This window comes from Chryseobacterium sp. Leaf394, from assembly GCF_001424105.1.
Lineage (GTDB): Bacteria > Bacteroidota > Bacteroidia > Flavobacteriales > Weeksellaceae > Chryseobacterium.
In genome coordinates, this window is the sequence record NZ_LMQH01000011.1 from 223,945 (window position 1) to 273,064 (window position 49,120).

The 49,120-nt window shown below is 37.1% G+C and carries 37 protein-coding genes and 1 pseudogene; 23 read left to right on the forward strand and 15 right to left on the reverse strand.

The window, feature by feature from the left end:
- A pseudogene (locus ASG21_RS20300) lies at positions 1-251 on the reverse strand (hypothetical protein); the annotation flags it as partial.
- A 397-nt stretch (positions 252-648) separates the two neighbouring features.
- Between ASG21_RS20300 and ASG21_RS05685 the strand changes: the two are divergent.
- The 6 genes from ASG21_RS05685 to ASG21_RS05710 are packed head-to-tail and all read left to right on the forward strand — an operon-like array spanning position 649 to position 7,924.
- Entirely contained in the window at positions 649-2,118 is a 1,470-nt protein-coding gene (locus tag ASG21_RS05685) for an ATP-binding protein (RefSeq protein ID WP_056076927.1), read from the forward strand.
- 4 nt (positions 2,119-2,122) lie between these two features.
- Positions 2,123-5,734, forward strand: coding sequence for a response regulator (locus ASG21_RS05690; RefSeq protein WP_056076929.1), 3,612 nt, complete (start codon positions 2,123-2,125; stop codon positions 5,732-5,734).
- A 7-nt stretch (positions 5,735-5,741) separates the two neighbouring features.
- Complete coding sequence (locus ASG21_RS05695) at positions 5,742-6,107, forward strand: response regulator (RefSeq protein ID WP_056076931.1); 366 nt, start codon at positions 5,742-5,744, stop codon at positions 6,105-6,107.
- Positions 6,107-6,937 carry a protein-glutamate O-methyltransferase CheR gene (locus ASG21_RS05700; protein ID WP_056076933.1) on the forward strand — a complete coding sequence of 277 codons (831 nt, stop codon included), beginning with the start codon at positions 6,107-6,109 and terminating at the stop codon, positions 6,935-6,937. Before ASG21_RS05695 ends, ASG21_RS05700 begins: the two co-directional genes overlap by 1 nt.
- Before the next feature lie 13 nt (positions 6,938-6,950).
- Positions 6,951-7,532 carry a chemotaxis protein CheB gene (locus tag ASG21_RS05705; protein ID WP_056082159.1) on the forward strand — a complete coding sequence of 194 codons (582 nt, stop codon included), beginning with the start codon at positions 6,951-6,953 and terminating at the stop codon, positions 7,530-7,532.
- A 29-nt stretch (positions 7,533-7,561) separates the two neighbouring features.
- The gene (locus ASG21_RS05710; protein WP_056076935.1) at positions 7,562-7,924 is read left to right on the forward strand and encodes a response regulator; all 363 of its coding nucleotides are present in this window, start codon (positions 7,562-7,564) and stop codon (positions 7,922-7,924) included.
- A gap of 97 nt (positions 7,925-8,021) precedes the next feature.
- On the opposite strand, the gene ASG21_RS05715 is transcribed toward ASG21_RS05710, so the two are convergent.
- The gene (locus tag ASG21_RS05715) at positions 8,022-10,175 is read right to left on the reverse strand and encodes an outer membrane beta-barrel protein (RefSeq protein ID WP_056076936.1); all 2,154 of its coding nucleotides are present in this window, start codon (positions 10,173-10,175) and stop codon (positions 8,022-8,024) included.
- Between the two features lie 468 nt (positions 10,176-10,643).
- Between ASG21_RS05715 and ASG21_RS05725 the strand changes: the two genes are divergently transcribed.
- Positions 10,644-13,994, forward strand: coding sequence for a DEAD/DEAH box helicase (locus ASG21_RS05725; protein WP_056076940.1), 3,351 nt, complete (start codon positions 10,644-10,646; stop codon positions 13,992-13,994).
- A gap of 83 nt (positions 13,995-14,077) precedes the next feature.
- Here ASG21_RS05725 and ASG21_RS05730 read toward each other — a convergent pair whose 3' ends face one another.
- Entirely contained in the window at positions 14,078-15,208 is a 1,131-nt protein-coding gene (locus tag ASG21_RS05730) for an MBL fold metallo-hydrolase (protein ID WP_056076941.1), read from the reverse strand.
- Positions 15,208-15,852, reverse strand: a complete 645-nt coding sequence (locus ASG21_RS05735) for an NAD-dependent epimerase/dehydratase family protein (RefSeq protein ID WP_056076943.1) — start codon at positions 15,850-15,852, stop codon at positions 15,208-15,210. The genes ASG21_RS05730 and ASG21_RS05735 overlap by 1 nt, the downstream gene beginning before the upstream one ends.
- A 140-nt stretch (positions 15,853-15,992) precedes the next feature.
- On the opposite strand from ASG21_RS05735, the gene ASG21_RS05740 reads away from it, so the two are divergent.
- The 9 genes from ASG21_RS05740 to ASG21_RS05780 all read left to right on the forward strand — a co-directional run bounded on the left by ASG21_RS05740 (position 15,993) and on the right by ASG21_RS05780 (position 25,656).
- On the forward strand, positions 15,993-17,726 hold the full coding sequence (locus ASG21_RS05740) for a UvrD-helicase domain-containing protein (RefSeq protein ID WP_056082167.1): 1,734 nt from the start codon (positions 15,993-15,995) through the stop codon (positions 17,724-17,726).
- Between the two features lie 115 nt (positions 17,727-17,841).
- The gene (locus tag ASG21_RS05745) at positions 17,842-18,651 is read left to right on the forward strand and encodes an SDR family oxidoreductase (RefSeq protein ID WP_056076946.1); all 810 of its coding nucleotides are present in this window, start codon (positions 17,842-17,844) and stop codon (positions 18,649-18,651) included.
- Positions 18,652-18,662: 11 nt separating this feature from the next.
- Positions 18,663-19,574, forward strand: coding sequence for a helix-turn-helix transcriptional regulator (locus ASG21_RS05750; RefSeq protein WP_056076948.1), 912 nt, complete (start codon positions 18,663-18,665; stop codon positions 19,572-19,574).
- A gap of 7 nt (positions 19,575-19,581) precedes the next feature.
- Positions 19,582-19,914: a nuclear transport factor 2 family protein gene (locus tag ASG21_RS05755; RefSeq protein ID WP_056076950.1), complete on the forward strand. Its 333-nt coding sequence runs from the start codon at positions 19,582-19,584 to the stop codon at positions 19,912-19,914.
- 336 nt (positions 19,915-20,250) lie between these two features.
- Positions 20,251-20,670 (forward strand): cupin domain-containing protein, encoded by a 420-nt coding sequence (locus tag ASG21_RS05760; protein ID WP_241773459.1) that lies wholly within the window; start codon positions 20,251-20,253, stop codon positions 20,668-20,670.
- Positions 20,671-20,742: 72 nt separating this feature from the next.
- Positions 20,743-21,741: a carboxymuconolactone decarboxylase family protein gene (locus ASG21_RS20565; protein ID WP_241773460.1), complete on the forward strand. Its 999-nt coding sequence runs from the start codon at positions 20,743-20,745 to the stop codon at positions 21,739-21,741.
- Between the two features lie 126 nt (positions 21,742-21,867).
- Positions 21,868-22,455, forward strand: coding sequence for a 2Fe-2S iron-sulfur cluster-binding protein (locus tag ASG21_RS05770; RefSeq protein ID WP_056076952.1), 588 nt, complete (start codon positions 21,868-21,870; stop codon positions 22,453-22,455).
- Positions 22,452-23,429, forward strand: coding sequence for a xanthine dehydrogenase family protein subunit M (locus ASG21_RS05775; RefSeq protein WP_056076953.1), 978 nt, complete (start codon positions 22,452-22,454; stop codon positions 23,427-23,429). The genes ASG21_RS05770 and ASG21_RS05775 overlap by 4 nt, the downstream gene beginning before the upstream one ends.
- 13 nt (positions 23,430-23,442) lie before the next feature.
- The gene (locus ASG21_RS05780; RefSeq protein ID WP_056076955.1) at positions 23,443-25,656 is read left to right on the forward strand and encodes a xanthine dehydrogenase family protein molybdopterin-binding subunit; all 2,214 of its coding nucleotides are present in this window, start codon (positions 23,443-23,445) and stop codon (positions 25,654-25,656) included.
- Between the two features lie 49 nt (positions 25,657-25,705).
- On the opposite strand, the gene ASG21_RS05785 is transcribed toward ASG21_RS05780, so the two are convergent.
- The 5 genes from ASG21_RS05785 to ASG21_RS05810 all read right to left on the reverse strand — a co-directional run bounded on the left by ASG21_RS05785 (position 25,706) and on the right by ASG21_RS05810 (position 35,316).
- On the reverse strand, positions 25,706-26,377 hold the full coding sequence (locus ASG21_RS05785; protein WP_056076957.1) for a hypothetical protein: 672 nt from the start codon (positions 26,375-26,377) through the stop codon (positions 25,706-25,708).
- Positions 26,377-27,129 (reverse strand): hypothetical protein, encoded by a 753-nt coding sequence (locus ASG21_RS05790; RefSeq protein ID WP_128414220.1) that lies wholly within the window; start codon positions 27,127-27,129, stop codon positions 26,377-26,379. Before ASG21_RS05790 ends, ASG21_RS05785 begins: the two co-directional genes overlap by 1 nt.
- A gap of 480 nt (positions 27,130-27,609) precedes the next feature.
- On the reverse strand, positions 27,610-29,418 hold the full coding sequence (locus ASG21_RS05800) for a cytochrome c peroxidase (protein WP_056076962.1): 1,809 nt from the start codon (positions 29,416-29,418) through the stop codon (positions 27,610-27,612).
- A gap of 63 nt (positions 29,419-29,481) precedes the next feature.
- Positions 29,482-30,954, reverse strand: coding sequence for a hypothetical protein (locus ASG21_RS05805; protein ID WP_056076964.1), 1,473 nt, complete (start codon positions 30,952-30,954; stop codon positions 29,482-29,484).
- A 1,905-nt stretch (positions 30,955-32,859) separates the two neighbouring features.
- Entirely contained in the window at positions 32,860-35,316 is a 2,457-nt protein-coding gene (locus tag ASG21_RS05810; protein WP_056076965.1) for a DUF5686 family protein, read from the reverse strand.
- A gap of 350 nt (positions 35,317-35,666) precedes the next feature.
- Here ASG21_RS05810 and ASG21_RS05815 point away from each other — a divergent pair, with 350 nt between their 5' ends.
- From ASG21_RS05815 to ASG21_RS05830, 3 genes are all read left to right on the forward strand, one after another.
- Positions 35,667-36,365 (forward strand): hypothetical protein, encoded by a 699-nt coding sequence (locus tag ASG21_RS05815; protein ID WP_056076967.1) that lies wholly within the window; start codon positions 35,667-35,669, stop codon positions 36,363-36,365.
- Positions 36,359-38,698, forward strand: coding sequence for a DEAD/DEAH box helicase (locus ASG21_RS05820; RefSeq protein ID WP_056076968.1), 2,340 nt, complete (start codon positions 36,359-36,361; stop codon positions 38,696-38,698). The genes ASG21_RS05815 and ASG21_RS05820 overlap by 7 nt, the downstream gene beginning before the upstream one ends.
- A 201-nt stretch (positions 38,699-38,899) precedes the next feature.
- Positions 38,900-39,319: a hypothetical protein gene (locus ASG21_RS05830; protein WP_056076970.1), complete on the forward strand. Its 420-nt coding sequence runs from the start codon at positions 38,900-38,902 to the stop codon at positions 39,317-39,319.
- A 267-nt stretch (positions 39,320-39,586) separates the two neighbouring features.
- Here ASG21_RS05830 and alaS read toward each other — a convergent pair whose 3' ends face one another.
- From alaS to ASG21_RS05860, 6 genes are all read right to left on the reverse strand, one after another.
- Positions 39,587-42,190 (reverse strand): alanine--tRNA ligase, encoded by a 2,604-nt coding sequence (gene alaS / locus ASG21_RS05835; RefSeq protein WP_056076972.1) that lies wholly within the window; start codon positions 42,188-42,190, stop codon positions 39,587-39,589.
- Between the two features lie 152 nt (positions 42,191-42,342).
- Positions 42,343-42,813: a hypothetical protein gene (locus tag ASG21_RS05840; protein WP_056076975.1), complete on the reverse strand. Its 471-nt coding sequence runs from the start codon at positions 42,811-42,813 to the stop codon at positions 42,343-42,345.
- A gap of 33 nt (positions 42,814-42,846) precedes the next feature.
- Positions 42,847-43,230: a hypothetical protein gene (locus ASG21_RS05845; protein ID WP_056076977.1), complete on the reverse strand. Its 384-nt coding sequence runs from the start codon at positions 43,228-43,230 to the stop codon at positions 42,847-42,849.
- Positions 43,231-43,274: 44 nt separating this feature from the next.
- Positions 43,275-43,811: a GNAT family N-acetyltransferase gene (locus ASG21_RS05850; RefSeq protein WP_056076979.1), complete on the reverse strand. Its 537-nt coding sequence runs from the start codon at positions 43,809-43,811 to the stop codon at positions 43,275-43,277.
- Positions 43,811-44,476: a hypothetical protein gene (locus ASG21_RS05855; protein ID WP_056076982.1), complete on the reverse strand. Its 666-nt coding sequence runs from the start codon at positions 44,474-44,476 to the stop codon at positions 43,811-43,813. Before ASG21_RS05855 ends, ASG21_RS05850 begins: the two co-directional genes overlap by 1 nt.
- A gap of 99 nt (positions 44,477-44,575) precedes the next feature.
- Positions 44,576-46,648: a M3 family metallopeptidase gene (locus tag ASG21_RS05860; RefSeq protein WP_056082173.1), complete on the reverse strand. Its 2,073-nt coding sequence runs from the start codon at positions 46,646-46,648 to the stop codon at positions 44,576-44,578.
- A gap of 181 nt (positions 46,649-46,829) precedes the next feature.
- Between ASG21_RS05860 and ASG21_RS05865 the strand changes: the two genes are divergently transcribed.
- The 4 genes from ASG21_RS05865 (at position 46,830) to ASG21_RS05880 (ending at position 48,729) form a co-directional block, all read left to right on the forward strand.
- Positions 46,830-47,183, forward strand: a complete 354-nt coding sequence (locus tag ASG21_RS05865) for a nuclear transport factor 2 family protein (RefSeq protein WP_241773461.1) — start codon at positions 46,830-46,832, stop codon at positions 47,181-47,183.
- A 105-nt stretch (positions 47,184-47,288) separates the two neighbouring features.
- Positions 47,289-47,828 (forward strand): SRPBCC family protein, encoded by a 540-nt coding sequence (locus tag ASG21_RS05870; RefSeq protein WP_128414221.1) that lies wholly within the window; start codon positions 47,289-47,291, stop codon positions 47,826-47,828.
- 146 nt (positions 47,829-47,974) lie between these two features.
- Positions 47,975-48,199, forward strand: coding sequence for a hypothetical protein (locus ASG21_RS05875; RefSeq protein WP_056076985.1), 225 nt, complete (start codon positions 47,975-47,977; stop codon positions 48,197-48,199).
- 80 nt (positions 48,200-48,279) lie between these two features.
- On the forward strand, positions 48,280-48,729 hold the full coding sequence (locus ASG21_RS05880) for a hypothetical protein (RefSeq protein WP_056076987.1): 450 nt from the start codon (positions 48,280-48,282) through the stop codon (positions 48,727-48,729).
- Positions 48,730-49,120: the final 391 nt, after the last annotated feature.

Genomic DNA, 49,120 nt, shown 5'->3' on the forward strand with positions numbered 1-49,120 from the left:
TGATCAATATCAAGAGAAACTTTTTCGTAGGCTTTATAACTGTAAGAATCGAGGCTGCGGGGAGAATTAGAATAATAAAGCCGGTCTGCTTTCCTCAAGATTTCAAGTGCTTTTGGATCACTTTTATTTTCCAGAATTATGGTTTCAATTTCCTGAATTTTTTCGTTTTCAGAGTTTGCAGTTTTGCTCTTCGATTGAGAAAAACCAAAAATCATCATGCATAAGGAAAGAAACGTGAAAAAACTTTTCATACTAAATCAGCCTCAAAATTAAGCATATCGATTAGATTTCGAGTCTTTTAAATTATAAATTTTTGTGAATGAAAGTTAAAAATGGAAAATATAAACATGATGTGATTTCCAGTTTGATAATTTTTAATATCAAATGAATTTGAATTTCACGTGTTGTTCATAACTGATTATGTAATAAAATCTCTGTTAAAATAAAATCACTAAATATCATAGCAGATCAAAAATAATATCGTGAATTAAATTTTTTAAAATTAAACTTCAAACCGCTCAACCTAAAATATTTGGGTGGTGAACAGGGTACCACAAGTTTCTCCGGCGGTAAAAAAGTTGGTGTTATTCCGATTTTTAGCACTATTTTTGATGAGCAAGCCAAACATTCCAATCAGAATTAATACTCATGATCTTAATCGTAGATGATAATGAAAATAATCTTTTCTCACTGAAAAGACTGCTTCAATCTCAGGATTTTCCTGTTGATACGGCGTCATCAGGAGAAGAGGCCCTCACCAAAGCTTTAAAAAAAACATATTCTCTTATCATCCTTGATGTTCAGATGCCTGATATGGATGGTTTTGAGGTGGCAGAAACCCTTTCCGGATACAGTAAAACCAAAGAAATTCCCATTATATTTCTCTCCGCAGTTAATACCGATAAAAGATTCATTGCAAAAGGCTATGCCTCCGGTGGAATCGATTACGTTACCAAGCCTGTGGATCCTGAAATCCTGATGCTGAAAGTGAAAACCTTCAACAATCTTCAGGAGCAGAGCATTGCACTCAAAAAAAACCAGCAGAGCCTCGAGCTCGAGATAAAAGGCCGCCGCGAAATGCAGGTGAGTATGAAATCCAGGATTGATCACTTCCATCTCATGCTTGAAGCGCTGCCACAGATTGCATTTACTTTAAACCAAAACGGAGACGTAGATTTTGTGAACGGAAAATGGTATCAATATTCAGACAAAGAAACTGAATTTCCTGAAACTCATGTCGACGACCTTAATATTCATGAAGAATTTGAGCGGTTCAGAAAAAAGAAGAAGGCCTTTGAGCTTGAAGCAAGAATCAAAAACCTGCATTCGGGCGATTTCAGGTATCATTTGCTAAAAATGTCTCCGGTTCTTGAAGGCGAAGTTGTAAAAAACTGGGTAGGAACCTTTACTGATATTGAAGATCAGAAAAAGGTGGAAAAAGAAAAAGATGAGTTCTTAAGTATTGCAAGTCATGAGCTTAAAACTCCGCTCACCAGTATAAAAGCTTACATTCAGTTACTGGTACGTAAGCTCAGACTGGCACCGGAATGTGCTGAAGCAGGTTATCTCAGCCGCACTCAGGATCAGATTGATAAACTCAATAATCTCATCACCGATCTACTCGATGTTTCCAAAATCGATAACGGAAAACTGAAAATCAACAGAAAATCCGGTAATCTGGAAAGCGTTATTCAGAATGCGATCGATACCATTATTCAGACCCATGATCATCTTGACTTAAAAATTGACTGGCACGGTAAAAGACCGGGTCAGACTTTTCTTTTTGATGAGGTAAGAATCGAGCAGGTCATCATCAATTTTTTAACCAATGCCATCAAATATTCGCCTAAGAACAACCAGATTATCATCAGCACATTTGCAGATGATGATGAGGTGAAAGTGAGCGTCACAGATTTCGGAATCGGTATCCCGGATTTCAAGCAGGATGCTGTTTTCCGGAAATTTTACAGGGTAGAAGAATCCTCAGTACAGTTTCAGGGTATGGGAATCGGGTTGTACATCTGTGCAGAAATCATCAAGCAGCATCATGGCAATATCGGTCTTTCAAGTATTGTAGGTGAAGGTTCAACGTTTTATTTTACACTTCCTTTAAATTAATTTTATGGCTAAAAAATTCCTGAGAAATTTACAGTACGGAGTGGGTTTTTCACTTTTAGTATTGATCTTAAGTTCCGTGGCATCGTTTTTCAGCTATCAGCGTCAGATCAACAACAGAGAAGAACTTTCAAAAAGTAAGCGTGCCATCACGGCAATGAAAGATGTGATGATTGCGCTTCTGGATGCCGAAACCGGCAACAGAGGTTATCAGCTCACAGGAAAAACCAGTTTTCTGGAACCGTACAATTTGAGTATGGTTGCCCTTCCTAAGGCTATGGAAAATGCTTCGGCACAGGAAGTTACAGATGTAAGTCAGCAAAAAAGAATTGCAGCGCTTGAAGATAATGTCAACAGCAGAATCAGTAAACTGAAACAGTTTGTAGACCGCCGGAAAAACGGAATTGTTATGTCTGAAGCAGAAATGCTTTCCGGAAAAGAAGATATGGACAACTGCCGGCAGATCGTGCGGGAATTTGTAAAATACGAAGAAGGTGTTCTGACCAGAAAAGACAGAAATCTGAATACTTCTACCACTACAACAGTAATTTTTATCCTTTTTTCTACACTCGCTGCCGTTGTGGTCACTATTTTCTTCTATTTTAAACTTAAAAATGATCTTTTAAGAAGAGAAAAGCTCGAGCGTCAGCTAAAAACCAAGGATCACGAGATTTCAAGAAGGGTAAATGCGATAAAAGAAGTTGCAAACAGGGTAGCACAGGGAGATTACAGCCAAAAGGCATCAGATAATTCTCAGGATGATTTGGGTGACCTTGTAGAATCTCTCAATAACATGACAGATTCTTTGAAAACTTCTTTTGAGGTGATCAACGCAAGCGACTGGAGACAGAAAGGTCTTGTTGCGCTTAATGAATCTCTCGTAGGAAATAAAACCCTGAGAGACGTTTCTCAGGAATCTCTAAATCAGCTGATCAATTATGGAAACTGTATTAATGGTGCTATTTATCTTCTGGAAGACGGAGTTTTAAAACTTTCACATGCATTCGGCCGTGAAAAAAATATGAAACCCATATTTGAATCCGGCGAAGGGATGATTGGCCAGACTTTTCTGCAGAAAAAGGTAAAAGTTTATCATGATTTAAATGATGACAGTTTTACAGCGACATTTGCAGGAAGCGAACTTAAAATTAAAAGTATAGCATTGCTGCCAATCATGTCCGGAAGGCAGATTTATGGGGTGCTTGAGCTTTCATCCGCAGAAAATTTTAATGAAAACAGTCTTCAGTATTTTACAGAAAGTGCTTCAAACATTGCTGTTGCCATTAATGCAGCCAGAGGCCGCGAAAAAGAACAGCGTCTTTTGGAGGAAACCCAGACTCAGGCTGAAGAACTGCAGGTGCAGCATTCTGAACTTGAATCTTTGAATACAGAACTTGAAGCACAAACTCAAAAACTTCAGGCCTCTGAAGAAGAGCTCAAGGTACAGCAGGAAGAGCTGATGCAGATCAATGCCGAATTGGAGGAAAGATCAAAAAGCCTTGAGGAAAAAAATCATCTGATTGCTGAAAGAAATATTGAAATTCAGAAAAAGGCGGAAGAACTTGCGCTGAGTACAAAATATAAGTCAGAATTTTTGGCAAATATGTCTCACGAATTGAGAACTCCGCTGAATTCGATACTTCTTTTGTCAAGATTAATGGCTGAGAATTCTGAAGAAAATCTCAATGATGATCAGGTGGAATCGGCGAAGGTAATTCAGAGTTCGGGAACAAGTCTTCTGCAGCTTATCGATGAAATTCTTGATTTGGCCAAAATAGAATCCGGAAAAATGGATCTTGAATATCTACCTGTACAGATCAGTGATGTGGCAGAGGACATGAGAAAAATGTTCCAGCCGCTTATCCGTGAAAAAGGCCTGGAGTTTAACATCAACATTTCAGATAAAACTTCGGGGCAGATTGTCACAGACAGAATGAGGCTCGATCAGGTTTTAAGAAATCTTCTTTCGAATGCTTTAAAATTTACTTCTGAAGGAAAAATCGATTTAGAAATACTTCCTGATCAGAAAAAGAAAGATTTCATCATTTTTAAAGTTAAAGATTCAGGAATTGGAATTCCCAAAGACAAACAGGCAGTTATTTTTGAAGCCTTCCAGCAGGCCGACGGTTCTACCAGAAGAAAATTCGGAGGTACAGGTCTTGGGCTCTCCATCAGCCGTGAAATTGCAAAGCTTTTGGGAGGAGAACTGGTTCTTGAAAGTGAGCAGAATGTTGGAAGTGAATTCAGCCTGATTATTCCGCTGAAAAACACTGTTAAAAAAAATCCGCAGACTGTAGAAAAAGAAATTCTGGATGTAATTCATACCGATGTGGAAGAGATTATCAATCTTGCGGAAGGATCAGAAGATGCCGTTAAAGTAATTACCCAACCGGTACACAATATTCCAGACGAAATCGAAGACGACAGAAACAACATTCAGGAAGACGATAAGGTAATCCTGATTGTGGAAGACGATACCAATTTTGCCAAGGCATTATTAAAATATTCAAGGAGAAACGGTTACAAAGCAGTAGCAGTTGTACGGGGTGACCATGCTCTCGAGGCAGCCAGAAAATACAGTCCTGTTGCCATACTTCTGGATGTACAGCTTCCGGTAATGGACGGCTGGCAGGCGATGGAACAGCTGAAATCTGATTCATCGGTAAAAAATATTCCTGTTCACATGATGTCTGTCCTGCAGGTGAAAAAAGAAAGTCTGATGAAAGGCGCAATTGATTTTATCTCAAAACCGGTTGCCCTGGATCAGATGACTGAAGTTTTCAGGAAACTTGAGGATGCTTTAAAGAAATCTCCAAAAGTTCTTATTGTAGAAGAAAATGCAAAACATGCTTCAGCACTTTCTTATTTTCTGAGCAATTTCAACATAACACTTTCCGTAGAAACCAATGTGGAAGATAGTGTAAAAGCACTTACGCAGAAAGATACAGACTGTGTAATTCTGGATGTTGGAGCATCAAAAGGAAATGAATATCAGATCATTGAAGAAATTAAGAGTTACGAAGGCTTAGAAAATCTTCCTATTATTATTTTCACCGAAAGAAGTCTTTCTGCCGGAGAAGAACTCAAAATAAGAGAATATGCAGATTCTATCGTGGTAAAAACGGCCCATTCTTACCAGAGAATCTTGGATGAGGTGGGGCTTTTCCTTCATTTGGTTAAAGAGAAAAATTCAAAAGAAAATTATTCTTCGGGTAAAAATCTGGGATCACTTTCAGAAGTTTTAAATGGAAAAAAGATTCTGATCACCGACGATGATGCAAGAAATATCTTCTCGTTAAGCAAAGCCTTGGAAAAATACCAGGTGGAAGTTGTGGTCGCAATGGATGGTAAACAGGCGATGGAACAGATGGCGGTGAATGCAGATATAGATGTGGTTTTGATGGATATGATGATGCCTGAAATGGACGGTTACGAAACCATCAGAGAAATCAGAAAGAATCAAAAATATTCTAAGCTGCCGATTATTGCTGTGACGGCTAAATCTATGGTGGGCGACCGTCAGAAATGTATTGATGCCGGTGCTTCAGACTATATTTCAAAACCTGTGGATCTCGATCAGTTGTTGTCTCTTTTAAGGGTTTGGCTTTACGAAAATTAATATTGGGATGAAGAAGAAAATCTTAATTGTAGATGACGATCCGCGAAATATTTTCGCTCTGAAACTTACTTTAAAATCTAAAGGTTTTGAAGTTCTGGATGCGTCAATGGTAGATGAAGCACTGTCAGTAATTAAAGAAAATAAAGATATTTCCGTAGTTTTAATGGATATGATGATGCCGGAGAAAGACGGATATCAGGCTTTAAAAATAATCTCAGAAACCCCTGAAATATCAGATATTCCGGTAATTGCCGTAACCGCTCAGGCGATGACGGGTGATCGCGAGAAATGTCTGGATGCCGGAGCAAAAGACTACATCACAAAACCGATTAACGTGGAACTTTTATTAAAAGCAATTCAAAAATTAGCCTGATGCTGGAGCCGAGTATTGTAAAAGACGAAGAAGTAGAATATCTCATCCGGGATGTTTATGATCTTTACGGCTACGATTTTTCCAGATACAGCCGAGCATCTTTCAAAAGACGGATCAACAGATTGTGCCTGATCGATAAATTTACCAGCTTTGCAGAACTCCGGTACACCATCATCACCGAACCCGAATATCTGAAACGGTTTGTGGAAGAAATTACAGTGAACGTCACAGAAATGTTTCGTGATCCTCTGTTTTTTAAAGAACTGAGAGAGCAGATTTTGCCGCATCTGGGAACTTTTCCACTCATAAGAATCTGGGTGGCAGGCTGTTCAACGGGGGAGGAGGCCTATTCGATGGCGATTTTACTGAAAGAGGCCGGACTTTACGAGAAATGTCTGATTTATGGTACAGATCTAAATCCATCCGTTTTAGAGCAGGCAAGATCTGGCGTTTTTCCAATGCATCAAATGAAGCAGTACTCAGAAAATTATATGCTTTCAGGCGGCAAAAGAGACTTTTCGGAATACTACACTGCCAATTACGACAGCGTACAGTTTGATAAGAGCCTTCAGAAAAAGCTGATTCTGTCAACTCACAATCTGGTGTCCGACAGTTCGTTCAATAGTTTTCAGTTGATTATCTGCAGAAATGTTTTGATTTATTTTGAAAAAGATCTGCAGGAAAGAGTTTTTAAACTTTTTGATGACAGTTTAGAGAATTTAGGCTATCTTGCTTTAGGTTCAAAAGAAACTTTGAGATTTTCAAATCTTAAAAAATCCTATGAAACCGTGAGCGAACAGAAAATCTGGAAAAAAACAGAACATCACTAAGATGAATCAGAGCATGAATTATGAATATGGATTGGTACTTATCGGCGGATCTGCCGGAAGCCTTCATGTGATTATGGAAATGCTTAAAAAGATAGATTTCAGTCTGAATTTCCCTGTGGTAATCGTGGTGCACAGAAAACCGTATTCCACGAGTGTACTTCCGGTTTTGCTGCAACAGTTTACAGAGATTGAAGTCATTGAAATAGAAGATAAAACAGATCTTCTGCCCAATAAAATCTATATTGCACCGGCAGATTATCACCTGCTTTTTGAAGATACAAAATCCGTATCTTTAGACAGTTCAGAAAAGATGAATTATTCGCGCCCGTCTATAGATGTAACTTTCAGATCTGCAGCCGAAATTTTTGGTTTAAATCTTGCAGCGGTGCTGCTTTCAGGAGCCAATTCTGATGGTGTGGAAGGTTTAAAATATGTGAAGATCAACGGAGGCAGAGTGTGGATTCAGAATCCTGAGACCGCGGAGGTGGACTATATGCCCAGGATGGCTTTGGGGCAGGTGGAATATGACCTTGTATTCAACCCAGATGAACTGGCAGAATTGCTGAGGAATTTGAAAATAGAGAGAGATAAATAATATATTAATTAAGCAAGTTTTTAGAGTAAATGAACAAAAAGAAGATCTTAATATTTGATGATGACACTACAATTCTTGAGGTGGTTACCATCATTTTTGAGGAAAACGGTTACGATGTCGAGATTTCCGAAACTTCGCACGACATCATGGAAAGAGTAGAAAATTTCCGTCCCGATCTTATTTTGATGGACAATTGGATCCCGAATATCGGAGGTGTGGAAGCCACAAAAAAACTTAAAAATCATCCCGATTTTAAAGCCATTCCCGTAATCTATGTAACGGCAAATAATGATATTGCCAAACTTGCAAAGGAAGCCGGCGCAGATGATTTTGTTGCCAAACCTTTTAACCTTGATGATATTGAGGAGAAAGTGGCGAAATATCTACAGTAGATCAAAACAGTGTACAGACAATGCAAAAATCCTTTCAAATAAAATTAAAAGGATTTTTGTTTTGTCACGTATTTAAATTTTTTTAAATGCTGTTTTTCTACTTTCCGCCACCGCTGTTTTTTTCAACATCGGTTTTGGTGTTTTCTTTTACTTTCTGATTTCCAAAACGTTTCACAAAAGTAAGTGAAACTCCGTGCCAGTCTGATTTGGTTATATTTCTGTTGCTTCCGATTTGGCTGTACGTCGTAGAGTCAAAATTTGGTCTCCCAAAGATATTCATCAGCTGTAAACTGACTTCCATCTGTGTTTTCGGGAAGATTTTTGTGGCAGAAATATTATGGAAAACATTCGTCACATTCGCGACAGAATTTCCGCTGTTCTGATTGGAAACTTCTACCCAAGCACTGAGGTTAATGTTTTTATTCCACAAATTGGTATAGGTAAGATTGGTCGATCCTGACCAGAAACTCAGATAGTCTGATGCCTCGCGCAGTTCATTTCTTTCATTGAAATCGGTATTGTCTGTATAGTTCCATCCGAAACCGAGATTTACAGTCAGTTTGTTTTTTAGAAATGTCTGGTTGGTATTTGCATAAAGACTGTACTTGTGTACTTTCCCAAGAAAATTGGTAGGTTCCGAGATAATTTTATCGCCTTCGGTTACATAAGCCTGCCAGTAATCCTGCTTGATGAAGGTGTATCTGGCTGAGAGAAAATATTTCTTTTTAAATCCAAATTTCATGTAAAGCCTGTCGCTTGGGTTGGGCAGAAGATTCATATTTCCTCTCGTGAAAAATCCGTCGGTTCCGGGTTGCAGAAACGGGTTGAATTCTGCATACCAAGGTCTCCAGAGATTTCTGTTGTAGGTTAAACTTAAATCATAATTTTCTGAAAAAGAGTATTTCACCAAAAAATTCGGTAAAAAAGTTCCGTAAGAATCCCTTCTCGAAGTTCCGGCAACGTCCTGACGAAGCTTGAAATCGATGTATTCATATCTTAAACCAATTCTCGTCTCCAGTTTCTTAAAAAATGTTTTCGAATAATTGGCGTACAGCGAGCTGATGTTGTCTTCGTAATGAAATACATCTCTGGTTCTTAATCCTTCGGGCAGAGTTCCGTAGAGTGTGTTGGGAATTACATTGTTGTTAAAATCTATTTTACCACCGATTTCAAAATTTCCGCCTTCTTTTCCGATAGGTTGGGTGTAGTCAACTTTCAGGTAATAATTTCGGTTTTCAACATCAGAAATTCCACCGATTTCCTGAATTGCGGTCTTGTCTGTAAACACTGTATTTCTCAGAAAATAACTGTTTTCAGATTGTCCGTTGTAGTTGCTTCCAAGATTGATGTCGAGAATTCTGTTTTTTTCTTTATCATAATATTTATAGAAAACATTGCTCCCCAAAGTCCTGTTCATGCTGTTGGAACTCTGACTCTGGTTTCTCAGATAATCAAAATTTCCGTTCTTAGACTGCGTAGATTCAAGCTCTGAAGTATTGTCGCCTTTGCCCTGATAATATTCCAGAATAACACCGACAGTATTTTTATCGTTGATTTCATATTCCGAAGTCGAAGATACAGAAGGATTTTTGCCTCTGTAAATATTTTGCGTCGAGCCTTGGGTAATTATATTATTTTCGTTGATTGTGTTCACAAAAGAGTTTCCCTGCACCCATGTGTTGTCGCTGTAGCTTCCCACCAAAGTCTGAGTGAAATTTTTTCTGTGGTAATTCAGATTAAAATTGGTGTACTGAGAATTTTGCGTATTCTGTCTGTTATTCAGCGTTACACTTCCTTTCAGACCTTCATCGTCCCGTTTTTTCAAAACAATATTAATCACAGATCCGGTGGCGTCATATCTTGCGGAAGGGCTGGTGATGACTTCAATTTTCATCAGATTGTCTGCCGGAATTGTCTTCAGATATTCCTTAAGTTCCTTGCCTGTAAATACAGATTTTCTGTCGTTGATGTAGACCGTTACAGATTCACCTTCGGCTTTCAGGGCATCGTTGTTATCAACACTTACCAAAGGCGTCATTCTCAAAACATCCCACGTGGTGTTACCCGCGAGAATCGAGCTGTTGGCAACATTAAAAACCGTACGGTCAACCTTTGATTCTACAGTCGGCTTTTTTGCAACAAATGTAACCTCCTTTATTTCATTCACTTTTGCATCTGCACTGTCTTTTTTTTCCTGAGAAAAGGCAAGACTACCTATCAGTAAAGCGATCGGTGTTATTAGTTTTTTCATTAAAAGTTTATAATCTTACCCATAAGACACCCGACGGGGAATATTTGTTACAGGAATTGAATGTTAAATATTGTTAATTAATTTCAAAGTTTTAGTAAGCTGATATTAATGAGGTACTTCCAACAGGAGGACTGTAAAAAGAAAGTTGTTGACACATCAATATTAGAAATAAAACAGTTTATTTGGGCGTATCCCTTTGCATTGCCATTCCACAACGCTGGCAGGGTTTCAAACCCTGCCAGCGTTCCCCACACCAAATGCAAGCGGGTCGGGCTATCCTCTTTATCTTTTTTGTTTTGCCAATCCGCAACCCATTCCAAAAACAAAAAAGGATGCCGCATCTATCCCTTACGCAGAACAGATGTTTCAGGCTTTTTCATTAATTTAGCATCATTAAAAATTCTGATTAGATACACAGTTTCCTGATACATCAGTCATATTACAACATCAACTTCTCTGAATAACGACATGCAACACCAGAAAAATCAATATGTTTTCGATCAGATCAACCTCTCAGGTTTTTCAGTTTTTGATCTGCAAAAGCACTGTTCAGAAAGGGTTGGTATTGAAAAAGAAAATTTAAAAGACATTCAGCCTTATTTTATTGAAATCAATTCCGGTGTTTTTTTTAAACCTTCAGCTAACCTTGATTTCCCCAGCGTTGCGGTAAATTTAATTGGAAGTTCGCTGATTGTAGACTGTCCGTGCGATGCGCCGAAAACCAGAATGTGTACACACCAGGCTCAGGTTTTATATACCATTATTGAACGACAGGATTTGCGTGTATTTTTTGATGAAAAATTGAGAAGAAAGAAATTAGAAGACTTCGCAAAAGATTACGGCCTGGAAAATGAACCCAGTCTTGACGACTTCTTTCAATTGGAACACGTCAATCAATCTCTACGCATTGAGCCTAAAATTAAAGAGCTGATCAAATTGAATGCTGATGAACTAAAGCAGAAATTATTGCCAAAAAACACACAGGACTTTCACGAAGTTAAAACTGCTCAGGAGTCAAAGAAAATGTTTCTGCTGATAAAAAAACATAAATACGATGACCGGTTCAGTATTGAACTTTTTGAATCAGAAACTACACAGTCCGGAAAAATTAAAAATCCGGTAACCTCAATCGACCCTTCAGGTTTAATCTGGAAAGCTGAAACTGTTAATGAAGCAAAATTCTTTACCGCAGTTTCAAAATTTGAAAATAATCTCAACGAAGAAAAAAATGAAGCCGATCTTGAAGCTTTAAAAATCGTGGTGAAAAATCCGCTTAATCTGCCCGTTTTTTATCATGACAAAAACATATCGGAAAACGTTTCTGCTAAATCTATTGTTCCGGTTAATATTAAACCATTAAATGTCGATATCGAGCTTTCAGTTTTCAAAAAAGAACCCTTCTTTGAAATCACCGGCGGGCTGTGGCTGAATGATGTTTTGCAGCCATTCAGGAATCTTAAAATTCAGTTTCAGTACTTTCTTTTCCACGAAAACACTTTAAACCTGATCACCAATCTGGATATGCTCCGTGTACTTGAGTTTTTCAAATCCAACAGAGAGATTTTGCTGGTGCATTCTTCAAAATTTGAAGAATTTAAAGACAGCATTCTTTCCAGCCTGGAAAAGCAGATTAAAATCAATTACTCTTATATAAAACCCGCTACCAAAAAGCAACTGGAAGAAAAATCCTTTGATGAAAAGATTGAAAAAATTATCTATCTCGCAGACCAGAATGATTATATTTCAATCACGCCTGTGATGAAATATGGTCAGGTGGAAGTACCCGTTTTTTCAAGAAAACAGATTTTTGATACCGATCAGAATGGCAATATTTTTAAGGTTGAAAGAGACGACAGAGAAGAAATAAAATTCACGGCGGCCATCATGCAGCAACATCCCGAATTTGCCGAACAGATCGAGCAATACGAGTATTTTTATCTGCACAAAAATAAATTTCTGGATGAAGAATGGTTTTTGGAAACTTTTGAAAATTGGCGGAATGAAGGAATCATTATTTTAGGTTTCAATGATTTAAAAAAGAATAAACTCAATCCCAATAAAGCTGTTGTTTCCATCCAGGTTGTAAGCGGAATCAACTGGTTTAATACTGAAGTCAATGTGAAATTCGGGAATCAAACGGCATCATTAAAACAACTGCATAAATCCATCCGGAATAAAAACAAATTTGTGCAACTCGATGACGGAACCAACGGGATTTTGCCTGAAGAATGGATGAAAAAACTGAACCGTTATTTTCAGTCAGGTGAAATCTATGACGAACTTCTGCGGTTGCCAAAAAGTAATTTTTCTGATGTCAAAAACCTTTTTGAGCAGGACGTTTTAAGCAAAGAAGTTACTGAGGAAATTGATTCGTACAACAAAGCATTTTTTGAAGATCAAAACATCCCCGAAAGTGAAGTTCCGGCAGAATTAAATGCCACGCTGCGCGACTACCAAAAACAGGGGCTCGACTGGCTGAATCATTTGGATAATTTCAATTTTGGAGGTTGTCTAGCCGACGATATGGGATTGGGAAAGACTTTGCAGATTATCGCATTTATTCTTTCACAAAATAAAAAACGTTCTGAAAACACCAATCTTGTTGTAGTGCCAACTTCTTTACTGTTCAATTGGCAGGCGGAAGTAGAAAAATTTGCTCCTTCACTCAAAATAATGACGCATTACGGGTCCAACAGAATTAAAAACACAAGTCTGTTTGCAGGTCACGAAATAGTGCTGACCTCTTATGGAATGCTGCTTTCCGATATCCGGTTTTTAAAAGAATTCAACTTCAATTATATCTTTCTGGATGAATCTCAGGCCATTAAAAACCCAAACTCTGAACGGTACAGAGCTGCAAGATTATTAAAATCACGAAACAAAATCGTTCTCACAGGTACACCGATTGAAAACAATACTTTTGATCTTTACGGACAGCTATCCTTTGCCATTCCTGGTTTATTGGGCAGTAAGGAATATTTCAGAGATATTTATTCCACACCGATCGACAAGTTTGAATACACCAAAAGAGCAAAAGATTTACAGAAAAAAATAAAACCATTCATTCTCAGAAGGACGAAGAAGCAGGTCGCAACAGAGCTTCCCGACAAAACGGAAATGGTGATTTACTGCGAAATGGGAGAGGAACAAAGGCGGATTTACAATGCCTACGAAAAGGAACTGCGCGAATATATTTCGGCAAAAGATGAAGAGGAAATCGCCAAAGACAGCATGCACGTTCTGACTGGACTGACCAAACTGAGACAGATTTGTGATTCTCCGGTATTGCTCAAAGATGAAGAACAGTTTGGTGAAAGTTCGGCAAAAATCGAAGTTCTGATGGAGCAGATTGAAAACAAATCTGCCCAGCACAAAATTCTCGTTTTCTCACAATTTGTCTCCATGCTTGACTTGATAAAAGCGGAACTTTTAGAAAGAAATATTTCATTTGAATATCTTACGGGACAGACAAAAAACAGAGCCGCCAAAGTCAATGAATTTCAGGAAAATGAAAATGTCAGGGTATTTTTAATAAGTCTGAAGGCGGGAGGAACAGGTTTGAATTTAACAGAAGCCGACTACGTTTACCTCGTCGATCCATGGTGGAATCCAGCGGTAGAAAATCAGGCGATCGACCGCTGTTACCGCATCGGACAGAAGAAAAACGTCATTGCTGTACGGTTAATCTGTCCAAATACAGTCGAAGAAAAAATAATGAAATTGCAGCAGTCGAAAAAAGAACTGGCGAATGATTTGATTACGACAGATCATTCTGTTTTCAGAAATTTATCGAAGCAGGATCTGTTGGAAATGTTGTAAAACAGAGAAAATATCTCATGAAAAATGCACGAATTCAAAACAAATTCGTGCATTTTTTTGCCTGACAGATACTTTTGAATCAATTATTTTACATCTTTCCACCATTGTTTAAATACCTGAGAACGGTCGTCCAGCAACACTTTTTCTCCAATCATCGGGGTTGCCAGTCTGTAAGGTTTTCCAGCTGAGAGTTTTGTCATTTTTTCCAACGGTTCTTTCCACGGATGTCGCGCCAGAGTAAATTTGGAATGATGCACAGGCAGGAGGTTTTTTGCTTTTAATTCTGTTGTTGCCAGCGCCATTTCTTCCGGCAGCTCGTGTACAGATTGCCATGCTTTGTTGTACTGTCCGCATTCCATAATCGCCCAATCTATCTGCGGATATTTTGCTACAACCGTTTTGAAACGGTCACTGTAACCGCCATCGCCACTGTAATAAATATTCATCTTGGGAGACTGAATGTAAAATGACAGCCACAATGCTTTATCAGGTGAAAATCCACGACCGCCACCGTGATGTGTATTTTCTGCAATAATATTGAATTCCGATTTTACGGCTACAGTTTCACCCCAGTCTTTTTCCAGAATCTGTTTTTGTGTGTAGCCCCATTTTTCATAATGTGCTCCGGCTCCAAGACCACAAATTGCAAATTTCACTTTCGGCTGTAATGCTTTTACGGTTTCATAATCCAAATGGTCATAATGATCGTGTGAGAGCAGCATGTAATCGATTTCGGGCATGTCGTCCGCAGAATAAATGTCGCTGCCTTTGTACGCTTTTACGCCCCATGGAGTTGGCGATGCTCTACCGCTGAAAATCGGATCAACCAGAATTTTTACACCATCCAACTGCAAAAAGAAAGAAGAATGCCCAAACCAAACCAACACATTCTCGTCTGCCGGAAGCGATTTCAAATCTGTCTTAACCGAAGGCAGAGCAGTGGTTGGCTCCGTTTCAGGATAGGTTTTGGTCAGTGAATTCCAGCCTTCAGTCCACATGCTGTATCCTTTTGTGATGGTCGGTTTTTCTACAAGATTATGAAAGGTCCCATCTCTGAAATTTTTTGATTTCTTCACCAATTCAAGTCGCTCACCTTCCGGTAACGCGCCGAACTGAGGCTGTTTCATATAAAAATAAGTGGCGATGATGAGAAGGATGATTAACGACAGTAAAACGATGACCGTCCATTTTAATATTTTCAGAAAGCGCTTCATTATTTTGATAATTCTTTAATGTCTTTTGCCTCCAAAATTTGTTTTGAATATCCTTTCAATACTGCATTAATCATTGCTTTCCCTACTTCTGAAAGTTTTAATGTAGGTGCAGAAAAAAATGGTGACAACAGTGGAATCAATATTTTAAAAGTAAACTTGATGTTTTTCTGACCTTTGCTTCCCGTCATAACCGCCGGTCGGAAGTTGTACTGACCTTTGAAAGGCAGTTTCATCAGCGCATTTTCTGTACGTCCCTTCACTCTTGCCCACATTATTTTTCCTTTTTCGCTGCTGTCGGTACCGCTTCCTGAAACGTAAATAAAAGTCATTTCCGGTTTAATTTCTGAGAGCGAAGCTGCAAACGGAACTACAAAATCGTACGTTTTTCTGGTAAAACTTTCTTCATTTTCGCCTACCGAACTGATACCTGCACAAAAGAAATAGCCATCATATTTTTCCAGTAAATCTGAATGCTTTTTGATTTCGGAAAAATCTTTTACAATGAGTTCTTTCAGTTTGGAATGTGACAGTCCGTAAGTTCTTCTGCCGATAATCAGCACTTCATCTACTTTCGGATTTTCAAGGCATTCAAATAAAACACCTTCGCCAACCATTCCTGTTGCTCCCGTGATTATGATTTTCATGTTATGTTTTTTTTACGCTGTAAATATCGCAAAAACAATATGTATCTGATTAAAATTACAAATCATTTTTGCAATTGAAAAATTTCTGTGTTAAATTGCCTGTTGTAATTTTATACATTTCTCAACCAAAAACACAGATAATGGAGTGGACACAGGAGCAGAAAAACATCATTAATTCTACAGGAAATATCAAAATCAATGCGGTTGCCGGCTCCGGAAAAACTACGACCGTTATTGAATATGCCAGAACGAGACCTGAAAACAGCAGGATTCTTTATCTGGCATTTAACAAGTCGGTAAAACTGGAAGCTGCGAAAAAATTTAAGGAAAGGGGACTTCATAATGTCACTATTGAGACGGCACATTCTTTGTCCTATAAAAATGTTGTTTTTCAAAGCAATTATAAAATCAAAGCGCTGGGTTACAAAACCAATGAAATCGTTGAACTCCTCAATCTGCAGGGTAATGGTGAAAAACACACCGAGTATATTATTGCCAATCACATCAACAAATTCATCACTTATTTCTGCAACAGTGATAAACTGAAAGTTCAGGATCTAAATTATCTTGATACCATTACAGATCCCAATGCGAGAATTTTCGTCAGTACATTTTACCAGTATATTCTCACGCAGACCCGAATGTTATTGAGTAAAATGGATAAAGGCGAAATTGAAATCACCCATGATTTTTATCTTAAAAAATTTCAGATTTTAAATCCGAAACTGCCTTTTGATTATATTCTTTTTGATGAAGGTCAGGATGCTTCGTCAGCGATGTTGGATGTATTTTTAAAACAAAATGCAACCAAAGTAATTGTAGGAGATACACATCAACAGATTTATGGGTGGCGTTTTGCAGTTAACTCTCTGGAAAAGGCTGATTTTGAAACGCATCATCTTTCAACAAGTTTCCGCTTCGGACAGGATATTGCGAATCTGGCGATGGAAGTTTTAAAATTTAAAAAACACATCAATCAGCATCAAACCATAACAATAACTGGTAATGGACGGGTTGAAGAAATAAAAACCAAGGCTATTCTTGCAAGAACCAATCTCGGATTATTGTTAAAAGCCATCGAATACGTTACTGAGAAAAAGAATGTAAAACATATCTACTTCGAGGGAAATATCAATTCTTACACGTATGCAGATGAGGGAGCTTCTTTATATGATGTTTTAAATTTAAAGAATGACAAACGGACGTTCATTAAAGATAAACTCATCAAAGCGATGAAAAATATGAAAGAACTGGAAGATTATATCAGTAAAACAGAAGATCTTCAACTCGGGATGATGGTCGAAATTGTAAAAGAATACGGGAATAAAATTCCGAATATCATTAAAACCATCAAGGACAAACACGTCGATGGCGATCAGAAAGAAAAAGCAGAGATGATCTTTTCTACCGTTCACCGCTGCAAGGGAATGGAGTATGACAGTGTGCGGCTGGTGAATGATTTTATTTCTGAAGAAAAACTGGAGAAACAGACGAAAGAGAAAAAGGGTCAGGAAATCAACGCTACAAAACTCAATGAAGAAATCAATCTTCTGTATGTGGCGGTAACACGAACCAAAAATAAGCTACACATTCCCGAATCTTTGATGCCTGTCGGTTTTTATGAGTCTTCACAAATTCAAATTATAAAAGACATTCCGAAGGACGGGAATAAAACTGAAAAATCATATACAGTCGACCAGGTAAGGGAAAAACATAAAGGCGCGTACCAACCCTGGACATCAGAACTTGATCAGGAACTGATGGAACTTTATTCAGAAGGCATCAGCGGAAATGATCTGGCGAAACATTTCGGTCGTACAAAAGGAGCTATAGCTTCACGGATAAAGAAATTAGAGATGGATGATTTTTCATAACAGAAAATTATAAGGTTATCGCCCGTCATTTTGGATACAATGAAACTCAATTTGGCAACATTTCCGGTCGCGCATCTGCAGACATTTGTATTATAAAATTTAAAGAAAATTTACAATGCAAAAAACAATTTTTATCACAGGCGCATCATCAGGATTAGGAAAAGCTACGGCGAAATTATTCCAGTCGAAAGGCTGGAACGTCATCGCAACGATGCGGAATCCACAAAATGAAACTGAGCTTTCGACGCTGGAAAATGTAACACTTCTTCCCTTAGATGTTACCAATTTACAGCAGATTCAGGATACCGTAAAAAAGGCCATCGAACTTCATCCCATTGATGTGGTTTTTAATAATGCAGGTTACGGCTTGATTGGTGCTTTGGAAGCGTTGACAGACGAACAAATCGTCAAACAGCTGGACACCAATTTACTGAGCGTGATTCGTGTAACTCAGGCTTTTATTCCTTATTTCAGAAAAAACAGAAACGGATTATTTATCACGACGACATCGATTGGCGGACTTCTGACTTTCCCTTTGGATTCGCTTTACCACGCCACAAAATGGGCTTTAGAAGGCTGGAGCGAAAGTATGTCGTTTGAATTAGCGTTGCATAATGTTGGCATCAAAACTATTGCGCCGGGCGGAATTAAAACTAATTTTGCAGGAGAATCATTAGCCGTTGCCAGTCATCCGGCTTATGAAGATGGTATGAAGAAATTATTTGAACTGATGAACCCTGATAATTTTGAACCGGTAGGATGGATAGCTGATGTGGTATACGAAGCTGCCACAGACGGAAAAAATCAATTGCGATATGTGACGGGAGAATTTGCCAATCAGCTGTACAACCGTCGTTTGGAAATCGGTTCCGAAGCTGCCGTTCAGGAAATGAAACAGATGGCATTTGGTGATTTAATCAATTAAAAAATGAAGAAATGAATAATCCGATAAAAGTAGATTCTATCTCAAGACTTCACGAGATGTTGGGTTTCGGAAAGCCTGTTCATCCTTTGATAAGCCTCACTGACAATACCAATATGATTGTGGAAAGTGACTTATTGAATCAACATTTTCTGTTCAATTTTTATAAAATTTCTTACAAAAAAACTAGGAAAGGCAAAATTGGATATGGACAAGGTTATTATGATTTCGACGAAGGCGGAATGGTTTTTACCGCGACCAATCAGCTCATTTCCACGAGTGCCGATGATATGGAATACGAGGGTTTGACTTTGCTGATTCATCCTGATTTTTTCAGAAATTATTCATTGGCAACCCATATTAAAAGCTTTGGTTTCTTTTCATATTCTGCCAACGAAGCTTTATTTTTATCGGACAAAGAAAAGCAAACGATATTTTCAGTTTTTGAGAATATTAAGGAAGAATTGAATAATACGATTGACGATTTCAGCCAGGATGTTATCATTTCTCACGTCGAGGTTTTGCTCAATTACAGCAACCGTTTTTACAACAGACAATTCATTACCAGAAAAGCAGTGAATAATGACTTACTTTCGAAAATTGAAGAACTTTTAAATGTCTATTTTGATAAAGAAAACGGCTTGAATCAAGGGTTGCCAACCGTTGAGTTTCTCGCAACCGAACTCAGTCTTTCACCACGGTATTTAAGTGATATGCTTCGGTCTTTGACAGGGCAGAATGCACAACAGCTCATTCACGAAAAACTGATTGAAAAAGCAAAAGATTATCTTACAGCAACCCAACTTTCGGTTGCAGAAATCGCTTATCAGCTTGGTTTTGAGCATCCGCAGTCTTTGAATAAATTATTTAAAAATAAAACCAATCAGACCCCTGTGCAATTTAAGCAAGGTTTTTATCATAACTAAATTTAAAATGAATATAGAAACGTTTATCAAAGAGTGGATTGCAGTCGGCAACAGTTACAACACCGAAAAATATCTTGAGTTTTACAATCAAAACGCTGTTTTGGATGACCCTTCAGTTGGAAAAAAATTCATTGGTCACAGCGGAATAAAAGATTATTTCGTAAATTATTTTATCGGTTACAGAACTCAGACTGAATTGAGGAAATTGGAAATCAGAGAAGATTCGGCTTATTTGGAAGTAGAATTTACTGGAGATTTTCCGGAAGGTAAAATTGGCGGTAGTTTTGATTTTGTTTTTAAAAACGACAAGATTGATTTTGTAAAAGCAGATTTGATTTAAAAATAAAACCTTCCCTATATCAAATTAAGAAGGTTTTTGGAAAATTGTTCAGAAAAATTATTCCTGGAGAGATTTGCCTGAATCAGAAAAGAAATAAGATAATTTCAATAAAATTTACAGAGGTTTATTTGCATTTTGCAGGTAGACCTTTTTTTGTTTTGAATGAAATCAGTAAAAATGGTAGGCAATTCCGTAATCAGTATAACGATGATATGCTGGAATGGACGGAACTTTGTTTAATAACAAGAAGTAGTGAAAATGAAATATTTTTTAACCATAATTCTGCTTGTGTTCGGGCAATTTGCTTTCGCACAACAGACAAAAAATCAAAATAAAATGAAAACAGACATTCCAAAAATAAGTGATTTTCCGACTGGTGAAGAAAACACAGCTTTTGCACAATATTTTATTGGTAAATCTTATTTGGCGCCACTGACGGGCAATAAAGATTTGAATATTCCACTTTCTAATGTTACTTTCGAGCCTGGCTGTAGAAATAATTGGCACAGTCACACCGGCGGACAATTGTTGATTGTGGTTGGTGGCGAAGGATTATATCAGGAAAGAGGAAAACCTGCCCGTCGTTTGAAATCTGGAGATATTGTAGAAATTGCTCCGAATGTTGAACATTGGCACGGCGCAACTGCAAATAGTTGGTTTTCGCATTTGGCTACGACCGGAAATCCTCAAACTAATCAAAATACATGGCTGGAAGCGGTTTCAGATGAAGAATACGCTGAAGCTGACAAAAAATAATTTTCTATGATGAGCAAAAACAAGTTTTTTCAATGGATAATTCTTTTTGTTCTCACATTAAGTTTTACAAAAATGAATGCACAGCAAAATACAGCCACTCAAAATTTAAATACTAAAGAACAAAGTCTGGTAAAGATTTCTTCATTAACGGCTATTGGAAATCTTGAAAATCTGAAAGTGCAGTTGAATGTAGGTTTAGATTCGGGTTTAACGATTAATGAAATCAAAGAAGCTTTGGTACAATTGTATGCTTACTGCGGTTTTCCGAGAAGTTTGAATGCTATTAATACTTTTAAAACTGTTCTCGACGAAAGAAAAACCAAGGGAATTAATGATATAGAAGGAAAGAAAATTATTGTAGAAAATAATGTTGAAGAAAAGTATGAACAAGGCAGAAAAACACTGGAGACACTTACAAAAACGCCACAATCCAAACCAGCACCGGGATTCGGAGAATTTGCGCCGCGAATCGATGCATTTTTAAAAGAGCATTTGTTTGCCGATATTTTTGTGAGTGATGTTTTAAATTATCAGCAAAGAGAATTGGTGACAATTTCCGCTCTGGCTTCTTTAAATGGAGTAGAATCTCAATTGCAATCACATATCGGAATTGGAAAAAATACCGGCATTACGGATAATCAATTAGAACAACTGGCAGATTTGATACAGGAATCAGTGAGCAAAACTCAGGCAAATACAGTACGGAAAATCATCGGAAAACCTACTGTTCCGGTTGTCGGAAATAAGATGATGATCCGCATTTCGGAAATAGAAATTGTTCCCGGGTTTTCAGAAGAATACAGATCAATTCTGAAAGAAGAAGCTTCTGCCTCAGTAAATTTAGAGAAAGGTGTAATTGCCATTTTCCCGATGTACGAACAGAAAAATCCTGCTCAGATCAGGATTTTAGAAATCTATGATGATCAGGAGTCGTATCAGTTTCATCTGCAGACACCCCATTTTAAATTTTATAAAACATCCACTTTAAAAATGGTCAAATCATTGAAACTTATCGATATGAATCAAATTGACAGCGAAACAATGACAGCGGTCTTTTCGAAGCTGAAGTGATGAATGTATTTAAAAACCGATGAAACACTTATTTTATATAGTTCTAAATTAAAAAAGGAAGATGTTTTACCTTAATAAAAAACGTAATTTAGAACAATTGTTTCTCATCAAAAATCAAATATAGCTATGAAAATACCTTCAATCAGCCGCCGGAATTTCCTGATGACTTCAGGATTGCTCGTTTTCTGGTCGGCAATTCCCGTTCATCTCAAAGCAGCGGGCGAAAAAGTGCGGAACCTTTTCGTAACACCGAAGAAAGTTCTTCCGTTGAAAATGAAAGTTAACGGTCAGAACTTCGACCTTAATTTAGATACAAGAACTACAGTTTTAGATATGCTCCGTGAAAATCTTGATCTTACCGGAACCAAAAAAGGCTGTGATCATGGGCAATGCGGCGCTTGTACAGTGCATATCAACGGTGAAAGAGTTTTAAGTTGTCTTACTCTGGCCTGTACAGCACAGCAAAAAGAAATCACAACGATTGAAGGACTTGCCAACGGAGAAAATCTTCATCCGATGCAGAAGGCTTTTATTGAATGTGACGGTTTTCAGTGTGGCTATTGCACGCCGGGTCAGATTATGTCAGCGGTAGCGTGTGTGAAAGAGGGTCATACCGGTTCGGTAGAAGTGATCAAAGAGTTTATGAGCGGAAATCTCTGCCGATGCGGAGCTTATAACGGAATTGTAGAATCTATACAAAAAGTAGCAGGATGAGACCATTTGAATTTTTCAGAAAAGATGATATTGCCAAAACGGTTTCGCAGAAGAATGACAAGGCAAAATTTATCGCAGGCGGAACCAATCTGGTCGATTTAATGAAGAAAAACATCGAGGAGCCGGATTATATTATTGATGTCAATTCAGTTCTATCTGCAACTGTTGAGGCAGATAAAAAGAAACTGCGGATCGGAGCGATGTCAAAAAACTCGTCAGTGGCTAAAAACGCTGATGTTTTAAAAGAATATTCCCTGATTTCCAAGGCGATTTTAGCCGGAGCATCACCTCAAATCAGAAACATGGCTTCGTGTGCCGGAAATATGCTTCAGCGGACAAGATGTCCTTATTTTTATGATATTACAACGCCGTGCAACAAAAGAAAACCGGGCTCGGGATGCAGTGCAAAGGAAGGTGAAAACAGAATGAATGCCGTGATTGGGTACAGTGATGATTGCGTAGCCGTACATCCTTCAGATTTCTGTATTTCTCTTGCAGCTTTGGATGCAACAGTTATTACAAGAAATTCTAAAAATAAAAAAGAAGAAATTGAGTTTAAAAACTTCCACCGACTTCCCGGAAATACACCGAATTTAGATACCAATCTTGCTCAGAATTCCATCATTGAAGCTATTGAAATTCCGAAGAATAATTTTGGTAAAAACAATGCTTATGTCAAACTTAGAGACCGCTCTTCTTACGCATTTGCTCTGGTTTCTGTTGCCGCCGCTTTGGATCTGGAAAACGGAAAAATTAAAGATTCCCGTCTGGCGTCGGGTGGCGTGGCTCATAAGCCGTGGCGTTGGTATGAATCTGAAAATTTTCTGAAAGGGAAGATGCCCACAGCAGAAAATTTTTCAGCTGCAGCAGATTTGGCAATAAAAGATTTGAAACCACTTTCCAATAATGGTTTTAAAAAAGAAATGCTCCGCGGAGCGATGATTACAGCACTTCAAAATAGTTTAAATCCTTAAAAAAAGAATAGATATGGCATTTTTTGATAATGATTTAGATTTCAATATAGGAAAGGAAGGTCGCGCCGAAGCTTTGTTTAAAGTGACCGGCCGTGGCAAATACTCCTCAGAATATAAAACTGAAAATGTAACCTACGCCGTTATTGTCGGAAGTACGGTTGCATCGGGAAAAATTACGGGCATTGATACAGCAGATGCAATGCTTGCAGATGGCGTTCTCGGGATTTTAACACATACCGATAAACCTGTTGTTCCCGGATTGGCATCAGAACAGAAAATTAAAGAAAGTAAAATCGGTCTTCCGGTTTTGCATACAGATACGATTTATTTTAAAGGTCAGCCTGTGGCCGTTGTGATTGCAAAAACGCTGGAGGAAGCTCAGTATGCCGCATCTTTAGTGAAAACGTCATACCAGCAGACAAAGGCAAATGTTGATTTTAAAAATACACATCCTTCAATTCCTTTAAAAAATGATGGGAAAGAAAGAGGAAATACCGAAAACTGGAATTCTTCAGCTTTTAATGTCGAACAGGAATATCACATCGAAGGCGAGGTGCATCATCCCATGGAAATGCACGCAACAATCGCCATCTGGAACGGAAATGACAGGCTAAAATTGTACGATAAGAATCAGGGCGTGAACGGTGTTCAGAATACGGTGGGGAAACTTTTTGATCTCCAGCCTAAAAATATCGAAGTGATCACAGAATTTATGGGCGGCGGTTTTGGTTCAGGACTGAGAGTCTGGCCGAATACTGTTTTAGCGATCATGGCTGCGAAAAAAATTAATAAGCCCGTTAAACTGATGCTCACGCGAACTCAAATGTCCTGTCTGGTCGGCTACCGTCCGGAGTCGTGGCAGAAAATCAAACTGGGAGCTGATGCATCAGGAAAATTTACAGGTTTAATTCACGACAGCAAAAATACAACTTCACTTTACGAAAATTTTCTTGAAAATATTACCAGAATTAGCCGTCTGGCCTATGGTTTTGAGAATTTAAAAACTCAGATGGCAACGGTACCGCTTAACATGTCTACGCCAACGTGGATGCGTGGTCCGGGCGAATGCACCGGAGCTTTTGCCCTGGAATCTGCTATCGATGAACTTTGTTTTAAAATGAATAAAGATCCTCTGGCTGTCAGACTTCAGAATTTATCCGACGTTAAAGATCCTGAAACCGGAAAAGACTGGTCTACTAATTTTGTCAGAGAATGTATGGAAAAAGGAGCCGCGAAAATCGGCTGGAACCAGAGAGACTTGAAACCAAGACAGAAAAAAGAAGGCGACTGGCTTGTAGGTTATGGAATGGGTGTCGGGATGTGGACCGCCGGCGGAGGTAAGGCAAGTGCCGGACTGACAATGGATGTGAACGGAAACGTGACTGTAAAAACCGCCATGACCGATATCGGAACCGGAACGGGAACTTCGATGCGAAATATCGTTCATGAAGTGACCGGAATTCCTTTAAACAAAATTAAAATTGATCTCGGAAAATCCACTCTTCCGCAGGCTCCAAGTCAGGGAGGAAGCCGAGGACTTTCGTCTATCAGCGCATCTTCAAATGCAATTGCTGAAACTTTGAAAAGCAATCTGATTAATTACGCTTCAAAGACCAATCCTGAATTCAAAAATTTAAAATCTTCAGATATTACGCTTACAGATTCGGTCGTTCAGATTAAAAATAAATCAACATCAGTAAGTTTTCAGAAAATTTTCAGTGATAATCAACTCACGGTGATTGAAGTCGAAGAAACTACCCAACCGGGTGATCTTCAGAAAAAATTTGCATTTGCATCCGGAGCAGCACATTTCTGTCGTGTAAAAGTACATGAACTGACCGGAAAAGTGAAAATCGACCGTTTCGTAAGCGTTGTTGACGGTGGAAAAATAGTCAGTGAAAAGCCCGCAAAAAATCAGGTGATCGGTGCCGTTGTTGGTGGAACCGGAATGGCGTTAATGGAAGAAATGACGATTGATAAACGCATCGGTGCCTTGGTAGCAGATGATCTCGCAGGATACCATTTCTCTGTGAACGCAGATGTCCCCATCATCGAAGTTGATTTTATCAACAAACCCGATTTTAATCTCAACGCCAGCGGCGCCAAAGGTTTGGGCGAAGTGGGAATTATCGGTTCGGCAGCAGCGATTGCCAACGCCATCTTCAATGCAACTGGAAAACGTTTCAGGAACTTACCGATTACGCCGGATAAGATTTTAAAAGGATAATTTTAATAAAAACAAAACTCCCGAAATTTAAAATTTTCGGGAGTTTTTTTTATTGTGTAAGTTCAGTTATTAAGGAGAAAGCTTTTATTTCAAGATCGTCTTTTGACAGCCTGTTGCTTTCAATTTCCAGAGCCGTAAAATGACCTTTGTCTGATGTTAAAAGCGCATAGCCATTTGTTTTCTTTCCTCTGTTTTCAAAACTGTAAGAGACAAATTTCGAATCTTTATCGTCAAGTTTTATTTTGAGATCCTGAACATTAAGTTTCCTTTTTACAGATTTAAAATTCGTCATCAAATCATCAGCAGTATCGTAGGAATGCATGAAAATACTCGTGTTATCAGGCTTTTTAATCGCCAGACTGAGCGTATCATCATAATTTTTCTGAAAATAAGCACCTGATTCAACCTTGATTTTAGACGAAACATCCAGCAGAATCATAGAATCTTTTTTAAGTTTTATGACGCTGTAGTTTTCCTTTTCAAAATCGCTGAGTTGGCTGATGCTGTCATAACTTTCATAAAAAAGGTTGTTGGAAGCTGTATCGTCTGCAGCTTTCGTCTGTCTCTCATAATTCCGGCTCATCAAAGCACTCACATCGTTGTAAGAGGTGTCAGAATACGAACTCTGCGAACTTTTATTACACGTAATTGCAATGCGGATAATACTGATAAGGCAAAGTGCAACCGTAAGAACGGTTTTCCATGCAGAACTGTTATTCATTATTTTACGTCAGATCTTTTGATGGTGATTTCATTTAATTTTTTGCCTTTGCTGTCGCTGTAAACATATTTAATGTTATTTACACCGATAGCGCTGGTCTGAGCGAATATCTGTCTTACATCCGGAGATCTCATCATTTCGTCTTTCATCACCTGCGTTGCTGCGTCGGTTGCAAGTGCATCAGCATACTGATCGGGAACTTCTGCAGAATATATAATATTGTTCTCTGCATCAGCTTTGATGGCAACAATTTTTACACCTGAAGCTTTGTCTACAATCGGTAAACTTTTGCTGAAAACTTTCAGAATTTCATTCAGCTGTGAGCTGTCCGGTTTGTCGCCTTTGGCAATGGCTTCAAGATCGATGTTGCCTTTTTTTGTGTTTTTGTCGATGGTTTGAGCAGACATCATCACATCATTTGCACTGTAAACTTTAAGGTTAAATTTCACACCTTCCGCCAAAAGTTCCTTTCCTGACGGCTCAGCCTGAATTGCCTGTCCGATGATATCGGGAATAGCATTTTTCATCAGTTCGGCTTCCACATCGGTATCTGCGTAAGTGGTTTTAATTTCAATATCCACATCACCTGTCGGAGTAGATGTTGCTTTTGTAGATTTAAAACCTGCACTTCTCACCATCATGTCGCTGGTGTTGTTGTACATTTTCACAAATTCTTCAGTTCTTGTAGCGGTTGATTTTTTACAGCTGACAAGCATGAACGCAACAGCAAAAATAAATAGGAGTTTTCTCATTTTAATGATTTTTAAAATTTTTGAAAAGATAATAAAAAACAGAATCCAAAAAGGAATTCTGATTATTAATTTCACAAAATAATGAATTTGTTAGGTGTTTTTTTTAAGTAAAGAGTTTTTTAGATGCTGCTGAACTTTTTTTAAAAAAACTGCGGGGTTTTTATTTGCTGAATTTTGAATTTTTTTTTAATAAAAAATATAACGATTATCCTTTTTCAAATAATGCAAAATCAGCAGTCATTTTTGTCATCCGTAGGAATCTAAACTGAATTGTTTTGTGTGTTGAGATTCCTACGGAAAGACAAACAAGCTGTAAGGTTTTATAAGTGAAGGATAATCATAAAAAAATAGACACGAATTGAAAAGTCGTAGAGCGACGATCTGTTAATAGTAAAATTGGGATGCGATTTGCGAAGCTTCGTAGGAGCGACCTGTTCATTATTTTCCATTAGAAGAAATTTCGTGTCTAAAAAATATAGATTATTTATCGTTCAAAGCATTCAGAAACTCAATAATCTCATCGATCTCATTTTGTGTTAAATTCAGTTTGGCATCAGAAAGTGTCTGGTTTTCAACTTTTAAATTAAAACCTTTTCCGCCGCCGTTGTTGTAAAATTCAATTACTTCCTGCAAGGTTTTGTAACCGCCGTTGTGCATGTAAGGAGCAGTTTTACTGATATTTCTTAGGGTTGGAGTTTTAAATGATTTCTGAAGAAAAGCAACGGTTTCATGAAATTTTCCCCTTCCCAAATCTGAATCCAGCTTTTTGTTCGAAGCATTTTCTGCTACACCCAAAACTTCCTGTTCCGTTTTTTTATAGTTGGGAGGAACAGTTCCGTTGAAAAGCGGTAGAAAATGACAAATCGCGCATTGTGCTTTTCCCATAAACAGATTGAAACCTTTCTTCTGCTTTTCGGTCATGGCGTTTTTATTTCCTCTCATATATTCATCAAAATCTGAATTGAAGGCCGCCAGAGAACGGATGTAGCTTGCAAGCAAATTCTGAAGCTGCCAGACTTCGGCTTTGTCAGATTTAAATATTTTTTTAAATGCGGTCTGATAGTTTTTATTCTGATTAATTTTCAAAATAATAGACTGCAGATCGCCGTGCATTTCTTCTTTATTCGTAATCACGTCAGAGCTTTGCCCTTCCAGATCATCTTTCCGCATATCCCAGAACTGACCGTGCTGAAATGCTGAGTAATTCAATGACGGCGTATTTCTCTGCAATTTTGAGTTGGCAAGCGACATCGATTTTTCAAGTCCGTCGGTGAATGCTTTTTCTGCGTTGTGACACGTGGCACAGCTTCTAGTATTGTTTTCAGAAAGAATTTTATCATTAAAAAGCTGTTTGCCCAACTGTACTTTTTCCGGAGACATTTCATACTGCTTTCCGGGAACAAAAGCATTGACATCGAAAGCATCTTTAGAGTAAAAATTACCGGCATTTTTCCGTAAAGCAGTCAGAACTTCTACATTCGGAATATTTTCTTGTGTTCTGAAATCAAGCAGAAGGGAAGAAAGTCGGTTGAGGTGAACGCTGATGAATTCAAGATAATTGAATGTGTTTTTATTTTTATTTAGATTTAAAAACCGTTTAGACTGATCAATTTCCGAAACAATTTTCTTTAAAGATGAATTTTGAGATTTTTCAGTTGAAATTAAATTTAAAACAGATTTTAAAGATTCAAGCGAAACAGGCATTTCTTCCAGGAACTTTCCTGAAATGGGGGTGTCAAAACCTGCAATTCCCAGACTTGAAATTCTGAAAATCTGCTGTCGCAACGCATCAAAGGTCTGATCTTTGGTCACAGTGATGACCTGGAAATTAGTCTTAATGGTATTCCCTTTATTGGTCAGCTTTTTCAGTATTCTGATGACTTCAGCTTTGTTCTGTTTTTCTTCAGAATAAAGCATTTCTTCCAATACCTGAAGTCCTTCCGGCTCGATTTCCACGTGCTCAGCCATTTCGATTTCCGGTAAAGCTGGTCCGTTGATGAATCTTGCGGAGTGAGGAAGAAAATATTCTACCGCCCATTCCATTTTTTTGTAGGTCTGACGGAGACTTTCAAATTTTTTCTGAACGGTTTTATTGTCGGTACCCTTGGAAACCAGGTCAATCAGTTCATCAATCTGAGCAAGAAAAAGTTCATTGTTTTTGAAAACTGCATTTTTTACTTCCACCAGATCATCCTGCAAAGGCTGATTGGGCTTGTTGCACTGAAGAATCGTGAAAATGCTGAATAGCAGAATGAGGAAAACGCAAAAGGGATCTTTTAACAGTTTCATTACGTAGAAAAAAGCATCAATAGAGAAAACTCTACTGATACTTTTAAGTTTAAATGGTTAATATTATTTCTGAACGTTTCTGATCAGTACGATCTGTCCACCTTCTTTGTTGGTATTTACACCAGCACCGTCAGCATTGGCAAAACCGTTTTTCTGCCATGTGTGAGAGTGAATATTCACAGCAAAAGTATTCGGAACACCGATGATGTCTGAAACATCGATCATCGCACCGTATTCCCAGGATCCGAATTTCTGCAGATTTCCGGATTGGTTATAAGCCGTCTGCCATGCAGAATCCGTTCTGTTGTGCTTCATATTCAGCCACGGTTTGTATTGTTTTGTGGTGATATCCAACTGCCAGATGTAAGAATCGTGAGCTGCTGCAGGATAATAAGAATCTCCGTCTTCCTGAATGTAAACATAGTTTTCAGTTACACAAAGGTTGTCAGGATTAATTAAATTGCTTCCGGGATTTGAATCTCCTTCAGCTACTACCTCAAGCTTTCCGGTCATCATATTGTTTTGGTTTAAAACCAGTTTATATACTCTTCCCCACATCGTCAAGCCCGGTTTAGGATTTACTCCGTCGTTAGATTCTCCGGTTGCTGTGAAATAGATTTCTCTTCCTTTTCCTGCTCCTTTTCTGTAATCTACATCTTCCACTCTTGAAAAACGGATGGCATTGATATCCATATTTTTCTGGTTGATCTGTGCTCCGGTAAGATTCTTCGCATTGGTAATTTCTACAAATTCCACATCATACTGAGAACCTTTCGTCATATCCGTTTCGGTAGTATTGTTGTTGGTTCTTTTCAGTGAATACAGTTTACCGTTATCCAAATCGCCCTGTATGTCGGCAACATACATTAAAAGCTGACCGGCAGACTGGTGTGAAGTTGAATACGACTGATCTTCACCAATTAAAATATAAGATTTTCCGTTGGAAACATCCTTAGGAAGTGGCACTGCATTTTCCATGGAAGCCTTTCCCAAAGCCGGTTTCACTCTTGTTTTATCTGAAGCCTGAGACGCTGATGCTAAAGGATTCAAAGCATGAACCATACTTTCTTCACCGGATTCACCTGCCGTAAGAAAAGCACTGAAACCGTGCTCGGCAACAGTTGCCAAAGTAGCTGAACACAATCTTGTCATTCCACCGATTCCGTTCAGAATGTATTCTCCTTTTACAGGTTTGAAAGATTTGTCTAAATAAACTCTTGAAACCGACTGTGTGATCTCATGATTGGTGATCATTAAATATCCGTTGGAGTTCGGGTCTTTCATAATTCCCATTCCGTCCGGCTGTCCTGCAAATACAAAGTTGGGGCTGTCCTGCAATACATCAGAACTCGAAATCAAAGTGGTGATGTTTAAGTTTTCAAAACCTGTCATTCCATAAACGAAAGCGGGTTCTTTGGAGAAGTTTTCGAGTTTAATGTCTGAGTTGATTGGTTCTTCAGTAGTTTCATCGTCATTACAACTCTGAAATACCGCAGCAGATAAGAATAAAGCTGCCAAAGTGTGGTTTAGTTTCATAATACTTTCTATAGTTTATTGATGTCACAAAACTAACAGGAAAGTGTGAACAGAATTTTAACAGGACAAAACCAATCATTTAAATCTGTTATGATTAAAATGATGATTTGTTAACTAAAAATCAATACTTAGAATGAGTTTAAATAGTGAGGATTTGGTTTGAGGGCAGGAGAGTTTGAGGATTTGAGAGTTGTAGAATTTTGAGAGTGGGAGCGTTGTACAATAATATTTTTTTAGGTTTTTAAATTTTAAAAGTTTTCAGAAAAGGCTGTAAAGTGTTGGATTGTAATAAATTGTACTTGATTGCCTCAACTAAGTGGTTGATTGGCTCAACTAAACAGTTGATTGCTTCAACTAAGTGCTTGAACGGCTTTACTAAGTGCTTGATTGCCTCAACAGAGTACTTGAATGGCTTAACCAAATGCTTTGTCGCCGTAACTGAATGCCTGATTGCGTTAACCAAATACTTGATGGCATCAACTAAACGCTTAATTGTCTTATCAAATTTTTTATTGAAATTTCATCAAAATTATTTTCCCGATCCTAAAGGGAGTAATTTTGATGAAATTTTCCGAACATGCTCGCTACAAGCATAGCTTATGTGAACCTCATTATCTATGTTTTTCAGTCTTAAATTTGATACTTTTGATTAAATTTTAAAAACATTTTTCCACCCTTTAGGGTCGGGGAAAAGAAAAATGTTTTTAAAATTAATGATGGCTTGTTCAAAAAATACAATTTTCTTTAAATTGTATAGTCTGATAATTCATCATAAAAATTTCATCAAAATTATTTCGCTGCCCCTAAAGGGAGTAATTTTGATGAAATTTTCCGAACATGTTCGCTACAAGCATATCTTATGTGAACCTCACTACCTATGTTTTAAGTCTTAAATTTGATTAAATTTTAAAAACATTTTTCCACCCTTTAGGGTCGGGGAAAAGAAAAATGTTTTTTAAATTAATGATGGCTTGTTCAAAAAATACAATTTCTTTGAATTGTACAGTGTGATAATTCATCATCAAAATTTCATCAAAATTATTTCTCCGACCCTAAAGGGAGTAATTCTGATGAAATTTTCCGAACATGTTCGCTACAAGCATAGCTTATGTGAACCTCATTACCTATGTTTTTCAGTCTTAAAGTTGATACTTTTGATTAAATTTTAAAAACATTTTTCCACCCTTTAGGGTGGGGGAAAAGAAAAATGTTTTTAGAATTAATGATGGCCTGTTCAAAAAATACAATTTCTTTGAATTGTGCAGTATGATAATTCATCATCAAAATTTCATCAAAATTATTTCCCCGACCCTAAAGGGAGTAATTTTGATGGAATTTTCAGAACATTTTTGCTACAAGCATAGCTTATGTGAACTTTATTAGATTGTTCTTTCAGTCTTAGAAATGGTAATTTTGATTAAATTTTAAAAACATTTTTCCACCCTTTAGGGTCGGGGGAAAAGAAAAATGTTTTTAAAATTAATGATGGCTTGTTCAAAAAATACAATTTCTTTGAATTGTAAAGTGTGATAATTCATCATCAAAATTTCATCAAAATTATTTTCCCCGACCCTAAAGGGAATAAGTTTGATGAAATTTTACAGAGTAATTTTTAGCAGCTTGTCTGTCGTTCCGTAGGAATCTAAACTGCAGTATTTTAACGATGTTGAGATTCCTCCGGAATGACAAAGTGACTGTTGAATGCAATGAGTAAAAAATACACCGTCCTTTTAAATAAGTTTTTCCACCCTTTAGCTTCGGAAAAAGAAAAATGTTTTTAGAATCTATAATAATCTGTTCAAAAATAACAAAGCAGAAACCCAAAGATTTCTGCCTTGTAAAAAAATACTGTTAAAATAGCTCACTTCAACTCCCTTTCTTTCGGAGAGGGCTGGGGAGAGGACTTTAATTCAAGAAATTAAATTTCAGTTTAATTCCAAAATTCTCCTTAAACTCTGACGTCTGGTAATGCCCGAGTCTGTAAGAAAATCCAAGCCCGAAACTTCTTCCTAAGAACCGGTTCCAAAGTACGCCGACTTCCTGATAATTGTGGTCGAGAACCTGAAAATTGAACTGGTGATCCTGCGGATTTTTGAAGGCGCCGATGGCCGACTGATATTCCAGTTCGATGTTGGAATATCTTGTTCCAATGGTTTGAAATCTGAAAGGCAGATACTGTGTTATTTTAAATCCTACAAATTTATCGGCGAAGAAAGTTCCGGCAGGCATCGTGGTAAAACCTAAATTCGATGGTGTGTTAATGTTGGAATACCATTCGTTCGGGTTGGCATCTCTGTGACCTGCAATTTCAAAATTCTTCCAGATCGGTGCGGTTCCCGAAGAAATTCCACCGAATAATTTGACATTGGTATAACCCAGTTTTGTTCTGAACTGATGCACAAACATCGCATCCAGTCTGTGATAATCCAGATCACCGCCTAAAGCATTGAAGCCTTTTTCAAAATTCATGTAAACCTGCGGGAAGCCTTTTTCGAAGGTAAATTTTCCGCTTGGCGTCATGATGTTTTTGTCATTTGGTGAATATTTCAGGGAAAGCGTGGCGCTGGTATTGTCAAAACTGCTTCCGAGATTCTGATACTGATAGCCGAACAGTGCATTCTGTTTTTCTTTATTCAGAGCGATCTTCATGCTTAATGAATTCGAAAGATCGTAAGAATAGTACGCGCCCCATTTTTGATTGCGGTAAAAATTGGCATTGTGAAGATCGAGATTATTGTCTGCCAGATTCATCATCATGTCCCACATATTATTGCTGAAACGCCCTGGAGCAAAGACATCATCCACATAATCAACTCTGAAAACAGAAGTTCTTTTCTGCGACAGTTTTACATCAACTCCCAAACCGTATTTCCACCGGTGATCCTTAAATCCGTAACCGAAATAGCCGTCCGGAGAAATGGTTTTGCTGAATTTTTCGTTCAGTTTTACGCCGGCTCCCAACCGCAGTCCCTGATATTTGTCGTAGCTGAAAAATTTCGTCAGATCAAAATCGATTACTTTGTAGCGCAGATTTCCACGCAACAACTGGGTCAGGAAGCTGAGTTTCTTTTCAAAATCGTGCTTTTCCACAAACTTATCCAGAGTGGCGTAGGTCGAACTTTCCCTTGTGGTCAGGCTGTCTGTGCGGTATCTGTCGAGAAGGCTGCCGTCGGAATTCTGCATTTCAAGAGAATAGCCTTTAAACTCATTGGCTTTCTGCTCCTTATTCAGTTCAAAATCGAAGAAACGGTTTTTCACATACAGATAATTTCCAAAAGTTCTGGAATTGTATTTTGCTTTTTCACCTGCTTTGATGCTGTCTTTTTTGGAAGTGTCAAAAGACTGGTCGCCCATTTTAAGCCTGATATCTTCATAGTCGAGAAACCATTTTCCGTTGATGGGTTTCCAGACGGAGACAATGTTTCCGGCATTTGCTTTTTTGTTGACGCTTTCAAATTTTTTAAGAGCATACGTTTCTTTATCAATAAAAATATTTCCGTTGAATTTTCGCGGGTTCTGCTTTTTCTTATCTGTGATTTCCTTGAATTTAATCACATACGTATCCCGCCCGTCAATCTGAATCGTGTCTGAAAGAAAGAAGTAAAAAAGCTGTCTGTTCTCCGGCTTCAGCTGTCGCGGCGTGCGGTTTAAATTCGAAATATTAATCGCCAGCGCTTCGTAGATCGGATTTTTAAAACCCGACATTCTGTTATCTAAAATATTGGTTTTCTCGCCAAACTTTTGCGAGTATTTGTACTCGGTTGCTTTCTCCCAGAGAAACATCTGTGATTCCTGAGAAGCCTCTATAAATTCTTCGCCAATCAGCGAATCTTTGATCTCTTTCGGTTTCATTTTAAGATCCTTCTTTTCCACTTTTGAAAGGGAATCTTTTCTCACGGAAAGAAAGCTTTTGTAGATGTCAACAGAATCTTTATCTACGTCGATTGAGAATTTGGTGTACGATTTAAAATCATAGGAATTCAGAGACTTCGGCGAGTTTTCTTTTTCTCTTTTGTTCACTTCATCCAGAATTTTCAGCGCTCTGTCATCGCTTTTGCTGGAAATCACGATTTTATCGATATTCTGCATTTTTTCAGAAAGCGGATTCAGAAATACTTCCGCATTTTTTTTGACATCAGCTGTGGCATCTTCAAAATTATTGGCGATGATTTCCACCTTTTTGCATTTGGTTTTAAAAGACAGAATCCCGTGAATATTAGTCTTCCCCAAAAGCGCATCGTCACAGTAAACGGCAGCATTGGCAACAGGTTGATTATTTTTTTTACTCATCACCTTCAGCTGATTCTGGCTGAAATAAAAGACACTGAAAAACACAAAGAGAGCGGATAAAAGTTTATTCATTGAAGTTGTATTGATGCAGCAAAACTATTGATTAGCCTGAAACAAAACTACATGCAGAAATATAATCTTTTGTTAAAAGTGTAACTGTCTGTATATCGCTTGAATACGGCTGATTATTTGTTTTTAAATTCTCGGGGTGTGGATTAATGGGTGTTTATTTAAGAGATTTTAAGGGTTATGCAGCTAACTTTAAACTAGAAATGAAAATGTTGTAGTGAAATTATGATATTTTTTTCATTTATGTTTGAAATAAAATTGTTTTAAGTTGAATATTTACTTATTTTTAAAATATATTTTGATTATTTATGCAATCAAGCAATAATAATGTTAATAGATATTAAACTACATCCATGAAAATAACTAAAGTTGATAATGCTGGTCTTGATAAAATTCCCGTTGGAGGATGTTGTGAAATAAATTGTTTACATATTGTAATCAAAGACTTCAGACCAATCGTGGAGGAGTTTGAAAAATATATTTCTGATACAAGTTGGATAAGCGCCCTTGACGAACTTTCTCAAAAAACGTTTAAAGCAACTACACAGAAAACAATTGATAAAATTGTGAATGAAATAATTGCGAAAATTTCTTCAGATGTAAATACTGATATTGGAGAATTTATTATTTCTTATGCTGCACAACAAGCCTTAGAAATTGAACATTCACATACATTAATTCCTTTAGCTGAGCTGCTTAAAGAAAAAATAAGTGGCAATCCTGGATTTGATTATCACTCTGTAAGTAAAAATAGTTATTTGGTTTTTGGTGAGGCCAAATTTAGTTTAGATTCTACTCCTCGGGCACTTGCTTTAGAACAGATTGTAAGATTTATTGGAGATAGAGATAATTCTGAATTATTATGGTTACAGCCGTTTTTGGACGACAATACAAAAAAAAATGTTATTGATGATAAAAAAGGTTATGCGGCCGCTTTTTCTCATAATAACGCCAATATTATTACTACACTTAATAATGCATTGGATTCTGATCCAGTAAAAGAAATTATAAAATTCAACGAACTTTATCTAATTGCAGTAGAACTATGTTAAGCAAAATAATTTTTAATGAAAAAATTGACGATGAGTTAATTAGTGAAATTCTTTTTGATTTTCATAAGAATGGTCCTGTTAATAATAACCATTTGGAAACATTATCTTACCTTAAAAAGTTTAATTCTAAATCTTTTAAAGTATATGAATCAAAATTGATGTTTTTGATGGGACTGTTTTATAAAACAAAAGAGCCAAGCTCATTTTTAGAAACAATTTACAACGCGTATTCTGATACAATAATTAGTGATACTGGGCATAATTTTACACCAGTTCAAGCTGACGCATATCTCTCAATAAAGAAATATACAAACTTTTCATTCTCCGCACCCACCAGTGCGGGAAAATCATTTTTGTTTCAAGAGTTGATTAAAGAAACTAAAGGGGATATTATAATTATTTTACCTTCCCGAGCACTAATATCTGAATATTTGATTAAAATTAAGAAGCTTGTTTCAAAAGAAACATTGGTTCTGCAATTTATTGAGGTAGTTAATATTAAAAGAGCCAAAAATAGGATTTATATTATTACTCCTGAAAGAGCTGAAGAATTATTTAAAAATATAGAAAAGCTTAATTTAGAACTAATTCTGCTCGATGAGGCACAGATTTCTGAAGAAGGAATTAGGGGAATGAAATTCGATTCCTTAGTAAGACGTATTGATAAGAAATTAAACAATATCAAAAAAGTATTTACTCATCCATTTATTCTTAATCCTGAAGCTCAATTTCAAAAACATAATATAACTAACAACATAGATTCTGAAATATATGATCAAAAAACTGTAGGCAAAATATATATTGAACATTCAAAAGGAAAATTCAAGTATTTTTCACCATTTCAAGATGTGATAGGTGGTGAAAATCTTGAAACTGATATAGTGAAAGATATTATTAGAAACGATGGCACTGCTCTAATATATATATCAAAATCAAAGATATATGAGAGTAGTTTTATTGAATCATATTATGATTATATAGAGTTATGTCCTGAAATTACAAGTACAGAGAGCTTGAAATATATTGAAAAACTTGAAGAATTTTTAGGAACAAAAAATGATACAGAGAAGAATTCAATGTTAATATTTTTAATGAGAAGGGGAATAGTTATACATCATGGTTCCATCCCATTAAAAGCAAGATTAATAATTGAAGATTTTGTTAATGGACGACACGCAAAGGTTTGTTTTTCAACATCCACATTAATTCAAGGAATTAACATGCCATTTGATATTGTGTGGATTGATAACTTTACTTTTAGCGGTAATGAAGATCAAAAAACATTAAATTTAAAAAATTTAATTGGCAGAGCAGGAAGAGTAACACAAGAGGACAATCATTTTGATTATGGATATGTATTAATCGAGAGTAAAAATAAAAAATTATTTACTTCAAGATTAAATAAAGAGTCCTCAATTTCACCGACTTCAATTCTTGATAACAAAACAGATTTAAATAATGAAGATTTTATTGATATTGTTGAGGCAATTAAAAATGATACTTTCGATTCTGAGCTTCAATTAACGGAAAGTCAAATATCGCGGATAGAAAAATCTGATTTAGATACTGAAATATCATTTATTTTAGATAATTTTTTAAACGAGGATCGACCTTTGACAGTTAAGGAGTATTATATACTAAAGGAATCCAAAAGAAAAAGAATAAAAAAGGCTTTTGAAAATATGTATACTGCACATCTACGAAGAGCCGAACTAACAAAGGGTGAAAAAAATGTTTTAAGCACCTCAATTCCTATTCTGCTCTGGCAAATCCAGGGTAAGTCTTTTGCAGAAATAATTTCTCTTAGACATGCTTTTTTATCAGAAAAAGATTTTAGAAGAAAATTAAACAGAAGATTAAGAAATAAAGAAATATCAGTAACAAATTATAATAAGCAATTATCTGAGAAGAAAGTAAGATTTTCTTGTATTGCAGAAGCTCTTCCAAACAAAGGATTTAAGATCGCAGTTCCATTGTTTAAAAGAAATACTAGTGTTGTGGATTTAGAATTTGACAAAATAATTTATGATACATACGACTACATTGACAAAGTTCTGTCGCTGTCTGTAAAAGATCCTATTTCAAGTGCATTAATACTTTATTTTAGGAAATCTAATGACGTTCGAGCACTTATTTTGAGTAATTACATTAAATATGGAACTAATGATCCAACAGAAATTTGGCTCTTGAAATATGGATTCAGTTTTGAAGAGATAGAAATTTTGATTGATCATATTGAAAAAATTGACGAAAACGAGATTTTATTTAAAAGTTCTGTAACAGAATTTATTTCCGATATAGATAATTATATGTTAATTGAAAGATATTTGTAAATTATCCTGCCACTCATCGTTTCTCCAGCGCTTCCTCTCGCTAGGCACGAATCCTTTCGTGTGGTGCAGTGATTAATAAAAATCTTGCCGCTAACAAGGTTTTTTTGTTTCAAAAATTCATTTCCAAAATTCCGTAGATCTCCTAACATACCACTTCCAAAATCTTCCTTACCTTTGCCGGAAATTTTTAAACATAACAAAATGATCAAAAAAGTATTCACCATTTTATTTTTTGGGGCAATGGGTATTTTCGGTACTCAGTTGAAGGCGCAAACCATCGAGGAAATTAAGCAGAAGCAGGAACTTTTTAAAATCTATTCTCAGTTGCTTGACAGAAGTATGGATCTTGCAAAAGAAAGACAGAACAACGTAAAACTGGAAGCTCAGGTGAATTCCCTGAACAAAAAATCGGATAAGAAAACTGATAAATTCACGTCTTCAGACCCACAAACCACATCGGCAGATGCAAAGAAAACAGCAAAACTGCTGAAGGAAACCGAAGCTGCCAACCGCGACCTCGCCAAAAGCAACAGCAAAATAAAAAGCATTGAAGCTCAGATGGCAACCATCGTCAGCAAAATGGAAAAATACAATTATGTGGTTGAGATTAAGAATAAGTAAAAAAAAACTCCGATAACTTCGGAGTTTTTTTGTGGTGTACCTCGTGTGTTCGAGCTCCGTCAGTTCGAGTGTTTTTCTGTAAAGAAGTGGAAGAAAAATATATCGAGAACTCGTGAACAAACGGCAATTGTATTTAAAAAGAAAAACTTCTCGATACACTCCACTTCGCTACATTACTCGAAGTGACGAAGCGATTTGTTCACTTAAAAATAAAAGGCAGCTGTTAAAAAAACAACTGCCTTTACTTATATCTTAATATTATTAAAATTACAGCATCAAAGCCTTCTGATACGCATTTTCCAAGCCATCAAGATTTTTTCCGCCTGCTGTAGCAAAACCTGGGTTTCCGCCGCCACCGCCCTGAATTTCTCTGGCTAAATCTTTAATCAGTGCTCCGGCCTGATAAACTCCTGCGAGGTCATCAGAAACACCAATGGTAATCATCGGTTTTCCGTCTGCGTCGGATAAAACAATCGTGATAGAAGTCGGGATTTCTTTCTTCAGCTGGAAGACGATGTCTTTTACTGAACCGGCATCCAGAGAGGTTTTCTTAACCAGAAGAAGTTTGTCACCTTTCTGTTCGTAAGAAGTTTTCCAGTCTCCGATTTCGCCTTTGGCTTTTTCTTTTTTCAGAGATTCCACTTCAGATTTTAAAGCTGAATTTTCATCTATCAGTTTTTCAATCGATTTTACGATGTCTTTGGATTTCAGCAGTTGTGAAAGTTCAGCAACCTGTTTTTCAAGATTTTTGAAATATTCCTCAGATTTGTCTCCGGAAATCGCCTCAATTCTTCTGATTCCTGCAGCAGCAGAAGCTTCGGAATTGATTTTAAAATGACCGATTTCGCTCGTGTTTTTCACATGGGTTCCACCACAGAGTTCCTTCGAAGTTCCAAACTGGATCATTCTCACGCTGTCACCATATTTTTCGCCAAACAATGCCATCGCACCTTTGTCTATCGCCTCCTGAATCGGAATATTCCTGAATTCCTGAAGCGCAATATTTTCTTTAATTTTAGCATTGACTTTCTCTTCAATCAAAGCCAGTTCTTCCTCAGTCATTTTGCTGAAATGTGAGAAATCAAAACGAAGATAATCCGGACCGACGAATGAACCTTTCTGTTCAACATGAGTTCCCAAAACTTCTCTCAGAGCCTCGTGCAGTAAGTGCGTTACAGAGTGGTTGGCCTGAGAATTTTTTCTTTCAGCTGCATTTACTTTTGCATAGAAAACCGCTCCGGCATCTTTTGGAAGTCCGTTGATCAACGAAATAATCAATCCGTTTTCCTTTTTGGTTTCTAAGACTTCAAAACTTTCAACCGCATTTTCAAGAACACCTTTATCACCGATTTGTCCACCACCTTCAGGATAGAAAGGGGAGTTGCTCAGCACGATCTGATAAAATTCGCCGTCTTTGTTTTCTACTTTTCTGTATCTTGTGATGTAGGTTTCCGTTTCAATTTGGTCGTAACCTACGAAGTTTTCAGGCTTTTCTTCCAAAACAACCCAGTCGTAAACTTTGGAAGCAGAGTCTTTTTTAGAACGCTGTTTCTGTTTATCCAAAGCATCTTCAAATCCTGCTTCATCGATTGACAAACCTTTTTCTTCAGCAATGATTCTCGTTAAATCATCAGGGAAACCGTACGTGTCATACAGTTCAAAAACTTCCTGCGTCGGCAATACTTTTTTACCTTCAGAAATAGTCTGCTGAATTAATTTTTCAACTCTTAATAAACCGGTTTCAATTGTTTTTAAGAAAGATTCTTCTTCACTTTTAATCACTTCAGTTACCAGTTTGCCCTGTTTTTCAAGCTCTGGGAAAAATTTTCCCATTTGATTTTGAAGAACAGCCACCAGTTCGAAAAGGAAAGGTTCTTTTCTGTCTAAAAATCTGTAGGCATAAGAAATTCCTCGTCTTAAAATTCTTCTGATTACATAACCGGCACCGCCATTGGAAGGCAGCTGTCCGTCAGCGATTGCAAATGAAACTGCTCTGATGTGATCTACGACAACGCGGATGGCGATGTCTTTTTCGTCCGTTAAAATTCCGGTATATTTTTTTCCTGAAAGTTCTTCCACCTTAGCAATCAAAGGGGTAAAAACATCAGTATCGTAATTGGATTCTTTTTGCTGTAAAGCCATGCAAAGACGCTCGAAACCCATTCCGGTATCGATGTGTTTGGCAGGAAGATTTTCCAGAGAACCGTCCGCTTTTCTGTTGAACTGCATGAATACGAGATTCCAGATTTCCACAACCTGAGGATGGTCGTTATTTACCAGTTCAAGACCGGAAACTTTTGCTTTTTCTTCTTCATTTCTCAGGTCAACGTGAATTTCTGAACAGGGTCCGCAAGGTCCGCTGGCACCCATCTCCCAGAAGTTGTCTTTTTTGTTTCCGTTGATGATTCTGTCTTCAGAAATGAACTGTTTCCAAAGATCGTAAGCTTCGGTATCTCTTTCAAGATTTTCTTTTGCGTCACCTTCAAAAATGGTTACGTACAGATTTTCTTTTGGAATTCCGTACACTTCCGTAAGCAGTTCCCACGCCCACGTGATGGCTTCTTTCTTGAAATAATCACCGAAAGACCAGTTCCCCAACATCTCAAACATTGTGTGGTGATAGGTATCACGACCCACATCATCCAAGTCATTGTGCTTTCCGGAAACTCTCAAACACTTTTGGGTATCGGCAATTCTTGAGGCTTTAGGCTCTTTATATCCTAAAAAATAATCTTTAAACTGCGTCATTCCCGAGTTGGAAAACATCAGGGTAGGGTCGTCTTTCAGCACGATAGGCGCCGAAGGAACGATGAGGTGTTGTTTAGATTGAAAAAAGTCTAAAAACTGTTGTCTTATTTCCTGTGAAGTCATATTTGTTGCTTTTGGCTAAATGCTTTTGGCTTTCAGCTTTTTTTTGATGGGCAAATTTAATGAAAAGAGATAAGTAAAAAGTAAAAAGAACCAAGTTTTTGAGGACGGAAAATTATTTTAGAACTAAGTCAGAAAAAAACAAACATTGAAAATTATTGTATTAGATTTCTTTCCCAAATTTTATCAATAAATAATCCTAATATCATAAATGATAGGCTGGAATATGGAAAACTGTCTACTGCTGAGAAAATCAACTGACCATCGCTTTCAAAATTTAAAAATACTCCCCAATAAAAATAGAATCCCAAAGGATGAACTATAAAGTAAAAAATAGACATGATGAATAAAATCTCAAAACCGCTTTTATCTGAATTTATTTTCGCTTTACTTTTTATTATTTTAAATACAATGAATATAAACAACAATAAAACAGTTAGTAAAAGATGGATTGTAAGTTTTCCCACATTGCTGTAAGGATTTTTGTCTACTAATCCAGATGCCAGAATTTCTACGGGAGTTGCGGGAAGAACCGAAAATATGGGAACTACGTATGTAAGTGACAGCAAAAGAGACACGACGGTAAAAATGATACCAATTTTAAATGCAAAATATTTACGTTTCATTTTTAAAGTTGGATTTAAACTACATCAACCTATTTAATAGGCATTCGGATCAAAAAACGCCTTAAAAGTAAGCGGATCTTCGGTGAAATTTTCGGCAGTTTCAAGATATTCGTGGTAATGTTCGGGATTCATTCCCAAATCAACCATGACGATGGCGATATTGGTGTACAGATTTTTATCTTCGGAGCCCAGATCTACAGCGGTTTTAAGAACTTTTAATGCATTTTCATTTTCGCCGGAATCAGACAACACCGCACCGAGGTTGATTAATGCTGAAGTATTTTGAGGTTCGACAGCTAAAATATCTTCGAGTTCTTTAATCAGCAGGTCATTAATGTCATCCCAATAATCTTCATTTTCCCACCTTTTGGCCTGAAGTTTTACTACGTTTTCTAATCTCTGAGTGATGCTCTTCATTGTTTCGTTCCCTGAATTGATTTTTCACAATGTACAAATTAATTTCACTTTTGCCAATCTGATTTTTCGATTTGAAATAAATCCATCCTGTTTCCGGAATACTCAATCTGTTTTTTGAAAGTCATCCCGTTTTTCAAAGCTACATTTTTTGAATTTGAATTTTCAGAATGGATGATTGAAATTAAGCGGTTGTGAAAATTATTCTCAAAAGCAAAATCTCTGCATTTTTTTGCAGCTTCAATGGCAAAACCTTTTCCCCGAAACTGAGGAAGAATAGAGTAGGCAATTTCCAGCTCAAACTCATTTTCAACTTCACGAACAAGCAAACCACACTGGCCTATGAGTTCGTTGGTTTCTTTTGAGATTAAAACATTTTGTCCGCCAAGATTATTTTCGTAGCGGTGGAAAGTCCACTCAAACCACTTTTCACACCGTTCTTCTGGAGTTTTAAAACCATCCATTCCGAGCATTTTTGCGGTTTGCTCGTCTTTTAGTAATTCTTGCCAGATTTCGAAATCGGAAGGTTGTAATTTTCGGAAGGAAAGTCTTTGGGTTTTTTGGTTAGTTAAAAGATATTTCATTATTTATTAAAAACTGAAAGCTCATTTATTTCTGATTTAAAAACTGTTTGAGAAACTGCTTCATTAAGCTTTTTTCTACTTATAGATAAAGGATGATCAGGAAAATCGATATCATATTTCTCTTCTTCAGATTTGTTCATTAATGTTCCTTCTTTAAAATTGGGCTCGTAAGGATCTTTAAACCAGTATTCTAACTTTTCATCCACAAAGTTTGCTTCGCCACTTTGTAACATTTCATTCAAAACAATTGCATCTCTTACTCCTGTAGTTCCGATCTCTGCGGCTTGGATTTTTATTACCCAACTGTAATTTTCGAAAGGAATCGTTACAGAAGCAATATAAGTCATCCCACCTTCCGGCTGAGGAACTTTAAAGATAGTTTTTACGCTTGGAACATTATTTATCGTAAGAAGTGATACCTCTACAATTCCTCCATTTGCTGCAGAGATTGAGTTTCTGTAAAATTTTCTCAAAAAGTCTAAATTTTTTGCAGAAGGAATATCGGGCGGAACATCAAAGAAATTTAAAGAAATCAAAACACTTTCTTCGGGATTTACCCAAACAATTCTGGAAGAGGTTTCTTCTACTTTATTCCATCCAAAATTAGGGACAAAAATAGAATTAATGGTTATTTTACTCTCTTTTTTCTTAAAGAAATTAAACATATTTATTTAGAGCTTTATTGGTACTAAAATAATTTTTTTTGCGTAAAAAACTCCGAAAAGCTTTCACTTCCTGGAGTTTTATAAGTTTTATTTAAAATTCTACCCAAACGCCCTTTTCAGCAAACTCTCAACCTTCGGTTCACTTCCTCTGAAATTTTTATACAGTTCCATCGGATCTTTGGTTCCTCCCGAAGAAAGTAAAATCTTAAATTTTGCGGCTGTTTCAGGATTGAAAATTCCTGTTTCTTTGAAATACTGGAAGGCGTCGGCATCCAAAACTTCTGCCCATTTGTAAGAATAATATCCCGCAGAATATCCACCCTGAAAAATATGTGAGAAACTCGGGCTCATTGCTGTTTCAGGATTTACAGGATAAAGCTGTGTCGCTTTTGTGTAAGAATCTTCAAACTCTTTAACACTCAGATTCTCCAGATCTCCAACTTTCGTATGGTAATTCATATCCAGAATCCCAAAACCAAGCTGTCTCATCGTCTGATAACCTTCCATAAAGTTTTTAGACAAAGCAATTTTTTCGATCTTTTCATCGGGAAGAACTTCGCCGGTTTTATAATGTTTAGCAAATGTTTTTAGAAATTCCGGCTCATAACAGAAATTCTCAAGAAACTGAGAAGGTAATTCCACAAAATCCCATTTTACAGACGTTCCTGACAGATTCGGATACTGGGTATTTGCCATCATTCCGTGCAGCGCATGACCAAACTCGTGGAATAAAGTTGTCACTTCCTGAAAAGTCAGTAAACTCGGCGTGTCTTTCGTCGGCTTGCTGAAATTACAGACAATAGAAATATGCGGACGTGAATTTTCACCGTCTTTCTGATACTGATTTTTATAACTCGTCATCCAGGCGCCGGCTCTTTTTCCTTTTCTTGGGAAATAGTCAACGTAAAGCAAGGCTTTGAAGCTGGTTGATGGCTGACCGTTACCATTTGTTGTTTCCTGATTCTGTGTATCTGGTTCCTGGTTTTCGAAGACCTCATATACTTTCACATCTTCATGGTATTTCGGAACGTCATTTTTCTCCACGAAAGTCAGTCCGAAAAGTTTTTTAGACAATCCGAACACAGCTTCCTGAACCTGCTCCAGTGGAAAGTATGGCTTCAGTTCTTCGTCATTTAAATCATATTTTGCTTTGCGAAGTTTTTCTGCATAAAACGCGTGGTCATAACCCTGCATTTCTTCGATTCCGTCAGCTTTTGCCAAAGATTTTAATTCCTCAATCTCTTTTTCTGCGTATGGTTTTGCTTTCGTTAAAAGTTCATTCAGAAAATCCAGGACCTTGGTCGGAGATTTTGCCATTCTTTCTTCCAGAACGTAATCTGCGTAATTTTTGTAGCCTAAAAGTTCGGCTTTTTGCTGTTTTAAATTCAGCAATTCTTTGATGAGGTTTTGATTGTCAAATTCCCCGCCGTCGAAAGATTTCTTACCGTTAGCCAAAGCCAGTTCTTTTCTCAATTCACGGTTTTCAGCATAAGTCATGAATGGAATGTAGCTTGGATACTGTAAAGTAACTACCCATCCTTCAATATTTTTTTCTTTCGCTTCTTCCGCGTACTGTTCAATAATCGCTTCGGGAATTCCCGCTAAATCTTCTTTGTTGGTGATGTGTTTAAAATAATTGTTTGTTGAAGCCAACACATTCTGTCCGAACTGAAGTGATTTTAAAGATAAATCCATGCTGATCTTCTTTAATTTCTCTTTGTCTTCTTCATTTAAAAGGGCTCCGCTTCTTACAAAACCTTTATATGTCTCATCCAAAAGCATCTGCTGCTCTTCGTTCAGACTGTACTTTTCTTTTTGATCGTAAACTTTTTTAATTCTATCAAATAAAGCTTCGTTTTGAGAAATTTTTGAAGAATATTCAGTTAAGACTGGAGAAACTTCCTGCGCGATTTTCTGTAATTCGTCACTCGTTTCAGCTGAATTTAAATTGAAAAAAATATTGGAAGCTCTGTCCAGTTGCTCACCCGAAAAAGCCAAGGCTTCGATTGTATTTTCGAAAGTCGGTTCCTCTGAATTATTAACAATGGCGTCAATTTCCGCTTCAGATTTCTGAATCAAATCTTTAAAAGCCGGAAGATAATCTTCATTTTTAATCTGATCAAATGGCGCTGAATGATATGGTGTGTTGAATTTTTCTGTTAAAATAGACATTGAATTATTTTTAAGGGTAAATTTAATTAATTGAAATGAATCAAGCATGTTTGGCGCAAAAAGAATGCCCGCGAAGAAAGTATGACAAAAATTCCCATTGTCTTTTTTTCTTGTCATAGGCGAAGATGTTTTTTTCCGGCAATTGTTTAATTTTGATTCCGAAAATTCAAATTAAAACAGAATGATGTCTCAAAACAAAACCACAGTTCAGAAATACATGGATGCCTTTCAGGAAAGCGACCATAAAATGATTCTGAGCTGTCTCACCGAAGATGTGATTTGGGAAATGCCCGGAGTTTACCAGCACCACGGAAAAGAAGAATTTGATAAGGAGATTGAAAATGAAAACTTTACCGGAAAGCCAAAAATCACGGTTTTCAGAATGACGGAAGAAAATGATATAGTCATTGCGGAAGGAAATGTGGTTGGAAAGTTCAAAAACGGAGATGTTCTCGACGCCGATTTCTGCGATGTCTTTGAAATGGAAAACGGATTGATCAAAAAGCTGGTATCTTATTTAATGCAGAAAAAGTAGATGGCTATTGGCAAATGGCTTTCAGCAGGTGCTTTAAATCTAATTTATCATAATTTTAAGATGAATTAATCTCAACATAATTAAAGAAATATTAAAAAACTATCTATGAAAACATTTTTAAAAATTATTGGTGGACTTGTCCTCTTATTTGTAGTGTACGGAGTGATTGCGATGCTGACTTTCAGTAACGAGTACCACTACGAAAAATCGGTGGTGATCAATGCTCCGAAAGAAAAAGTCTGGCAGCACATCAGCTCAATGAAAGCTTTCAATCAGTGGAATCCGTGGATGGATTTAGATAAAAGCATGCAGGTTACTTATACCGGAACTTCCGGAGAAGTGGGAGATAAATACTGTTGGGACAGCAAAAATGATGATGCGGGAGCCGGTTGTCAGGAAATTAAAGAAAATATAGCCAACGAAAGGCAGCGTACTGAAATGATTTTTAAAAGACCTTTTGAAGGACAGGCTTTGTCTGATATCGTTTTGAATTCTGAAGGAAATGCTACAAAAGTAACGTGGAGCATGGATACGAAACAGGAAACATGGATGAAAATTATGCGACCGATGATGGATTATCAGATGGGAAAATCTTACGATGAGGGTTTTAAAAAACTGAAAGCTTTGGCTGAAAATAAAGACTAAAGCAAAATACTGCAAGAAACTGTTTTTAGATTTTGAAAGCAGTTTCTTTGTTAAAGATTATTAATGAGTTGTTTTGAATTTATAATCTTTAGTTAAATTTTTTAAGTGAAATAAGATAAAATATATCTTTGAAAAAAAAATAATTTATGAGAAAAGAATACATGTTGTTTTTATCTGTTTGTCTGGGCTTTTTTGTTACATCATGTACAGCAACGCCTGGAAAAGAAACAAATGCTGATTATCAGGATAAAAATTATCTGGAAGGCAGTCAAAGTGATATACAGAAGAATGTACAGCAGCTTGAGAAAAGAAGAGATACTGATCAGAAAAAATATGACGTTATTGATTACCAGGAGAACAAGCCCAAGTAAAAATTTAAAAACCGTTTCTTTCAGGAGCGGTTTTTGATTATTTTAAAAAAATATTATCTTTAGGTAAAAGATCAAGATGTATGCAGAAGGCGGTTTACAATAAAAATGAATTAAGAATTTTTGTGCGGGACATGATTTCCGGAAAAGTAAAAACACTGGAGTTTTATCTGAATTTTACGCTGGAAGCCAGCCGGGAAATCAAAAAAACTTCGAAATATGATTCCATCCGTGAAGAAATGCAGGAGGAAATTTACCACTTGGATAAGCAGATGGCGAATCTTAAAAATATGCAGCAGCAGATGAAAAAGGTTTTAAATTCGGCCTCTGAACACGCAAAATTAGGTTCGCTTGTCATCACCAACAAAGCCCGTTTCTACATTTCGGTTTCTCTGGGTGAGTTTTTCTTCGAAGGCGACCGTTTCTACGCCATTTCCCCCGAAAGTCCGATGGCTCAGAAAATCATTGGTATGAAGGCCGGCGAGGAGTTTACTCTTAATAAAATTCATCAGAAGATTGAAGAAGTGATGTAAAAGAGCCAAGGCAAAAGTAGAAAGAGCCGAGTGGAAGAGCCAAGGAAAAAGTAAGAAGATTCAAGTGAAGATGAGAAGTATAAAAGATCTAAATCAAAAAAACACTTTTCAATAAAGTGAGCCAGCTCCGAAGAAGTTGAACACAGTATCTGTTGATCTAAATCATGGAAATATCAAAGTAAAAAAGGGCAAATAGACGGCATGAAATGAAGGAATATTTTCACCAGTAAAAATTGAAATTCGTGCATCCGCGGCATTTGAAAGGAAAATTCACAGAAAATTATTGATGAAAATTTTGCTGAAAGAGCAGTACTGTTTAATTTTGCTACGCATCCCGCATCCCGCATCCCGCATCCCGCATCCCGCATCCCGCATCCCGCATCCCGCATCC

Excerpts from the sequence above, each read along its gene's own strand:
- ASG21_RS05815 (WP_056076967.1), top strand. The coding sequence starts at position 35,667 with ATGAAAATAACTAAAGTTGATAATGCTGGTCTTGATAAAATTCCCGTT.
- ASG21_RS05855 (WP_056076982.1), bottom strand. The coding sequence starts at position 44,476 with ATGTTTAATTTCTTTAAGAAAAAAGAGAGTAAAATAACCATTAATTCT.
- ASG21_RS05705 (WP_056082159.1), top strand. The coding sequence starts at position 6,951 with ATGAATTATGAATATGGATTGGTACTTATCGGCGGATCTGCCGGAAGC.
- ASG21_RS05770 (WP_056076952.1), top strand. The coding sequence starts at position 21,868 with ATGAAAATACCTTCAATCAGCCGCCGGAATTTCCTGATGACTTCAGGA.
- ASG21_RS05785 (WP_056076957.1), bottom strand. The coding sequence starts at position 26,377 with ATGAATAACAGTTCTGCATGGAAAACCGTTCTTACGGTTGCACTTTGC.
- ASG21_RS05865 (WP_241773461.1), top strand. The coding sequence starts at position 46,830 with ATGATGTCTCAAAACAAAACCACAGTTCAGAAATACATGGATGCCTTT.
- ASG21_RS05730 (WP_056076941.1), bottom strand. The coding sequence starts at position 15,208 with ATGAAGCGCTTTCTGAAAATATTAAAATGGACGGTCATCGTTTTACTG.
- ASG21_RS05790 (WP_128414220.1), bottom strand. The coding sequence starts at position 27,129 with ATGAGAAAACTCCTATTTATTTTTGCTGTTGCGTTCATGCTTGTCAGC.
- alaS (WP_056076972.1), bottom strand. The coding sequence starts at position 42,190 with ATGACTTCACAGGAAATAAGACAACAGTTTTTAGACTTTTTTCAATCT.
- ASG21_RS20565 (WP_241773460.1), top strand. The coding sequence starts at position 20,743 with ATGAATGCACAGCAAAATACAGCCACTCAAAATTTAAATACTAAAGAA.
- ASG21_RS05760 (WP_241773459.1), top strand. The coding sequence starts at position 20,251 with ATGAAAACAGACATTCCAAAAATAAGTGATTTTCCGACTGGTGAAGAA.
- ASG21_RS05850 (WP_056076979.1), bottom strand. The coding sequence starts at position 43,811 with ATGAAATATCTTTTAACTAACCAAAAAACCCAAAGACTTTCCTTCCGA.
- ASG21_RS05685 (WP_056076927.1), top strand. The coding sequence starts at position 649 with ATGATCTTAATCGTAGATGATAATGAAAATAATCTTTTCTCACTGAAA.
- ASG21_RS05880 (WP_056076987.1), top strand. The coding sequence starts at position 48,280 with ATGCAGAAGGCGGTTTACAATAAAAATGAATTAAGAATTTTTGTGCGG.
- ASG21_RS05690 (WP_056076929.1), top strand. The coding sequence starts at position 2,123 with ATGGCTAAAAAATTCCTGAGAAATTTACAGTACGGAGTGGGTTTTTCA.
- ASG21_RS05740 (WP_056082167.1), top strand. The coding sequence starts at position 15,993 with ATGGAGTGGACACAGGAGCAGAAAAACATCATTAATTCTACAGGAAAT.
- ASG21_RS05805 (WP_056076964.1), bottom strand. The coding sequence starts at position 30,954 with ATGAAACTAAACCACACTTTGGCAGCTTTATTCTTATCTGCTGCGGTA.
- ASG21_RS05870 (WP_128414221.1), top strand. The coding sequence starts at position 47,289 with ATGAAAACATTTTTAAAAATTATTGGTGGACTTGTCCTCTTATTTGTA.
- ASG21_RS05820 (WP_056076968.1), top strand. The coding sequence starts at position 36,359 with ATGTTAAGCAAAATAATTTTTAATGAAAAAATTGACGATGAGTTAATT.
- ASG21_RS05780 (WP_056076955.1), top strand. The coding sequence starts at position 23,443 with ATGGCATTTTTTGATAATGATTTAGATTTCAATATAGGAAAGGAAGGT.
- ASG21_RS05875 (WP_056076985.1), top strand. The coding sequence starts at position 47,975 with ATGAGAAAAGAATACATGTTGTTTTTATCTGTTTGTCTGGGCTTTTTT.
- ASG21_RS05845 (WP_056076977.1), bottom strand. The coding sequence starts at position 43,230 with ATGAAGAGCATCACTCAGAGATTAGAAAACGTAGTAAAACTTCAGGCC.
- ASG21_RS05830 (WP_056076970.1), top strand. The coding sequence starts at position 38,900 with ATGATCAAAAAAGTATTCACCATTTTATTTTTTGGGGCAATGGGTATT.
- ASG21_RS05695 (WP_056076931.1), top strand. The coding sequence starts at position 5,742 with ATGAAGAAGAAAATCTTAATTGTAGATGACGATCCGCGAAATATTTTC.
- ASG21_RS05800 (WP_056076962.1), bottom strand. The coding sequence starts at position 29,418 with ATGAAACTGTTAAAAGATCCCTTTTGCGTTTTCCTCATTCTGCTATTC.
- ASG21_RS05735 (WP_056076943.1), bottom strand. The coding sequence starts at position 15,852 with ATGAAAATCATAATCACGGGAGCAACAGGAATGGTTGGCGAAGGTGTT.
- ASG21_RS05745 (WP_056076946.1), top strand. The coding sequence starts at position 17,842 with ATGCAAAAAACAATTTTTATCACAGGCGCATCATCAGGATTAGGAAAA.
- ASG21_RS05775 (WP_056076953.1), top strand. The coding sequence starts at position 22,452 with ATGAGACCATTTGAATTTTTCAGAAAAGATGATATTGCCAAAACGGTT.
- ASG21_RS05715 (WP_056076936.1), bottom strand. The coding sequence starts at position 10,175 with ATGAAAAAACTAATAACACCGATCGCTTTACTGATAGGTAGTCTTGCC.
- ASG21_RS05725 (WP_056076940.1), top strand. The coding sequence starts at position 10,644 with ATGCAACACCAGAAAAATCAATATGTTTTCGATCAGATCAACCTCTCA.
- ASG21_RS05755 (WP_056076950.1), top strand. The coding sequence starts at position 19,582 with ATGAATATAGAAACGTTTATCAAAGAGTGGATTGCAGTCGGCAACAGT.
- ASG21_RS05810 (WP_056076965.1), bottom strand. The coding sequence starts at position 35,316 with ATGAATAAACTTTTATCCGCTCTCTTTGTGTTTTTCAGTGTCTTTTAT.
- ASG21_RS05840 (WP_056076975.1), bottom strand. The coding sequence starts at position 42,813 with ATGAAACGTAAATATTTTGCATTTAAAATTGGTATCATTTTTACCGTC.
- ASG21_RS05700 (WP_056076933.1), top strand. The coding sequence starts at position 6,107 with ATGCTGGAGCCGAGTATTGTAAAAGACGAAGAAGTAGAATATCTCATC.
- ASG21_RS05750 (WP_056076948.1), top strand. The coding sequence starts at position 18,663 with ATGAATAATCCGATAAAAGTAGATTCTATCTCAAGACTTCACGAGATG.
- ASG21_RS05860 (WP_056082173.1), bottom strand. The coding sequence starts at position 46,648 with ATGTCTATTTTAACAGAAAAATTCAACACACCATATCATTCAGCGCCA.
- ASG21_RS05710 (WP_056076935.1), top strand. The coding sequence starts at position 7,562 with ATGAACAAAAAGAAGATCTTAATATTTGATGATGACACTACAATTCTT.